Source organism: Methanocaldococcus lauensis (genome assembly GCF_902827225.1).
GTDB lineage: Archaea > AGJL01 > Methanococci > Methanococcales > Methanocaldococcaceae > Methanocaldococcus > Methanocaldococcus lauensis.
Genome location: NZ_LR792632.1, coordinates 401,380 through 459,050, shown reverse-complemented (window position 1 = coordinate 459,050; position 57,671 = coordinate 401,380). Strand labels below are relative to the sequence as shown.

Annotated in this window: 56 protein-coding genes, 2 tRNA genes, 2 pseudogenes and 1 CRISPR repeat array (2 of these 61 only partly in view); of the genes and pseudogenes, 32 read left to right on the top strand and 28 right to left on the bottom strand. The window is 29.4% G+C overall.

The window, feature by feature from the left end:
- From KMP69_RS02585 to KMP69_RS08215, 4 genes and pseudogenes are all read left to right on the top strand, one after another.
- Window positions 1-677, top strand: partial view of an AAA family ATPase gene (locus tag KMP69_RS02585; RefSeq protein ID WP_214400398.1) — the 3' portion only. Its footprint begins 433 nt before the window's first position; only the last 677 of its 1,110 coding nucleotides appear in the window; its start codon lies beyond the left edge, outside the window; the stop codon is at window positions 675-677.
- Window positions 677-1,033 carry a DUF3226 domain-containing protein gene (locus tag KMP69_RS08095; protein WP_250543619.1) on the top strand — a complete coding sequence of 119 codons (357 nt, stop codon included), beginning with the start codon at window positions 677-679 and terminating at the stop codon, window positions 1,031-1,033. Before KMP69_RS02585 ends, KMP69_RS08095 begins: the two co-directional genes overlap by 1 nt.
- Window positions 991-1,467 (top strand): DUF3226 domain-containing protein, encoded by a 477-nt coding sequence (locus tag KMP69_RS08090; protein ID WP_336244391.1) that lies wholly within the window; start codon window positions 991-993, stop codon window positions 1,465-1,467. The genes KMP69_RS08095 and KMP69_RS08090 overlap by 43 nt, the downstream gene beginning before the upstream one ends.
- 80 nt (window positions 1,468-1,547) lie before the next feature.
- A pseudogene (locus tag KMP69_RS08215) lies at window positions 1,548-1,714 on the top strand (EVE domain-containing protein); the annotation flags it as partial.
- 33 nt (window positions 1,715-1,747) lie between these two features.
- Here KMP69_RS08215 and KMP69_RS02575 read toward each other — a convergent pair.
- From KMP69_RS02575 to KMP69_RS08085, 5 genes and pseudogenes are all read right to left on the bottom strand, one after another.
- Window positions 1,748-4,336, bottom strand: coding sequence for an AAA family ATPase (locus tag KMP69_RS02575; protein ID WP_214400397.1), 2,589 nt, complete (start codon window positions 4,334-4,336; stop codon window positions 1,748-1,750).
- Between the two features lie 94 nt (window positions 4,337-4,430).
- Window positions 4,431-7,214, bottom strand: coding sequence for a DUF1156 domain-containing protein (locus tag KMP69_RS02570; protein ID WP_214400396.1), 2,784 nt, complete (start codon window positions 7,212-7,214; stop codon window positions 4,431-4,433).
- Between the two features lie 239 nt (window positions 7,215-7,453).
- A complete protein-coding gene (locus tag KMP69_RS02565) occupies window positions 7,454-7,804 on the bottom strand; it encodes a HepT-like ribonuclease domain-containing protein (RefSeq protein ID WP_214400395.1) in 351 nt (116 codons plus the stop codon).
- A complete protein-coding gene (locus KMP69_RS02560; RefSeq protein WP_214400394.1) occupies window positions 7,797-8,105 on the bottom strand; it encodes a nucleotidyltransferase family protein in 309 nt (102 codons plus the stop codon). Before KMP69_RS02560 ends, KMP69_RS02565 begins: the two co-directional genes overlap by 8 nt.
- A gap of 14 nt (window positions 8,106-8,119) precedes the next feature.
- A pseudogene (locus KMP69_RS08085) lies at window positions 8,120-8,236 on the bottom strand (IS6 family transposase); the annotation flags it as partial.
- 169 nt (window positions 8,237-8,405) lie between these two features.
- Here KMP69_RS08085 and KMP69_RS02555 point away from each other — a divergent pair.
- A complete protein-coding gene (locus tag KMP69_RS02555; protein ID WP_214400393.1) occupies window positions 8,406-9,455 on the top strand; it encodes an ATP-binding protein in 1,050 nt (349 codons plus the stop codon).
- 9 nt (window positions 9,456-9,464) lie between these two features.
- On the opposite strand, the gene KMP69_RS02550 is transcribed toward KMP69_RS02555, so the two are convergent.
- The 3 genes from KMP69_RS02550 to alaS form a co-directional block, all read right to left on the bottom strand.
- A complete protein-coding gene (locus KMP69_RS02550; protein ID WP_214400392.1) occupies window positions 9,465-12,752 on the bottom strand; it encodes a helicase-related protein in 3,288 nt (1,095 codons plus the stop codon).
- Between the two features lie 219 nt (window positions 12,753-12,971).
- On the bottom strand, window positions 12,972-13,904 hold the full coding sequence (locus KMP69_RS02545; RefSeq protein WP_214400728.1) for a DNA cytosine methyltransferase: 933 nt from the start codon (window positions 13,902-13,904) through the stop codon (window positions 12,972-12,974).
- Window positions 13,905-14,007: 103 nt separating this feature from the next.
- Window positions 14,008-16,689 carry an alanine--tRNA ligase gene (gene alaS / locus KMP69_RS02540; protein ID WP_214400391.1) on the bottom strand — a complete coding sequence of 894 codons (2,682 nt, stop codon included), beginning with the start codon at window positions 16,687-16,689 and terminating at the stop codon, window positions 14,008-14,010.
- A 483-nt stretch (window positions 16,690-17,172) separates the two neighbouring features.
- Window positions 17,173-18,238: a CRISPR direct-repeat array (repeat unit 31 nt; unit sequence GTCTAAAATCAGACCCTAAGGGGATGGAAAT).
- Window positions 18,239-18,712: 474 nt separating this feature from the next.
- Here alaS and pstK point away from each other — a divergent pair.
- Genes pstK through KMP69_RS02525 form a run of 3 tightly spaced genes read left to right on the top strand, consistent with a single transcriptional unit; the run spans window position 18,713 to window position 20,288 of the window.
- Window positions 18,713-19,477: an L-seryl-tRNA(Sec) kinase gene (pstK, locus tag KMP69_RS02535; protein WP_214400390.1), complete on the top strand. Its 765-nt coding sequence runs from the start codon at window positions 18,713-18,715 to the stop codon at window positions 19,475-19,477.
- Between the two features lie 60 nt (window positions 19,478-19,537).
- Window positions 19,538-19,855 carry a hypothetical protein gene (locus KMP69_RS02530; protein WP_214400389.1) on the top strand — a complete coding sequence of 106 codons (318 nt, stop codon included), beginning with the start codon at window positions 19,538-19,540 and terminating at the stop codon, window positions 19,853-19,855.
- Window positions 19,856-19,874: 19 nt separating this feature from the next.
- Window positions 19,875-20,288 (top strand): hypothetical protein, encoded by a 414-nt coding sequence (locus tag KMP69_RS02525; RefSeq protein WP_214400388.1) that lies wholly within the window; start codon window positions 19,875-19,877, stop codon window positions 20,286-20,288.
- On the opposite strand, the gene dadD is transcribed toward KMP69_RS02525, so the two are convergent.
- From dadD to mvp, 3 genes are all read right to left on the bottom strand, one after another.
- Window positions 20,285-21,547 (bottom strand): multifunctional 5'-deoxyadenosine/S-adenosyl-L-homocysteine/5'-methylthioadenosine deaminase, encoded by a 1,263-nt coding sequence (dadD, locus tag KMP69_RS02520; protein ID WP_214400387.1) that lies wholly within the window; start codon window positions 21,545-21,547, stop codon window positions 20,285-20,287. The genes KMP69_RS02525 and dadD overlap by 4 nt on opposite strands.
- Before the next feature lie 89 nt (window positions 21,548-21,636).
- Entirely contained in the window at window positions 21,637-22,635 is a 999-nt protein-coding gene (locus KMP69_RS02515; RefSeq protein WP_214400386.1) for a potassium channel family protein, read from the bottom strand.
- A 272-nt stretch (window positions 22,636-22,907) separates the two neighbouring features.
- Window positions 22,908-23,537: a hyperpolarization-activated voltage-gated potassium channel gene (mvp, locus tag KMP69_RS02510; RefSeq protein WP_214400385.1), complete on the bottom strand. Its 630-nt coding sequence runs from the start codon at window positions 23,535-23,537 to the stop codon at window positions 22,908-22,910.
- A gap of 53 nt (window positions 23,538-23,590) precedes the next feature.
- Between mvp and KMP69_RS02505 the strand changes: the two genes are divergently transcribed.
- Together KMP69_RS02505 and KMP69_RS02500 are read left to right on the top strand one after the other, a co-directional pair.
- A complete protein-coding gene (locus KMP69_RS02505; RefSeq protein ID WP_214400384.1) occupies window positions 23,591-25,063 on the top strand; it encodes a nucleotide-binding protein in 1,473 nt (490 codons plus the stop codon).
- Complete coding sequence (locus KMP69_RS02500; RefSeq protein WP_214400383.1) at window positions 25,063-25,905, top strand: SDH family Clp fold serine proteinase; 843 nt, start codon at window positions 25,063-25,065, stop codon at window positions 25,903-25,905. Before KMP69_RS02505 ends, KMP69_RS02500 begins: the two co-directional genes overlap by 1 nt.
- 113 nt (window positions 25,906-26,018) lie before the next feature.
- On the opposite strand, the gene KMP69_RS02495 is transcribed toward KMP69_RS02500, so the two are convergent.
- From KMP69_RS02495 to KMP69_RS02485, 3 genes are read right to left on the bottom strand one after another with little or no spacing between them, the layout of a single operon-like run.
- Window positions 26,019-27,029, bottom strand: a complete 1,011-nt coding sequence (locus KMP69_RS02495) for a homoserine dehydrogenase (protein ID WP_214400382.1) — start codon at window positions 27,027-27,029, stop codon at window positions 26,019-26,021.
- 21 nt (window positions 27,030-27,050) lie between these two features.
- Entirely contained in the window at window positions 27,051-27,533 is a 483-nt protein-coding gene (locus tag KMP69_RS02490) for an ACT domain-containing protein (RefSeq protein WP_214400381.1), read from the bottom strand.
- Window positions 27,534-27,536: 3 nt separating this feature from the next.
- Window positions 27,537-28,070, bottom strand: a complete 534-nt coding sequence (locus KMP69_RS02485) for a CDP-2,3-bis-(O-geranylgeranyl)-sn-glycerol synthase (RefSeq protein ID WP_214400380.1) — start codon at window positions 28,068-28,070, stop codon at window positions 27,537-27,539.
- Between the two features lie 96 nt (window positions 28,071-28,166).
- On the opposite strand from KMP69_RS02485, the gene KMP69_RS02480 reads away from it, so the two are divergent.
- Both KMP69_RS02480 and cobT read left to right on the top strand, forming a co-directional pair.
- Window positions 28,167-29,000: a phosphoadenosine phosphosulfate reductase domain-containing protein gene (locus KMP69_RS02480; RefSeq protein WP_214400379.1), complete on the top strand. Its 834-nt coding sequence runs from the start codon at window positions 28,167-28,169 to the stop codon at window positions 28,998-29,000.
- Window positions 29,001-29,021: 21 nt separating this feature from the next.
- Window positions 29,022-30,086: a nicotinate mononucleotide-dependent phosphoribosyltransferase CobT gene (cobT, locus tag KMP69_RS02475; protein WP_214400378.1), complete on the top strand. Its 1,065-nt coding sequence runs from the start codon at window positions 29,022-29,024 to the stop codon at window positions 30,084-30,086.
- Here cobT and KMP69_RS02470 read toward each other — a convergent pair.
- Genes KMP69_RS02470 through KMP69_RS02455 form a run of 4 tightly spaced genes read right to left on the bottom strand, consistent with a single transcriptional unit; the run spans window position 30,069 to window position 31,841 of the window.
- Window positions 30,069-30,254 (bottom strand): 30S ribosomal protein S27e, encoded by a 186-nt coding sequence (locus KMP69_RS02470; protein ID WP_214400377.1) that lies wholly within the window; start codon window positions 30,252-30,254, stop codon window positions 30,069-30,071. The genes cobT and KMP69_RS02470 overlap by 18 nt on opposite strands.
- Before the next feature lie 56 nt (window positions 30,255-30,310).
- Window positions 30,311-30,595: a 50S ribosomal protein L44e gene (locus KMP69_RS02465; protein WP_214400376.1), complete on the bottom strand. Its 285-nt coding sequence runs from the start codon at window positions 30,593-30,595 to the stop codon at window positions 30,311-30,313.
- The gene (locus KMP69_RS02460) at window positions 30,573-31,079 is read right to left on the bottom strand and encodes a DNA replication complex GINS family protein (RefSeq protein ID WP_214400727.1); all 507 of its coding nucleotides are present in this window, start codon (window positions 31,077-31,079) and stop codon (window positions 30,573-30,575) included. The genes KMP69_RS02465 and KMP69_RS02460 overlap by 23 nt, the downstream gene beginning before the upstream one ends.
- 18 nt (window positions 31,080-31,097) lie before the next feature.
- Window positions 31,098-31,841 carry a DNA polymerase sliding clamp gene (locus KMP69_RS02455; RefSeq protein ID WP_214400375.1) on the bottom strand — a complete coding sequence of 248 codons (744 nt, stop codon included), beginning with the start codon at window positions 31,839-31,841 and terminating at the stop codon, window positions 31,098-31,100.
- A 252-nt stretch (window positions 31,842-32,093) separates the two neighbouring features.
- Here KMP69_RS02455 and KMP69_RS02450 point away from each other — a divergent pair, with 252 nt between their 5' ends.
- From KMP69_RS02450 to cyaB, 6 genes are all read left to right on the top strand, one after another.
- Window positions 32,094-32,396 (top strand): chorismate mutase, encoded by a 303-nt coding sequence (locus tag KMP69_RS02450; RefSeq protein WP_214400374.1) that lies wholly within the window; start codon window positions 32,094-32,096, stop codon window positions 32,394-32,396.
- 12 nt (window positions 32,397-32,408) lie between these two features.
- The gene (locus KMP69_RS02445) at window positions 32,409-32,597 is read left to right on the top strand and encodes a 30S ribosomal protein S17e (RefSeq protein ID WP_214400373.1); all 189 of its coding nucleotides are present in this window, start codon (window positions 32,409-32,411) and stop codon (window positions 32,595-32,597) included.
- Between the two features lie 10 nt (window positions 32,598-32,607).
- The gene (gene dapA / locus KMP69_RS02440) at window positions 32,608-33,477 is read left to right on the top strand and encodes a 4-hydroxy-tetrahydrodipicolinate synthase (RefSeq protein ID WP_214400372.1); all 870 of its coding nucleotides are present in this window, start codon (window positions 32,608-32,610) and stop codon (window positions 33,475-33,477) included.
- Window positions 33,478-33,514: 37 nt separating this feature from the next.
- Entirely contained in the window at window positions 33,515-33,763 is a 249-nt protein-coding gene (gatC, locus tag KMP69_RS02435) for an Asp-tRNA(Asn) amidotransferase subunit GatC (RefSeq protein WP_214400371.1), read from the top strand.
- Window positions 33,764-34,103: 340 nt separating this feature from the next.
- On the top strand, window positions 34,104-34,541 hold the full coding sequence (locus KMP69_RS02430; RefSeq protein ID WP_214400370.1) for an Rrf2 family transcriptional regulator: 438 nt from the start codon (window positions 34,104-34,106) through the stop codon (window positions 34,539-34,541).
- Window positions 34,542-34,547: 6 nt separating this feature from the next.
- Window positions 34,548-35,093, top strand: coding sequence for a class IV adenylate cyclase (gene cyaB / locus KMP69_RS02425; RefSeq protein ID WP_214400369.1), 546 nt, complete (start codon window positions 34,548-34,550; stop codon window positions 35,091-35,093).
- Between the two features lie 217 nt (window positions 35,094-35,310).
- On the opposite strand, the gene KMP69_RS02420 is transcribed toward cyaB, so the two are convergent.
- The 3 genes from KMP69_RS02420 to argS all read right to left on the bottom strand — a co-directional run bounded on the left by KMP69_RS02420 (window position 35,311) and on the right by argS (window position 38,517).
- Window positions 35,311-35,796: a hypothetical protein gene (locus KMP69_RS02420; protein ID WP_214400368.1), complete on the bottom strand. Its 486-nt coding sequence runs from the start codon at window positions 35,794-35,796 to the stop codon at window positions 35,311-35,313.
- Window positions 35,797-35,825: 29 nt separating this feature from the next.
- On the bottom strand, window positions 35,826-36,419 hold the full coding sequence (locus tag KMP69_RS02415) for an anthranilate synthase component II (protein WP_214400367.1): 594 nt from the start codon (window positions 36,417-36,419) through the stop codon (window positions 35,826-35,828).
- A 400-nt stretch (window positions 36,420-36,819) separates the two neighbouring features.
- Window positions 36,820-38,517, bottom strand: a complete 1,698-nt coding sequence (argS, locus tag KMP69_RS02410; protein WP_214400366.1) for an arginine--tRNA ligase — start codon at window positions 38,515-38,517, stop codon at window positions 36,820-36,822.
- Window positions 38,518-38,639: 122 nt separating this feature from the next.
- On the opposite strand from argS, the gene KMP69_RS02405 reads away from it, so the two are divergent.
- A tRNA-Ala gene (locus tag KMP69_RS02405) sits at window positions 38,640-38,716 on the top strand.
- A gap of 11 nt (window positions 38,717-38,727) precedes the next feature.
- Here the strand turns inward: KMP69_RS02405 and KMP69_RS02400 are convergent.
- The 3 genes from KMP69_RS02400 to trpD are packed head-to-tail and all read right to left on the bottom strand — an operon-like array spanning window position 38,728 to window position 41,277.
- Entirely contained in the window at window positions 38,728-39,999 is a 1,272-nt protein-coding gene (locus KMP69_RS02400; RefSeq protein ID WP_214400365.1) for a bifunctional hydroxymethylpyrimidine kinase/phosphomethylpyrimidine kinase, read from the bottom strand.
- A 13-nt stretch (window positions 40,000-40,012) separates the two neighbouring features.
- Window positions 40,013-40,261, bottom strand: coding sequence for a hypothetical protein (locus tag KMP69_RS02395; RefSeq protein WP_214400364.1), 249 nt, complete (start codon window positions 40,259-40,261; stop codon window positions 40,013-40,015).
- A gap of 2 nt (window positions 40,262-40,263) precedes the next feature.
- Window positions 40,264-41,277, bottom strand: coding sequence for an anthranilate phosphoribosyltransferase (gene trpD / locus KMP69_RS02390; RefSeq protein WP_214400363.1), 1,014 nt, complete (start codon window positions 41,275-41,277; stop codon window positions 40,264-40,266).
- Between the two features lie 168 nt (window positions 41,278-41,445).
- On the opposite strand from trpD, the gene eno reads away from it, so the two are divergent.
- On the top strand, window positions 41,446-42,735 hold the full coding sequence (eno, locus tag KMP69_RS02385) for a phosphopyruvate hydratase (protein ID WP_214400362.1): 1,290 nt from the start codon (window positions 41,446-41,448) through the stop codon (window positions 42,733-42,735).
- A 97-nt stretch (window positions 42,736-42,832) separates the two neighbouring features.
- Window positions 42,833-44,083: a TldD/PmbA family protein gene (locus KMP69_RS02380; protein ID WP_214400361.1), complete on the top strand. Its 1,251-nt coding sequence runs from the start codon at window positions 42,833-42,835 to the stop codon at window positions 44,081-44,083.
- A 24-nt stretch (window positions 44,084-44,107) separates the two neighbouring features.
- Here KMP69_RS02380 and glyS read toward each other — a convergent pair whose 3' ends face one another.
- The gene (gene glyS, locus KMP69_RS02375; RefSeq protein ID WP_214400360.1) at window positions 44,108-45,841 is read right to left on the bottom strand and encodes a glycine--tRNA ligase; all 1,734 of its coding nucleotides are present in this window, start codon (window positions 45,839-45,841) and stop codon (window positions 44,108-44,110) included.
- A gap of 4 nt (window positions 45,842-45,845) precedes the next feature.
- Window positions 45,846-46,727: a triphosphoribosyl-dephospho-CoA synthase gene (locus tag KMP69_RS02370; protein WP_214400359.1), complete on the bottom strand. Its 882-nt coding sequence runs from the start codon at window positions 46,725-46,727 to the stop codon at window positions 45,846-45,848.
- 66 nt (window positions 46,728-46,793) lie between these two features.
- Between KMP69_RS02370 and KMP69_RS02365 the strand changes: the two genes are divergently transcribed.
- Entirely contained in the window at window positions 46,794-47,288 is a 495-nt protein-coding gene (locus KMP69_RS02365; protein WP_214400358.1) for a hypothetical protein, read from the top strand.
- 12 nt (window positions 47,289-47,300) lie between these two features.
- Window positions 47,301-47,867 (top strand): hypothetical protein, encoded by a 567-nt coding sequence (locus KMP69_RS02360; protein WP_214400357.1) that lies wholly within the window; start codon window positions 47,301-47,303, stop codon window positions 47,865-47,867.
- Here KMP69_RS02360 and KMP69_RS02355 read toward each other — a convergent pair.
- Window positions 47,850-48,407: an XTP/dITP diphosphatase gene (locus KMP69_RS02355; RefSeq protein WP_214400356.1), complete on the bottom strand. Its 558-nt coding sequence runs from the start codon at window positions 48,405-48,407 to the stop codon at window positions 47,850-47,852. The two genes, KMP69_RS02360 and KMP69_RS02355, sit on opposite strands and share 18 nt — an antisense overlap.
- Before the next feature lie 181 nt (window positions 48,408-48,588).
- Window positions 48,589-48,676, bottom strand: a tRNA-Leu gene (locus tag KMP69_RS02350).
- 146 nt (window positions 48,677-48,822) lie between these two features.
- Here KMP69_RS02350 and KMP69_RS02345 point away from each other — a divergent pair.
- The 9 genes from KMP69_RS02345 to KMP69_RS02305 form a co-directional block, all read left to right on the top strand.
- The gene (locus KMP69_RS02345) at window positions 48,823-49,359 is read left to right on the top strand and encodes a DUF531 domain-containing protein (protein WP_214400355.1); all 537 of its coding nucleotides are present in this window, start codon (window positions 48,823-48,825) and stop codon (window positions 49,357-49,359) included.
- A gap of 70 nt (window positions 49,360-49,429) precedes the next feature.
- Complete coding sequence (gene ahaH / locus KMP69_RS02340; RefSeq protein ID WP_214400354.1) at window positions 49,430-49,744, top strand: ATP synthase archaeal subunit H; 315 nt, start codon at window positions 49,430-49,432, stop codon at window positions 49,742-49,744.
- 34 nt (window positions 49,745-49,778) lie between these two features.
- A complete protein-coding gene (locus KMP69_RS02335; RefSeq protein WP_250543637.1) occupies window positions 49,779-51,800 on the top strand; it encodes a V-type ATP synthase subunit I in 2,022 nt (673 codons plus the stop codon).
- Between the two features lie 56 nt (window positions 51,801-51,856).
- The gene (locus KMP69_RS02330) at window positions 51,857-52,513 is read left to right on the top strand and encodes a V-type ATP synthase subunit K (protein WP_214400352.1); all 657 of its coding nucleotides are present in this window, start codon (window positions 51,857-51,859) and stop codon (window positions 52,511-52,513) included.
- 80 nt (window positions 52,514-52,593) lie between these two features.
- Window positions 52,594-53,205, top strand: a complete 612-nt coding sequence (locus KMP69_RS02325; RefSeq protein ID WP_214400351.1) for a V-type proton ATPase subunit E — start codon at window positions 52,594-52,596, stop codon at window positions 53,203-53,205.
- Between the two features lie 13 nt (window positions 53,206-53,218).
- Window positions 53,219-54,421, top strand: a complete 1,203-nt coding sequence (locus tag KMP69_RS02320) for a V-type ATP synthase subunit C (protein WP_214400350.1) — start codon at window positions 53,219-53,221, stop codon at window positions 54,419-54,421.
- Window positions 54,422-54,430: 9 nt separating this feature from the next.
- Window positions 54,431-54,727, top strand: a complete 297-nt coding sequence (locus tag KMP69_RS02315) for a V-type ATP synthase subunit F (protein WP_214400349.1) — start codon at window positions 54,431-54,433, stop codon at window positions 54,725-54,727.
- Window positions 54,728-54,754: 27 nt separating this feature from the next.
- Window positions 54,755-56,518 (top strand): ATP synthase subunit A, encoded by a 1,764-nt coding sequence (locus KMP69_RS02310; protein WP_214400348.1) that lies wholly within the window; start codon window positions 54,755-54,757, stop codon window positions 56,516-56,518.
- A 44-nt stretch (window positions 56,519-56,562) separates the two neighbouring features.
- Window positions 56,563-57,671 carry the 5' portion of an ATP synthase subunit B gene (locus KMP69_RS02305; RefSeq protein WP_214400726.1) on the top strand. 298 nt of this gene lie beyond the right edge of the window, so 1,109 of the gene's 1,407 nt are visible here — the first part of the coding sequence; it begins with the start codon at window positions 56,563-56,565; its stop codon lies beyond the right edge, outside the window.

The following is a 57,671-nucleotide window of genomic DNA, read 5'->3' as shown; positions in this document are numbered from 1 at the left end:
ATGAAAGAAAATTAATAATTAGTGAGAATAAATCAAAAAAGTCCATAATACCACTACGTATGGGGTTAAGAATACCGATTCTCCCTTTACGTGCAGGATTTAAAAAATATTCGGAAGTGTATGGTGTGGGAAAATCAAAATATTTATCTCCAAAAATAAATTTAAAGGATATGATAAAACTAATGGATAACCTTCAAATTTCAAAAGAAATAGGTAATATAATTAAAACATTACAAAAAATAGAACCCTCTATAAAGGATTTGAGAATAGGAGCATATGATAATATATATTGTGATACTGGGGCTGAAAAACTTATGCCAATAAATGTAATGGGAGATGGACTCTTAAGAATGCTATCTATATTATTAGTAATGTATAATGCAAAAGATGGTTACGTGTTTATTGATGAAATTGAGAATGGTTTGCATTACTCTTCATTGGAAGTATTGTGGAAGGGAATATTTGAAGCATCAAAAGAATTTAATGTGCAGGTGTTTGCTACAACTCACTCATGGGAGTGCATTGCTGCATATAGAAAAGTTTATGATGAATATGTAAATGAAATGGATGGAATTAGACTATATAGAATTGAAAAAGAAGATGATGATTTTATAGTTATAGATTACGATGAAGAGAGTATGAAAGTGGCTCTTGAGGAGAAGTGGGAGATGAGATAATGCCCAGTGAAAATAAAACAATCAAAGTAAAGTCAGAAAATGAAAAAATTGAATCAGAGAAAGTTCTTTTTGTTGAAGGAAAAGATGAAGAAAATTTTTTTGAAGAACTTTTGAATTATATGGGGATAACTGATGTTCAAATAATATCTTATGAGGGTAAAGATAATCTAAAAAATAAATTAGAAGCAATAACTAAAACACCGGGTTTTTCAAAAGTGCAGATCTTTGGAATTGTTAGAGATGCTGATGAGGATGTAAGAGGGGCGTTTCAAAGTGTTAGAGACACTTTAAAAAATGTCTTAAAAAATAATCCATATATAAAGAAGAAATTAAAAAACACAGTTGTTCAAATTTAGAAGAAATACTTCCAAAAGAACCGAATACTTTTTCCAATGGATTCATAAGGATTGGAATTTATATAATGCCCAATAATAAAGACAAGGGAATGTTGGAAGATTTATGCTTAAAATCTGTTAAAGACAGTCCATTAATCAAATGCGTTGATAGATTATTTGAGTGTGCTAATCAAATGTATGAAAATGGTGAAGTAAAGAAATATTTTGAAAAATATGAATATTTTAAAAATAAGGAATTTTATAGAAAAATTTTTTCAGAATCTAATGGTAAAATTAAAAACATTGCAAAGGCAAAAGCACAAGCATACTTATCAGTTATGCCCATAATTGTTAAGTCTGTAGGGGAAGGAGCAAAAAAAGGATATTGGAACTTTGAATCAGAAGAACTTAATGAGTTGAAAAAGTTTTTAGAATATTTTAAAAACACCTTATAATGTAAGTTGTGCTATAAGAATTTATATTGAGATTATTGCAAAATAAGGAGTTTAAGGTTCAGGAATTTAGCATTTAACTTAAAAATCCTAACGAAAAATTTCCATATAAAGTTAAACCTAAAGAAATTAAGATTTAATTCTAAAATTAAAGTTCATTACGAATAAAAATAAGTGTCGTGGGCATTTAATGTGTAAAGCTATGAGAGATATTCCAGAGGAAGATTATATGTTAATTACAGAGATATAAAAACATTGAATTAACCTTATGTAATAATTAGGTTTAGGGGCTAATGCATTTATTTATGAAGTTTTGGATGAATTGTTTCAACTCATTTAGTTTTTCTTCATCATTAAATTCATAAGTTTTTTTAATGCAATTTTCAATATTTTTATTATTACTTCCCAAAAACATATGCCAATCATACTCTTTACAAGCAAAAACATTTAATTTCTTAAAATTCTCATTTAGGTTATTATATAATGGTTCAATACAGTAATTTTCTATATCTTTGGATGATTCTAATCTGTCCATCCCCTTCTTTTTTAAGTCATTTCGCAATTTTTCCATATTTTCTGTAATATTTTTTAGTATTTCTTGATATTCATTTGGTTTTAACCAGAAAGGGTATTTTTCATTATTAAATACATCTTTAAATGCATTTATAAGTGTAGAATAATCATTTTCATTTTTTAATGTGTAATCTGTATTATATTTTTTAATGATTTCATTGATTTCAGATTTTATAGTTTCTTCAGTAAGTCCTTCACTGTCTAAAATATCATTTAATTTTTTTATAATCTTCTCTGCTTTCTCTTCATTAATACGATTATGTTTATAAATATTAAATGCCGTATCTCCATCACATACAATTCCAAAAGGTATTTTTAATTCATTCAGTAATGCAATATATTCCTTAAAACCTCCTTTTCCTCTTACATTTATAATTTCAATATTGTAATCTTCAATAGAATATCCTATTTTTTCGAGTAGTATAGGTAAGGTATAATATTCGCAATCACCCTCAACTAATAATACTCCATTAGCAAATAATATCCTCTTTTTTATATCATTTTCTTCAAATTTTTTTGTAATGTCTTTTTTATATTGTTGCTTAATAATTTCTCCTACATTTATCCATTTTGTAGCTTCATTCTCTTTATAAAATCTAAAAGTATTATTTAAGAACTCAGCTGATACAAAATAAGGAGAATGTGTTACAATTATAATTTGATTACTTTTTTTCCTATTTTGATTATCTTTATCTTTACCCAAATCTTCAAATACTTTCAACAATTTTTTCTGATAAACAGGATGTAAATGAAGTGCAGGTTCATCTAATAAGATAACTTTATTTTTGTTCCCAATAACCACAGCCAATATATTTAAAACTTCAAAGATTCCAGAACCTACTCTATTTATAGGTAACTGATAATCAATATCTCCATTATCTTTCTCAAATATAATATAAATTTCTGGATAACCATTATGATTAACTACATCGAAATCTATTTTTTCAGTTTTAAATATCTCTTTAAAAGATTTTCTAAATTCCTTGTATTTACTTCTAATATCTATCTCATGAGCATTCTTTAAATAAAATAAGTATTTTGCCAAATCTTCTCCATTACCATAATAATCGTTAGAATCAAAACCATACTCTGGTATTTTATATTTTGATTCAAATTCTTTTTTAAGTCGTTCTCCAGTTCTAGGTATGTCATATATAATGGATGATGATATGGACTTTATCCATAAATCTATTGGAACTTTAATATATTTAATAAAACTATCAGGACTCCCTCTAACTTCTTCAAATTTTATAATAGCTTTATCAAAGAGTTTTTGTATAAAATGACGGAATAATAAGTTTTGATTAACATTAAATTGTTTATATGTATATTCAAAAAGATTTTTTGCTTTTTCAGATAGTATATTATCTAAAGGGTTATTTTTACAAAGATCTAAAATTTTACCATAGTATAAATCATCATTTTTGAGACTAGCTAGCCATGCTAAAAGTAATGTTAAAAATATAATGTCTTTTGCCTTTAGTGAATATTTTTTAAGGAAGTTATAAATTCCTCCTATATGTGTATCCCAACTTTTTAAATCTTTAACTTCAAAGATAGGCTCATTTTGAGAATTATATAGAAGAATCCTATTTTTTTCATCTGTATTGAAGTATATATCATCATTTATTAATATCTTTAGTAAATTTAGTAAATAGTGTATAATATAAATCAAATCTGTGAAATAATAGCCATAATCCTCTAAAAATTTTTTAATATCCTCCTCTGACGCATCACTTATATCGAATATAAAACTACAAAATTTATACAATTCTTCCTTATTAGATTTAAGAACCTCAGGGTCAAATATAGATAATTTCTTAAGTACTTCTTTTAATTTTTCATCTTTTAACATTTTTATTGGGATTTTATAATAAGGGGTTACTCTCCCAGAAGGTTCTCCCCTAAACTCCCAAATAAATTTTCCCTTAGAAAACAACTCTACTAATTTTTCCTCAATATTAAAACCTAATTCATCACATATTTTTTTAAATTCTGGATGATTAGATTTTAAAAAACATTCAAAATAATTTTTTAACATATCTTTTTCTAAATCATCAAATTCAATATCTACAACAATTTTAGCATATCTTATATTCCTATCATGTAAATAATTTGGAACATCTTCGGCTTTTATTTTATCATTTATTACATCCTTCAAAAACCCTAAAACTCTAAATAAATTCGTCTTTCCAGCATTATTTGGACCTACTATAACTGCGATATTCCATTTATTAAATTCAATCTTAAAATTATCATAGGAAAATAAGTTATTAACTTCAATAGCTTTAATCTTCATAAGAATTCACCATATTTTTAGGTTATTGCATATACTCTAATATTACAATCTTAAAATTTAAATTTAAAATAAAATTAAAAAATTAAAATTAATTTTATTTAATAAATTCATCAAGTGTCTTAACTTTTGATTTCTCTTTTTCTTCATCTTCATATATTTGATAAGTTCCCTCTGCAATTGCTCTTTTTATATGCTCTTTTCCAGTTAGGAATCCATCAAGTAGTTTTTTCTCTTTGCTATCTGTTGGTAATATTTCACTAATTACTTGGGCTACTTTGTAGAATATCTCTTTTTCTCCCCAGCCAGTTTCTGCCAATAGTTGGATCATTTCACTCTTTTTATTTGACTTCCAGAGTAACAGTGCTTTATGGAGGACATCTATTAAGTCATTATTTGATATATCCTTAATTTTTCTTTCTTCTGGACCTAAAACTTTAATGAATTCTTTATCCTTTTTTATAAATCCTTTGTTCCATTCTTTTTCAAGGTCTAAACCAACAGATGTTGCAAGTTTTCTTGCCTCATCAAAAGGAACCTTTGCCTCACCATAAGCCCATCTCCAAAGCACATAGAATTTTGTAAGTGGAGATAATTCAGAGGATATATCCTCATGCAAGACCTGTCTTATTGCATAGTTGCTAACAATATCCCTAACCATTTGGAGTAACTTATCTCCTCTAATTTCATTACCTTCATAATCTAACACTTTCTCATATTTACCAAAAACTTCAATTGCTGAGCCAATTGCTGAGATAAAGAAGTCTGCTCCACTTATACCCTCTTTCCACAATGCATTAAGTTTCTTTTCAAGATTTTCTTTTAATTCTCTCTTAACTTCATCAAACCATCCAATACCTTGCTTTTCAATCTTTCTTGCAACAATGTAGATAGATGATGCTAAAGCCGCTGATTCTTTTGCTCTCAATCTATTTTTCATCTCTGTGTGGATTGGCCAAGAAGCAGTTACAACCAATCCAGAATCAAGTAGAGAGTTTATTAATGTTTCCCAACCTTCAGTTGTTTTATGAGCATATACAAGCACAAGAATGCCGTTTGGTTTGAGAACTCTGTGGATTTCTTTGAGAGCCTGCTTCATTCCTTCTTCAAAATATTTTTTTGCAGATTCCCAATCTTTGTCGTGAGTGTAAGCAACTAACTCTTTACTCTTCGGTGTGAGAGGGGTTATAAAAAGTTCAGGATATAAATCTCCAATACTTCTTTTAAGCCATACATAGAAGAAGTCTGAAAGATAAGAGTAGGGAACGTTGTCGTAGTAAGGAGGATCAGTAATGACTGCATCAAAATAATTGTCTGGGAATGGGAGTTCTGTAGCTGAGGCTTGCATAACTGTTGGAATGATTTTTTTGCCATTGCTTTCTACTGGTGGGATTTGGGTGATGTGGGAAAGGACATTTAAATTATATTCTATTGAGTTTAACCAATCTCCTGTGGAACCACTGAATACATTTGATTCGAAATAATCCCATACCATTGGTAAAGCCTGTCTACTAAATGAACCTGCAATAGTTTCTTTAGTATTAGCCCATCTACTTACATTATTATTTTTTTCTGCTAAGTTATTTATGCTAATTCCCAAATAACTTAAAACCGCCTTTGCATACTCCTCAGCATAACCTTCTTCAAGCATCTTCTCATAAGCTTTTCTAACTTTCTCTACAAAGGTTATCAATGCAAGCTTTTGCCTGTCGTTGAAAAGATCACTCCATTTAGTCATTCCATAGTTCTGTATTCTGAAGCCAAGTGTTCCCTTCGGTGGTAAAGGTTCATTAGGCATAGGATCAATGCCCCACTCCTCTATAAGCTTTGCTCTCTTCTCTTCAAGATACTTTTTTGCTTCCTCATAAGCTTTAACATCTTTTTCAGTAGCAAGTCTATAAAATTTACCTTTCTTTCGTTTGTTGGTTAATACTACTGCCACTAATCTCTGCCCAGCCTTTCCTTCTTTAAATAATCTTCTTGTAGTATTTGCATCGTGCGTCATTCCACAAACTGGGCATGTTACCTTTGCCCCTTTTACAGTTCCTTTCGAAGGATCAAAATCTTTAGGCATTGGCTCATAACCATCTCCAACTATCTTAAATTTAACCTCATTATCTTCAACATAAGGATATAGAGCAACTTTTTTGTTATTTTTCTTTGCAAGCCAGAACTGTCTCATTAATGGAATCTCTGCACCACATGTTGGATTTTGGCAGAGAATTGTTCTTGCCCATATATATCCAACAGATATTGAGCCATCTTCATCTTTAGGATAAAATTTCTCAATCTCTTTCTTTGCCTCTTCCAAAACCCAGTTACCCCATTTTTTAACATCTTCAACAAGATCATAATTTTTACTGTTATTATCTTTAAATAACACTTTATCAAGTGGTCCTGTTTTTTCCTTTTTTCCATATTTCTGTGGATATTCAAGAACAGCCTTTAATATCAAAACTGCAACTGGGTTATAATCCATAGCGTATGTTTCACATCCTAATCTCAAAGCCTCTAATGGAATTGAACCTCCACCAGAAAATGGATCTAACACTCTTGGTCTCTTTTGATTTGGATCATTTTTTATCTTTTCAAAATATTGAAGAATATCATCTCTTGCTCTCTTTATTATACTCTCTTCTAAAGAATTCTCCCACTTTGATAACTTTGCAATAAAATCTTTTTTCCTCTCAAGTTCATGACTATCTTTTGGTTCAGGAATTAATGAGGCATAAATAGTGGCTCTTGAAGATGCCAACGGACGCCTTGCCCACCAAATATGTAAGGTAGATATGTGCCCATGCCTAATATTTTTCTCTCTTGCTGATTCTTCACTTACATCCTTAACAGGAAATGCAACTTCAATAAATCTTTTATCCTCCATAATCTTCACCTTTCTCCTCATTATTCATAAATTTTTGAATTTCTAAACAAATAAATATGATTTCTTTTAAGTTTCTGTAGTTCTAATTTTTATATATTATATATTACATCTAAAAAATTAGTAATTGAGTATTAAAAATATGTTTTGATTTTAAAAAACGCTTTAAAAAGAATTTTATAATTTTTACCATTAATTACCGTTAATTTTTCAAGCAAATGAATTCTTTAGTGTAAGTGATATTATTTTTTTGATATTTCATTTAAAATTTCATTTATTAGTTCTTCTAATTCCAAAATTTTATTTTTTGCGACATCCCAAACAATATCTATATTTACCCCAAAATAAAAATGTATAAGTTTATCTCTCATCCCTGCAATGTTTTTCCAAGGAATGTTTTTATATTTTTCTTTAATTTGTGGGGATAATAATTTTACAGCTTCTCCGATTATTTCAATATTCCTTATAACTGCATCTTGTGTTTTTGTATCTAATAAAAATGTTTCATAGTCCATTCCATCAGTATAATTTTTTATTCTCTGTATGGCCTCTAAAATGTCCATTAAAATTTCTTTATCTCCTCTTTTAGACATATATTACCCCTTTTTCAATCTCTTCTTTAACTTCTTTTACTCTTATAGTTTTCAAACCTTCTACAGTGAGCAAATCTACCTTTTTGTTAAATAAATTTTCAAGGTATGTTATCAACCCAATGTAATTATCATACGTTGCTTTTCCTTTTTCAAATTCAACAATAAAATCAATATCTGAACTTTCCTTTTGCTCATTTCTTGCATAACTTCCAAATAATCCTATCCTTTTAACTCCAAAATTTTTTAATTCATTTTTATGCTTTCTGAGTGTAGTTAAAATAACTTCTTTATTAAGTTCCATATCTTTCACCATTGGTTTATACTTTCAAATTGAGAAAGAAACAAACTCACTTTTCTTAATGATAATCCTAAATAATACAAAATTCCAGTTAAGATTTTAATCTCTATAGGCTTCTTATTCTTCTTAAATATATTCTACCCAATACTTTTCTTTAACCTCTCTATCGTAAATTCATATTTTTCTTTTTTACACAATTAATTATTTAATTCTTATCTTCACATCCTCAATGTAATGTGAAATAAACGATATATAATGCAGGGAGAAAATACTATTAGTTGATAACTTTTACTGGTGAATAAAATGAAATTTTTTAACAGAGAAAAAGAAATTAATGAAATACTATCGATCTTAGAAGGGGAGCCAAATTTTATTTACTTCATTTTTGGGCCTATTAATAGTGGGAAGACAGCATTAATTAATGAAATAATATCTAATAGGTTAGATAAAAATAAGTATGTAGTTTTTTACTTTGATTTAAGAGAAATATTCTTATCTAAATATAAAGATTTTATTGAAGTATTATTTGAAGAATATAGCGAGGATAAAAAACCATTAGAAGTTATTAAAAGTATAATTAAAGACATTCCAGTAGTTAGCGGTATTCCAGTGCCTAAAAATACATTAAACGAATTATTAAATAAAAAAACTACTAAAAATGTTTTTAAATATATTACTAATATTTTGTTAGAATTAAAAAAGCAAGGAAAACAGCCCGTTATAATTCTTGATGAATTACAAAAAATTGGCGATATGAAAATCAACGGATTTTTAATATATGAACTATTCAATTACTTCATTTCCTTAACAAAACATAAACACCTTTGTCATGTTTTTTGCACATCTTCTGATAGTTTATTCATTGAAAAAGTGTATAATGAGGCTATGCTTGATGGTAGAGTAGATTATATATTAGTAGATGATTTCGATAAAGAAACTGCCTTAAAGTTTATGGACTTCTTAGCTAAAGAAATATTAAATAAAAATCTCTCTAATGAAGAGAAAGAAAAAATCTATTCTTATGTTGGAGGAAAGCCAGCTTCAATCTATAAAGTTATTGATAAAATGAGATACAAAGATTTAGAGGATATATTAAATTTAATGCTAAAAGAAGAAATTTCAAAATTGAAATACTTTTTAGAAGATGTAAAAGAGGATAATGAAGAATTTTATAAAGAAGTTGTTAATTATCTAAGTTTATTTAAAGAAAATTACATAATCGAGGATATGAAAATCCCTAAAAAAATTAGAGAGTTTTTAATTAAAAAGAATATATTATTCTTAAATCCAATTGATGGTAATTTAAAACCTCAAAGTTATTTAGTCTGGAACGCTATAAAGAGAGTTTTATAATACCATTACTTAAATATCTACCTTTAATCCTTTTTTTCTCCATTCCTCAACTGGCACTTTAAATCTTATCTCATACTTTTCAACAATCTTTAAAGAGTTTGCTGGATCTCTAATTATATACAGTGTTGGATTTTCAGATGCATACGCAACAACATAAAGCCAATGCTTATCTCCAAGACGCTTTGCAGTAACATACTCATTCCATGTGAGTTCAACATCTCCAAGTTTTGCTCTTGCCTTTACCTCAATGTACCTCCTCTCACCATTACCTTCAGAGTATATATCATATCCAAGATTTTCCTTAGAAACATCTTTTGGCTCTCTCCCATGTCTTCTTTCATACTCCATTGCTATTTTCATTCCAATTTCTTCTATTTCAGGATTTTCTCCCATTGTCCCTTTTGGCAATACATAAATTGCACCAATATATACAGGTGGTTTAGCAGTTAGAGAAGTTTCTCTTTTAATTTTCTCTGGAAGTTCTTTAAGTGCTTTCTTATATCTGTTTAATCTTTCCTCATAATTTTTAATTGCTAAAGCCTTTCTTTTTTTCTCTTCATTACTTAAAAGTTCATATTCTGCAAGTTTAAAGTCAATATCACTGATGAGCTTTTTTAATGATTTTTCTCCATACTTCTTTTTAATCTTTGCTTGCCTCATTCTCTCCTTCATAAGTTTATCTTTATATTTATCAGCAGCTTTGTGTGCATAAATTATTGCATTATCTCTGCGTTTAAAATCAACACTTATATTTGGACTGTCCTTTGCAGGTTCTAAGTCCCATATTATTTTTGGGTCAATTATTTCAAATTTTTCTCCATCATCATAGACTGCTATAAGTGTTTTTCCTGCTATATTATTAAATCCATCTCTAATCTCTCCTTCAAAAAACCAAATAACTCCATGAAGTTTATTTTTTGGATCATAAAATATTGCTCCTCTCTGAAGGTCTTTAATAAACTCTTCATAACACCAATGTCTTAATGCTTCAAATAGTGGATGCCCAAATGAAACGAACTCCACATTGTCATTACTTTCAGCTATCTTTTTATCAAACGTTATTTCCTTATAAGAGCGTTGAACTTCCCCATATCCTTTTATTTTAGCTATCTCCCTAATAACTCTTGGCACTTTTTCAATGGAAAATATATGAGGTTTTTTCTCTCTTACTTTGGCTCCTAAATATTTCATTGCCTTTATAAAGAATATTTCAAGATACTCTGGAGATAGTTTATTAGCCTCTGCCTCTTCAAGAAGTTTTCTTATCTTGGACAAATCAATATGCTTAGTTGCAAGAGATTCCTCAAGTATTATCTTTGCCTTTTCTCTGATTTCTTCAGTTTCAAGATTAATTTCCTCTTGAAGAACACTCTCTGGATCTTTACTCATTGTTGCTATCTCAGTTAAAGCCTTATATAAGTTCTCTCCATTGAACAGTTCTCCAATAACATCAAACACCTTATCTCCAAGTGCTTTTCTAATTTCTTCTAACTTTTTAAGGACTCTTTCAAGAACTATCCCTTCTCTTGTATTCTTTGCAACAAAATTAAATATATAGACTGGATATTTTTGCCCATATCTATGTACTCTCCCTATTCTCTGCTCTAATCTATTTGGATTCCAAGGAATGTCGTAATTTATAAGCAAATGGCAGAATTGTAGATTAATACCTTCTCCAGCAGCTTCTGTTGCAACCATTACTTGAGCTGTGTCTTTAAATTCCTTCTCTCTTTTAATTCTTTCATCCATTGACATTTCCCCATGAATATATGTAACCTTATATCCCCAATCTTCCAACGTTTTTACAAGGTATTCAAGAGTATCTTTAAACTCTGTAAATATCAATACTTTCTCATTTTCTCCATGTTCTTTTTTAATAATTTCAAGAATCTCTTTAAGTTTTTTAAGTTTCGTCTCTTCTTTTGATTTTATTAGATCTTCTGTCATTTCAATTAATCTATCTATTGTTTTTATTTCTTCCTCAATTTGTTCTCTTTTTATTGATATAGGAATTGTTTCCATCTCTAATTCTCTTTTCCATCTTTCTTTTTCCTCTTCATCCTCTAATTCTAACAAATCATCAATAGTAATTTGAGTATATTCTTCAAACTTACCATTTTTAAGAAATTCCTGTAATTTAGATTTTCTTCTTTTAAGTGATTTTAACAAAGCGTAGAGGCTTGATGCAAACCTTCTCTGAAGAATTATTAATGGAAATATTATATTCCTTCTATTACCTTGAAGCATTGTATATCTGTCTCTTATATATTTGGATAGTTCATTGTATAGCTCCATTTCATCGTTAGTTAAGTTAAATGATATAGTTTTAGATATTCTTGGTTTGAATATCTTTTTACCATCTAAATCAACAAGATCTTCTTTCATACGCCTTAGAAATATTGGATTTTCATTATTTCTTATAGCTTCAAGTAATACTTCTTTGTCAGTAAATAATCCTGGAACAAGTAAATCTAACAATAATCTAAAGTTTTCTTGGTCACCTTTGTGAGGAGTAGCGGTTAGAAACAGTAAATGAGTAGAATTCTGAGAAAGTATATTTCCAACTTTATACCTCTTAGTACGTTGTACTTTATTTCCAAATTTATATGCTGCAAGTTTATGGGCTTCATCAACAATTACAAGGTCCCACGATACAGTTTCAAGAACTTTTCTAATATCCTCCTGTTTTAAAAAATCAATTGAAGCTATTAGCTGTTTTTCTCTTCTCCAGATATCCATATTGTTTTTAACTGCATTTCTATTTACAACAACGAACTCTTCTTGAAATTTTTCTTTAAGTTCTCTCCTCCATTGCTCTATCAAATTTCCAGGCACTACAATAAGTATTCTCTCAGCAAGACCTCTCAATTTAAGTTCTTTTATTACAAGTCCAGCCATTATAGTTTTTCCAGCACCAGGATCATCTGCAAGTAAAAATCTTATTTGTGGATTTTTAAGGATATAGTTATAGACTGCATCTATTTGAAATGGTAATGGAGATATCTTTGATACACTAACTGCAAGTATTGGATCATAGAGAGATGCAAACTGATATCGCAAACTTTCAATTGCAAGCATAACTCCTTCAGGATTTCCTTTAAAATCAAGAGGGTTTAATATTATCTCAATATCTTTAAACTCTTCAGGTGTGAGAATAAAATAATCCAACTCTCTTGAATTTATATAGTATCCAATAATCTTTATAGTATCATCAACATTATTGACCATTTCAACAATAAATGGTTCTTTTAATTTAGGACTTTTAATAATACAACCTGGTTGTATTTTTATATTCATAGGTAACCCTCAGTATATATCATCACTTTTAGAGTCTTAGTATAGTTAATTTGGAATAACTGATTCTTAAATTAATTAAAAAATTTATTTTATTAATTTCTTTTTAATCTCTTTAGCTATAGCTCTACTCAATATCGGTGGAACACTCTCCTCCGAACCTTTTAGTAAAAGCTTCACCAAAACATAACACCTTCTCGCGTACGCTTGGAGGTGTAACTTTTATAACCTCTTTTTAATCTCTTTTGCTATTACCTTACTCAATATCGGTGGAACACTTTCTCCAATTTGATTATATTGAGCATCTCTTCCTCCAAAGAATACAAAATCATCTGGATAGCTCATTAATCTTGCCTGTTCTCTTACAGTTAATAATCTATCTTCATAAGGATGAACAAATCTACTTCTACCTTTAACAGTTGGAGCTAACTTATGAGGATGGAGACGATACCAATTAAACATTAGTTTTTTCTTTCCTCTATATCTATATAACGCCTCTCCCCACTTTAATTTTGATATTTTTTCTATTTTTTCCTTAGAAAGTTTTTTAATTTCATGGTTTTTAGCATCTTTTGGAATATCTTTTAAAGCCTCTTCCACAACAACGATTTTATCTGCTTTCTTTGGTTTTAATTTTATATTTGAAATAAACATCCTCGCTCTTTTGGATGGATTTCCATAATCTTCAGCTTTCAATATATTAAAATAAACCCTATGCCCTATATCTCCAAACAACTTTTTTAATTCATCTTTAATTTCTTTAATTTGTGGGACATTTTCCATAACAAATATTAAATCGTCATTTTTTTGTGTAAAGTAATCAACATAATTAATATAGTATAAAACTAACCTGCCAATTTTGTCTTTATACAATCTATCTAATGGATTGTCTTTAATTAGTTTATTTGCTTTTGTAAATGGCTCACATGGAGGAGAGCCGATAATTACATCAACTTTCTCATTTTTTATAAATTCATCAAATGCTTTTGGAGGAATCCTCTTTATATCATCCATCCACACTGGAGCTTTGATATTGTATAAATAAGTTTTAACTACTGGCTTAAAGTTCTCTATAGCTCCTAATATTCTAAAGTTTTCATCTAAAAAACCTTTTGAAAAACCTCCACATCCACAAAATAAATCAATAACATTTATAGTGTCCATAATATCACCACTTTGAAAAAAAATTATATCAAAAAATTAAATTAAAAACTAAATCTCCAAATCTTAAAATAATAAAAATAGATTTTTTATTTTTTTATTGTTTATTTTTAATGAATTCAGTGACTTTCTTCTTAATCTCCTCTACATCTCCTTCATATTTTCCTTGAGCTAAATGCTCTCTTCCTCCTCCTTTAGCAATATATCTTATAAGTTCAGCCATATTTATATCAACATTTTCTCCTCTTTTGCATAGTATATTGCCCTTATCATTTAATAATACAACTATAGCATTTTCAGTAGCTAAGTTATCAGCTATATTCAACATTTCCTTTGGATTTGCATCAACTTTTTCAACTAAAACTTTGTAATCTCCAACTGTCTCAAACTTATTCATTAATTCAAATTTCTTAAGTTCTCCTATCTTTTTCTCCAACTCCTCTATCTTCTTTCTTTGTTCTTTCCACTCTTCAAAGAATCTCTTTATAACCTTTGGCAATTCTTCAACAGGACATCTTAAAATTTCAGCACTCTCCTCTAAAGTATCTTCCATATCTTGGACTGCTTTTAAAGCACTTAAACCACTTGAATAAATCAACCTCTCTACACCATCTTGAACTCTTTCTGTCTTAATTATCTTTATAAATCCAACTTCTCCAGTGTTTTGGCAATGTGTTCCTCCACATGCTTGAACATCCACAATATTTCCATTTTCATCTTCAATAATAACTATTCTCAAAACATTTCCTGGAACTACCCCTCCCTGATATATTCTAAATCCAAACTTCTCTTCAGCCTCATTTCTATCCATAAACACACTTTTTACATTGTAGTTATTTAGAACAATTTCATTAGCTATTCTCTCAATCTTTTTTAATTCTTCTCTGCTTATTCTCTTATAGTGAGTTATATCTAACCTTGCTTTATCTACATCAACATCTGAACCAGCCTGCCAAACGTGCTTTCCTAAAACCTTTTGTGCCGCTGCATTTATAATGTGTGTAGCTGTATGGTTTCTCATTAAGCTCAACCTTCTATCCCAATCAATAACTCCTCTAATGATATCTCCTTCTTTTAATTCATCATTTAAGTTTTCTATTTTATGATATACAATGTCATTTTCTTTCTGCACATCAATAACTCTAAACTTCTTATCTCCTTTTATTATATATCCTGTATCTGCCTTCTGCCCCCCTCCCTCTGGATAAAAGGCAGTTTTATCTAAGATTATATAATCATCAACAACCTTTAATATTTTTGCCTCAAACTCTTTCATTTTTGGATATTTATAGAATAAGAGTTCAGTTTTTTCCACATCAACTTCTGGCAATTTAACTTTTTCTTTAGTTTCCTCTTTATTCTCATGTCTCTCAGCAACTATAGTATAAAAGTTATCTGGAATGCTAATATCTTTCCCTAAAGATTTAGCGACATCTTTAACTATTTCTGGAGGTAATCCATGGCTGTCATACAACTCAATTAAATTATCTAAATCTATGGTTTTTTTACTCTTTATTAATCTCTCTACTAATCCTTTACCCCTCTCAATTGTTTGCCTATACTTTTTCTTCTCTATCTCTAAAATTTCCATAATGTAATCTTCCATCTCTAATAATTCTGGATATAAATCTTTCAAATCTTTCAATTGCATTGCAACAATCTCAGTTATTGGTATTGAGAGGTTTAATCTATCCATGTGCCTTAATGTTTTCCTTATAAGCATTCTAACTAAATATCCATCTTTAACATTTGATGGGACTATTCCATCTCCTAACATGAAAGCTAAAGCTCTTGTATGGTCTGCTATTGCATAAATATCTTCATAAGGAGCTATTAATTTATCCAATTCATCAACTGGAATATTAATCTTATTTGCTACAACTTCTCTCAATTTCTTTAAGTCACCAACATCTTTAACATCCATCAAACCAGCAACTTCTGTAATTTTAGCTAATATCTCCTTATCTATATCCTTAACTCCAGCATCTTCCTTCAATTTATTAACAATATTTTTAAATATGGCATCATATATTGTTGGTTCTCCAGTTGAAGCCCAAACAAATCTCTCAATTCCATAACCAGTATCGACTATTTTTAATGGTATCTCTTTGTAATTATCTCCAACTTTCTCATACTGCATAAAGACTAAAGTAGCTAATTCTACTCCATGTGTTATTACCTCATAGCACGGCCCAGCATTCCCTCCTCCTTCCCACCAGCTTTCAATAAATGTTATAGATTTCTCATCAATTCCTAATTTTTTAAAGAAATTAAAACAAAGCTCAACAGTTTCATCCTGCCAATATTTGAAATCATCTTCTCTATTAAAAGCATGATGACCTCCCATTGTGAAACATGTTAAATGCCTTCCAGTTCTTCCAACGTTATCTATATCGTTCAACCTAATACATGGCTGAGCTATAACTAAAGGATTAGCTTTTGGCTTCACTATACCTTTAGTAACCCATGGTTGAAATACTGCTATAGAAGCTATTGTTAATAAAATATCATCTCTCCATCTTCTTGCAGTTACAGGAGCTCTTTTTACTGGTTGATGTCCATGTTCTTTAAAAAAGTTTATAAATTCATTAACCATTTCTTTGTAAGTGTATGGCTTTTTAGTTATTGGCTTTCCTATAAAGGAATAGATATCACAAGGTGCATCCCCACATGTTTCTCTCTCCTCATCTAAAGTCCAAAAGTATTGCCCACATTTTTTACACTTCTTTCTTACAAATCCTAATTCATCAAATAATTTTACTTTGTAATTATGTTCCATCTAATTCACCTTCGACTTAGTTATAAACCTAAATTCTTATTATTATTAGTGTATTTAATATTTTTATGGTGTTATAAATATACTTAGGATATTTAAAATTTATGCTTTTTGACATATTCTCTCTCGCTAAAAATTTTTATTTTTTGATTTAGAGGATTTTAATTTAATATTTTTTGATTTTAAGAATTTTTAACGAATTTCGAAGGGTCTTTTATTTTAAAGAATTTGAGTATTTAGTTTTATTAAATTATTGAGATTTTTAGGAGATTTTGGTAGTTTATTTTTATCTTCAATTTTCCCCGATAAAAAGGTTGATATTAAAAATTTAAAGAATTTTTAAGCAAATAAATAAAAATAGAAAAGTTTATATATAAGTTCGGAGGTATATAAATAACAAGGGTTATTGACCCTTCGAACTATAACCCATATAAAAAGAAGCATAATAAAGTAATTTTAGTCCTTAATATCAAAAAATTATGCCCTGTCTAAAATCAGACCCTAAGGGGATGGAAATTACTTTGCCCACATATTACTCAACCAACTTTGAGAAATTAACGTCTAAAATCAGACCCTAAGGGGATGGAAATCTACTACCAATACTTCTTCCATCTGGCAGAAGTTATGTCTAAAATCAGACCCTAAGGGGATGGAAATAATAAATAGCTCATTAAACGATATTTCTCCCTTCGAGTCTAAAATCAGACCCTAAGGGGATGGAAATTCCTTTTTTTGATAAAATCGTTAAATCTACACATCTACGTCTAAAATCAGACCCTAAGGGGATGGAAATCATTTTTTAATTTTGAGTTTTATTTTGTTGATTTTGCAGTCTAAAATCAGACCCTAAGGGGATGGAAATAAATCTTTGTTAAATCCTCATTATTCATTTTATCACTGTCTAAAATCAGACCCTAAGGGGATGGAAATAATTTTACAAAGTGCGGCGGGCAATATTTCACCTGTGGGTCTAAAATCAGACCCTAAGGGGATGGAAATTATTTTTTCGATTTTCTCTAAATTTTTCATTAATTCGTCTAAAATCAGACCCTAAGGGGATGGAAATCTCTTTATTAATGATATAAACTCTTGCTGTTTGTGATTGTCTAAAATCAGACCCTAAGGGGATGGAAATAATGATAAATGGGCTTGGTATGTTAAGGGGAAGGTATGTCTAAAATCAGACCCTAAGGGGATGGAAATTCTAACATAGCGTAAACTTCTGATGCGGCAAGGGATTTCATTCTGTCTAAAATCAGACCCTAAGGGGATGGAAATGAATGGATAAAAAAGGGCTTTGAAGAAAGATTAAAAGTCTAAAATCAGACCCTAAGGGGATGGAAATTTTAGCTATACATTAAAAAATAATACATTATCATATAGTCTAAAATCAGACCCTAAGGGGATGGAAATGTTGTAATTGCAATTTGGTTCATTACACACAAGCGTGGGTCTAAAATCAGACCCTAAGGGGATGGAAATTTTTAATGTCGGTTTTATTAATATCTTCGGAGAAAATATGTCTAAAATCAGACCCTAAGGGGATGGAAACTTTACTAAAATTGTTTTATGGATAGTGCCAGCAGGAATGTCTAAAATCAGACCCCTAAGGGGATGGAAACAGACATATTACAGTAATTTATGAAAATACCCCTGGAATGTCTAAAATCAGACCCCAAAGGGAAAAATGATTTTAATTTAAGAGGCATTGCTGAGCGTTAGCGAAGCAATGCATCCCGGGTATCCCAATAGGGCGGAGCCCTATGGTTCGGGATATCTAAAATTAAACAAAAAGGCAAATATTCGGGGGTATACCAATAGGGGGCAGAGCCCCCTATGGGTTTAAAACTCAGACCCCTAAGGGGATGGAAAATTTTATTGTTTTTTAATTCTTCAATAATATCAAATCAAATTTAAAGGATCTGATTTTAAAAAAGTAAATAAAGAACAATTACTAAATAGATACTAAGATCTTGTTATATTACTCTACATTCACATATAAAAATATATAAATTTGGGGAGAAATATGTTGATAATTTTAGTAGGATTACCAGGAGTAGGAAAAACAACATTCTCAAAAAATTTAGCAAAAATTTTAAGTAAATTTAATATTGATGTTATTGTTTTAGGAAGTGATTTAATTAGAGAGAGTTTTCCAGTGTGGAAAGAACAGTATGAAGAATTTATTAGAAAATCTACTCAACTGTTAATAGATGAGGCATTAAAAAAATACTGGGTTATAGTTGATGATACAAACTATTACAACTCAATGAGGCGAGATTTAATAAATTTAGCAAAAAAATACAATAAAAATTATGCTATAATTTACCTAAAAGCACCCCTTGATATATTAATTAAAAGAAATATTGAGAGAGGAGAAAAGATACCAAATGAAGTTATTAAAAAAATGTATGAAAAGTTTGACGAGCCAGGTAAAAAATATAAGTGGGATGAACCATTTTTAACAATAGATACAACAAAAAACTTTGATTTAGAGGATATTGCTAAAAAATTAATTGAAAAAAGTAAAAAAACTCCAAAATATGAAGAAGTTGAAAAAAATAACAATAAACATAATAATATACTCGATGAAATTGACAAAAAAACGAGAAAAATCATAAGTGAATACATAAAATCTGGTAAAATTAAGAAAGATAAAATTAAGGACATTGTAGAGTTAAGGAAAGAATTTTTAAAAAAATTAAAAAAATTAAACAATATAGATTTTGATAAAGCCATTGGAGAGTTTAAAGAAACAATTAACAAAAATATAAAAAATGAAAACCTTTAAATATCAGATTCTCCAAAAATTTATTTAAAAATAAATTAACAAAAAATTGTGGGGATAAATATGGCAGAAGAAAAAGAAGTTAAAGAAATAAAAATTGAAGTTCCTAAAGAAATTGCTGAAAAAATAGAAAAAATTACTAATTTTTTAAATAGTTTAAAAGATAAAAAGGAAGTAGTTTCTAAAGAAAAGGTAGAAGAAATTTTAAAACTCGCTGAAGAAGTTAAAGAAAAATTACCTAAACTTAATATAGATGTTGAAAAAATTGCTAAAATCTTAGAGGGTAGTGGTAGCGAGGTAAGAATTGTATTTGACAATTTCACAATTAATGGAGAGGTTGGCTTAAAAATCATTCCTTTAAAAAAAGAGAAAAAAGAATAAAAATATAATTAGTGAGATTTTGCTCGATAAAATAAATTATCTATTTTTATTTCAGAATTTAATAAAAGAAGGAAATTTAAAAATAATATTCAAAAATATCTTTTCTTTAACTGTTGATAAAAATTTTATTGTTTTAAATATTTTTAATGTAAAAACAATAAAGGAGTTAATGAGTGCTATGCAGATTGATAAAAAAGAAAATATATCAGTTTCAAATATTTTATCAAATATTAAAAATATTAGCGACTTAATGTCTAAGGTTTCAAAAATTGCCGATACATTGGTAAAAAATAAAAAAACATTTGTTTTAAAATATAATGGAGAAGATGTTTTAATTGTAGGATATGAAGCAAAAGGAGGAATTATTTTAAAAAATATAAAAATTGCTAATAAACTGTTATTAATAAAATTACTAAATGAGTTTAGAGATTAACTCCTTAAAATTTCATACATTTCTTCGGCCTTTTCATACACTTTTTCTTCATCAACAGTTAATATTTTACCCTCTCTCATTACTATTTTTCCATCTATGATAACATCATCCACAAAGCCATTGAATGCATAAACTAAGTGAGACATAATATTTTCTTTTGGATATAGGAATGGTTTATCCATATTTATTAAAACTATATCAGCTAAATAACCCTCTTTTATTTCTCCAGCTTTTATATTCAACGCCTTAGCTCCATTTTTTGTAGCAAAATTAAAAGCAGTCTCTGCCTTAATTACAGTAGGATTTAAATTAACTCCTTTATGTAAAATAGCAGTTATTTTTATCTCCTCAAATAAATTTAAATTATTGTTACTTCCACAGCCATCAGTTCCCAATGTAACATTTATCCCTTCTTTTAAAAGTTTAGGTATTGGAGCAATTCCAGAGGCTAACTTTAAGTTGCTAATAGGATTATGAGATACATTTATGTTTTTTTCTTTAATTATTCTAATCTCCCCTTCTGTTAAATGGACACAATGGGCGGCAACAACATTTACATCATCAAAAAACCCAAATGAATTTAAATAAATAAATGGCTCCATTCCTGTTTTCTCTTTAACTGTTTTAATCTCATCTAATGTCTCATTCATATGAATGTGTATCATAACATTGTATTTTTTAGCCAATTCATTAACCTTCATTAATAATTCTTTAGAGCAAGTATATGGGGCATGTGGGCCTAAAGCTGGAATTATTCTACTGTTATTTAATTCATTTATATATTTAATATATTTCTCAGCGTTTTTTAACTCTTTTTCTCTTCTTTCTTCATCAAACAAGTCAATCATTCCATAGGCTAAAACTGCCCTCATTCCACTTTCATCTACTGCCTTAGATATCCCCTCTAAGTAAAAATACATATCATTAAATGTAGTAGTTCCGCTTTTAATCATCTCTATACATCCTAATAATGTTCCCCAATAAACGATTTTTTCGTTAAGTTTTGCTTCCATTGGCCATATATAATTGTTTAACCACTCCATTAATGGTAAATCGTCAGCAACACCCCTAAACAGTGTCATTGGTATATGGGTGTGAGTATTTATTAAACCAGGAATCGCTATTTTTTTCTTTCCATCAATAATTTCAACATCCTCAATATCTTCTTTTTTAACCTCTCCAATCTTTTTTATTTTATTTCCTTCAATTAATATATCCTGTCTTTTTCCATTTACATAAACATCTTTTATTAATATCAAACTCTCACCTACTCTAATTTTTATAATTTTTAAAAATTTTAATTTAATCTTTTAATCTATAATTTGTTTTTGTTCTTTATGCTTATTTGTTAAACTCCTTCAACATACTTTCTTAATTTTTCAAGTTGTTCTTTAGTTCCAAATGCATATATAATATCTCCAACGTTAATTATTGTGTTAGGAGTTGGACTTGTAATCATCTTATTTCCTTTTTTAATAGCTAAAATTGTAGCCCCTGTCTTTTCTCTAATTTTTGAATCCTTTATTGATTTATTGTCAAGTTCATAATTTTTTATAACAAATCTTCTAATTTCTATATCTTCCTGTGAAGCCACTAATGAATGGATAAATTCAACAACATCTGGATTAATGGCTATTTTTGCAATTTCCAAACCTCCAACTATATAAGGACATACAGCCCTATCAGCCCCTGCTTTTATTAATTTATCTAAGGTTGATTGATCATCTGCTTTTGCAACTATGTAAATATTTGGATTTAATTTTTTTGCAGATAAGGTAATAAATACATTTTCAGCGTCTGAGGTTACTACTGATATTAAACCCTTAGCCCTATCAATCCCTGCCTTTTTTAATATGTCATCAGATGTTGCATCTCCAACGATACATATAAGACTTGGATCTTTTTCAATAGCCTCTTGCAATAATTTCTCATCTTTATCAATAACAACAAAAGGAATTCCTGATTTTTTTAACTCATCTGCTACAACTCTTCCCAATCTTCCATAACCACAAATTATATAATGATTTTTAAGTTTTTTAAGTTTATCAGACATCTTTTTCGACCTATAATATTTTTTAAAGTGCCCTTCAATAATAAACTCCGCAATAGTTCCCATAGTATATGCCACAGCTCCAACACCAGCAAATATGTATATAATTATTGATAACTTTCCAATAAATGTTTTTGGAGTGTAATCTCCATAACCTACTGTTGATATTGTAACAACTGCTACATAAAAAGCTGTGAAGAAATCCCAACCCTCAACAGTCATCAATATTACTGATTCAATTAATATGATTAAGATAATTACAAATATCCCAAGTTCTATCTTTTTATAAGTCTCCATTTAATCTCCCTTTAAATTCTTTTATAACCATAGAGGGGGCTATGCCCCTATTGGTATACACCGCATAGAGGGAAACCCTCTATTGCTATACTCCCTAACACCTCTGCCAAAGGCAGAGGTGTAAATTTTGGGTATACCAATAGGGCGAAGCCCTATGGTTCGGAATACCCGGGATGCATTACCGAGCGAAGCGAGGTAATGCCTCTTATTATTAAACTAATACAAGATTATGGGGGAGTATCCCAATAGAGGGAGCGTAGCCCCCTCTATGGTTACTCTCCCTTTAAAGCCTTTTGTAATGAAGTAATTAACCCAGAAATAAAGAATAAGACAGAGAATATTATTATTAACTTCCCAGCATCTGTTTTTGGAGTTATATCTCCATAGCCAACTGTTGTTATAGATATTGTTGTGAAATAAAAAGCATCAAAAAAATTGTTTATTGCTGGATTTACATCTGATTCGGCAATCCATATTAGACAGGAAGAAATAAAGCAAATTATTAATAGTGATAAAAAGTTAATTAATTCTGGATTTTCTTTTAATCTCCTCAACTTAATTATTCTTAGTAGAATTAAAATTCTCAGAATATTTATTACTCTTAGCCCTAAAAATGCTTTTGAATAAAATAACTGCAAAGAATATAGTAGAAAAGCAAGTATAACTATGGCATCAACAATATTATAAACATCTTTAAAAAATTTTGTTTTGTCTTCAATATAATAGAAGTTGTATATAAACTCAAAGGTAAAGAACATTATAGAGAGATAGTCCAACTTTATTAACAAATCTTGATATGGGGGGTTGTAAGTTGATAGTATAAAAGAGATAACAATCTCCAATGTAAAAATTAAACTTAAAATTTCTATAATTTTTTTCAACTTTATATCTTTCAAATTCATTTAAATCCCATTTTAGTATTTTTTATATCTAATAAATTAATTGGTGATAACTGATGGAAATTGGTATTTTAGATATAAAAGGTTCTTTGCCACTATTTGAAGATTTTGGTAACTTACCTACAAAAATTATTGATGAAAAAAATTACAAAGAAATTAAAGATTTAGAAGTTTTGATAATTCCAGGAGGTAGTTTAATAGAGAGTAATTCATTAACCAATGAGTTAAAGAAAGAAATAGTCAATTTTGATGGATACATTATAGGAATATGCAGTGGCTTCCAAATCTTATCAAAAAAAGTAGATGTTGGTAGAAAAAGCACTATTCCCATTTTTAGAGAAGGTTTAGGGTTGTTAGATGTAGAATTTTATCCATTGGTTTGCACTGATAGAGTTAAATTTGAATTAAAAAAATCTATCTTTGGAGAGGGATTTGGAGAAGGTTTTCACTGCCATACTTATGGAGACATTAAAATAGTTGATAAAGAGACAAAAATTTTAACGGTATCTAAAGTTAGAAAGTTAAATTATAAGATAAATGAAGAAAAAGATATAATTTCTGGGGTTTTTAAAGGAAAAGTCTTTGGAACTATGGTCCATAACTTTTTAGATAATGAATTTATTAGAGACAATTTTTTAAAGCATTTGAATGTTGAAGAAGATGAGAAGGAAGAAATTTTTACAAAAAATAAAATAGTAAAAGAGAAATTAAAAAAGAGAGCGTTAAAATATAGAATAAATCCTAAATTATATCATAAAGAGGATAAATCAAAAGACAAAAACAAAAAGTATGGAATTGTATTATTATCTACATCATCAAACAGTGGAAAAACATTTTTAACTACTGCAATATCTGGAAAATTAGATGGAAAGGTTTTTGTGGCTAAAATTGGGGGAGATATTAGAGATATTGTTCCAGCTCTTTATTTACTAAGAGAAAAGATGACAAAATACAACAGCATAAAAATTGGTGAGAGAGGTTGGGTTGATGTAAATGAATTTTTAGAATATGTAAAAAATTCAGAGTATAAATATATAATTGTTGAAGGAGTTATGGGAGCTTTTACTGCCGCATTTAAAAATCTATCTTCTTACCAAATTGCTAAAAAACTTGGATTTCCTGTTTATATTATAAGTTCCTGTAATTTAAGTGGAATTGAAGGAGCATTTATTGAATCTATCTCTTATTATAATCTACTTAAAGATATTGGGATAAAAGTAGAAGGAATTATTTTGAATAAGGTATATGATTGGAATATCTTTAATAAATTAAAAGAGTTGGCAGAAAAGTATAACATTAAACTTTATGGAGTAGGAAAAGTATCTAATGAAAGTAGAGGGCTTATTCCAGAGATAGAGATTGACTACGAAAGTTTTTGCAAAAATGCACTTAATGTTGATTTAAATATAGATATTCCAGAAGTAAATTTAAAAGATAAAAGCATAACAAATATAAATGAAGAAAACGATAATTTTTTAGCGATGTTAGATAAATGGATAAAAAGAATATTTAATATGAGGGGAATATAATGGATATACTTGGAGGATTTTTTAGTTTAATCTGGTGGCTATTGTTTTTTTATTTACTTATGGCACCGCAAATACAGTATAAACAATTACAACTCGCAAGGTTAAGACTCCTTAAAGAGATTTCAGATAAAAGAAATTCAACGGTAATTACATTAATACATAGACAAGAGAGTATAGGATTCTTTGGAATACCAATATACAGGTTTATATCAATAGAAGATAGTGAAGAAGTTTTGAGAGCTATAAGGTCTGCTCCAAAAGATAAACCAATAGATTTAATTATACACACTCCTGGAGGTTTAGTTTTAGCGGCTACACAAATAGCTAAAGCGTTAAAGGCACACCCAGCAGAGACGAGGGTTATAGTCCCACACTATGCGATGAGTGGGGGAACCTTAATAGCCTTAGCGGCAGATAAAATAATTATGGACGAAAATGCAGTTTTAGGGCCTGTAGACCCACAACTTGGACAGTATCCAGCTCCAAGTATTGTTAAAACTGTTGAGCAGAAAGGTGTTGAAAAAGTAGATGATCAAACATTAATATTAGCAGATATTGCTAAAAAAGCAATAAATCAAGTCCAAAATTTTGTATATAATTTATTAAAAGATAAGTATGGAGAAGAAAAGGCTAAAGAACTATCAAAGATATTAACAGAAGGTAGATGGACTCACGATTATCCAATAACTGTAGAGGAGGCTAAAAAACTTGGTTTGGATGTAGATACAAATGTCCCAGAGGAAGTTTATGCATTGATGGAGTTGTATAAACAGCCAGTTAGACAGAGAGGAACTGTTGAATTTATGCCTTACTCAAATGCTCAAAGTAATAAGGTTAAGTAATATTTTCTTTATATATTATTATTCTTTTTTAATTTTGTTGTAATAAGATTAAAATCAAAAGTAAAAAATGTCAGAAGTAATATGTAGTAATATTATCCTAAAATTTAAAAAATCTACTTTCTTGTAGCTTGATAAATATGGATTAAATCGCTTAAAATGGCTGATGCTGTCTCTATTGGCCCTGCTCCTCTTCCAACAACTACGACCTCTTTTGCCAAATCTGTTTCAAACATTGCCACATTTAAAGTTCCTTTAACATTTAGTGGGCTATCAATTGGAATAAGCATTGGCTCGACAATTAAGTATTTATCCTTAATTTGACCAATAAGTTTTATTGTATATCCTCTTTTATTTGCTAAAAATATTGCCTCTGGAGTTATTCTGCTAATTCCTTTAACTTTTACATCTTTTATAGTTTTATTCATTCCCATAATTGAGTTTGCTAAAATAACTATCTTTGCCGCAGTATCTAAACCTTCAATGTCTTGAGTAGGGTCAGTTTCAGCTATCCCCAATTCTTTAGCCTCTTTTAAAATAGTTTCAAAGTCTAATCCCTCTTTTTCCATTTTTGTTAATATATAGTTAGTAGTTCCATTTAATATTCCTCTTATTGATAAAATTTCATTTCCTGCTAATGTTTCTTTGGCTAAGTTTATTATAGGCATTGCTCCTCCAACTGATGCCTCGTGTCTAAAAATAACATTGTATTTTTTTGCTTCTTCAATTAACTCTTTATAACATAAAGCTAATGGCCCCTTATTAGCTGTCACAACATGTTTTTTATTTTTAAAACTCTCTAATATGTGGGTTTTAGCAGGTTCTCCTGTCTCTAAGTTTGAGGGTGTTACTTCAACAACTACATCGGCATCAACATTTCTTATAACGTCTATTGAACTCATCTCTCTACCTTTTTCTGGATAATTTATAATTTTTCCTGTTTTTTCTTTAATATCAATTGCCTTTTTTAAATCTAAACCATTCTCGTCAATTGCCGCTCCAGAACTGTCTGTTATTGCTACAACTTTAAACTCCTCAAAGTTTTCCTTTAAATATTCCCTCTTTTCATACAAAACTTTAGCTACACCCTTACCTATAGCTCCAAATCCAATTATGATAATGTCCATCGTCTCACCAAATAATAAAATTTAGAGTATAGATTTTATAAAAAACAAATTTTTTTCTTTTTCCAATTTATCAAATAAATAAAAAAGTTCATTTATTTTATCTTTGTCTATTATAATCCTCATAATTGCCGAAGATTCCTTATCTGGATGTGGCATAATTAAATCTAAATCCTCTACGAGTCCAATTTCGTTTATTCTATCTATTGTATCTTTTATGTCAGTATCTACAACATGCCCAATAACTACGACATCCAAATAAACCTTTTTATTCTTTCCATCAATTTTTTTAATTATTGCTCCTTCTTTTTCTAAATCTTCTAAAATTTTTTTTAATTTTTCAGAATCTTCAACATCAATAACTATTCTAACAGGAACTTTACCTCCTCTCTTATCTTCTCTTGAATGAATTACACTTATTATATTTGCTCCATACTTTGATATTGGTGTTAAAACTTTTAACAACTCTCCTGGTTTATCTTTTAATTCAATATCTATGGTTATCATATTTTACCACCAAATATCTTTAACTCCCAATTTATAGGCAATTATATTTCCAAGTAAATGAACAAATAAAGTAATTAAACAAATTGTAATTATCATCTCATGAGGTATTGGTGCTAAGATATAACCAAAGGCAATTGCCCCAATTACAAAATCAAGTTGATCTAATAGAGGGGCTGGTCGTCCTCTCTCAATATTTAATCTCCTTTTTATAAAACTTCCTACAGCATCTCCAACAATTGCTCCAGTAGATAAAAAGAATGCCAATATAACATGGTCTAAAACAGTGCCATAAAAATCTAAGCTTCCAAAAATATTAAAATCCACTAAAATTCCCTGTATTAAACCAACCAATGTTCCACAAAGAATTCCAAAAACACAACCTCTATATGTTACTCCATCTCCTATTAACCTTTTGCCATCAATAAAATTTTTTCCTAAATCTACTGGTGTGCCTCCTCCAAATATACATGCTGATGCATTAGCCACATACGCTGGAAGAATATACCACAACGATTCAAACAACAGCTTATAGAACATTCATCTCCCCTTACTTAATAATTTTATAATAATAGGCGTTAGAATTTAATAAGTAAAAAATTTTCATATCCCCTATAAAATATTATCCGTGATAATATGGAATGTTCTATCTGTGTTCATACATCAAAAACAAAAAAGATTATTGACTATAATGGTAAAAAGATTTGTATAGATTGCTTAACAATGTTAAAGTATCCTCCAAATTTTGAAAAGATGAAGGAAGAAGTTGAAAATATTTTATACAATTTAAAAAAAGGAAATAAAAAATATCATTGTATTTTAGCCTTTTCTGGAGGAAAAGATAGTGTTTTATCTCTAAAATTATTAGTTGAGAAGTTTAAATTAAATCCACTGTGTGTTATGGTTGATAATAAATATATTGCCAATGAAGCAATAGAAAATGCCTTAAATGTAACTAAACATTACAATGTAGATTTGGTTATATTAAATAGAGACTTTACAAATTTATTTGAGGATGCCATAAAAAGAGGAGAAAGCCCTTGTAGAAGATGCTCAAGATTAATATTAAGAGATGTTTGGAGAGTTGCCAAACTATTGAATATAAAGTATATAGTAACTGGTCACGAACTGCCTTTTGGACACTCGGCAATAAGAGATATGAAAGAGGGTATAAAGATGATAAGATTATTAACCCCATACAAATTTAAAGAGGAGGAAAAATACAAAATGCTAAAAGATCTTCCTTGGAAAAAACCAAATTTGGGTGGTTATACTACAAACTGTTTAGTTTTAGGATTGGCACTAAATAGATTTTTTGAAAAATATGGGTTTAGTTTTGAGATTAATAGAATAGCAACACTCGTTAGATTAGGTTTGTTATCAAAAGAAAAAGGTAAAAAATTATTAGAAAAACCAGAAGTTCCAGAAGAAGTTTATGAAGAACTAAGAAAGAGAGGATTAAAGATATAAAATAAAATGAGGGATATAAGTATGAATATAATAACGATAAATGAAAATGGATTTTTAGATAAAATTAAAGGAAAAAAGCCATTATTTACTTGCGTAATTTCTTCTATTGAAACCACAACATATATTCCAATATCTGGCGTTCATAGAGATGTTATTAAATATACCCCAGCGGCAGATGTGGAACTTGTTTTCTGTGGAAAATCTTTAACTTTAAAAACTCCTCCAATAGATTCAACAGGCTCACCTACACCAGCAATTATTACAAGGAGTTGTGTTGAATTAAAAAATATAAAAAACTTACACATAGATGCTGGAGCCTTTATAAAGCCAAAAATTCCATTTATTGAAATTGACTATAAACCAACGGGAAAAATAGAAGAAGGTAAAGCAATGAACAACTCCAAGGAATTATTTAAAAAAGGTTATCTATTAGGGAAAAATTTGGAGGCGGATATTTTAATTGTAGGAGAATGCGTTCCTGGGGGAACTACAACTGCCTTGGGTGTTTTGTTAGGTTTGGGCTATGAGGCAGAGGGAAAAGTTAGTTCTGGCTCTGTAAATAATCCACACGAGTTAAAAATAGAAGTTGTAAAAAAGGGATTAAAAAAAGCAAATATAAATAAAAATTCATCTGTTTTTGATGTTTTAAATGCAGTTGGAGATAAGATGATGCCAGTAGTGGCAGGATTATCTATAAGTTTTGCTGAAAGAAACAAACCAGTTATATTAGCTGGTGGAACTCAGATGAGTGCTGTTCTTGCTGTTATAAAAGAAATTAATAAAGAGATTTTAAAAAACAATTTAATAGCTATAGGAACAACAGAATTTGTTTTAAATGACAAAAAAGGAGATTTAAAGGGAATAGTAGAGCAAATTTGGGATGTTCCTATATTGGCATCTAAATTTTATTTCGAAGATTCAGAAATTGAAGGTTTAAGAAATTACTGTAAAGGTTCTGTAAAGGAAGGTGTGGGAGCTGGAGGAATAGCAGTATATAGTATAGTTAATGGATTAAATTCATATATATTTAAAACTCACATAGAAAATAAATATAAACAATTATTTAAATTAGCCCAATATCTCTAAGATTTTTGCCTTAACTTTACCTTTTCCTCCTCTTGGCTCCACCAATACTTTTCCACAAGTTAAACATTTAACTACAGTTGCTGGACTTCCAAATACTATCTGCTCATTGTTACATTCTGGACATTGAACTTTTAAGAATTTACTTCTTGGTTTTGGGATTAAGTCCATCATCTCCCCTCTTTCATGTTTTACTTAAAATAGTTTAAAGAATTTTTTTCACAAAATTATTTTTCAACTATCTCAAATCTTCCTGATCTAAAGCAACCATTAGCTTTTGTGTGCATTTTTCCACATTCTGTACATTTAAATCTTAAATCAATTTTTTTAACTGGCTTGGATCTGTCTGGTAATGGTCTTGGGAAACCTCCATAACCTGCTGTAACTCTTCTGAACTGTCTCTGACCCCAAGTTAATTCACTTGGTTTTCCTTTTTTTGCTTTTTCCACTATGTGTATTGTGTGTTTTTTACAATATGGGCAGTATCTTCTAATCTTCTTTGGCATCTTCATAACTTTCACCTATCTTTGAGACAATGTTGTGTTTTTGTAAAATATTAACTATTCTTTTATTTAGTGAGATTACATCATTTTTATTTAAGTGATATATAAAAGTGCCGTCTGTGAAAGGAGGAAAGTTTTTGTCTATCTTTACAACATCAATATCGTTAGTTGTATATATAGATTTTGGTATATCTATTATTTCATTTTCTTCTTCAAGTTCTTTAATTTTTACTTCAACAACAATATTTTCAATAGCATTTATAATATTTTCCTCTTCTGGAAGTAAATACTCTCTACTTTCATCTAAATACATGGCTTTGTATATTCTCAACTTTCTAAGTTCTTTAAAATAGTATTTAACTCTATCAATTTCAATTTCATCATTTATTTCATTTATATATTTTCTAATGTCTTCATAAAAATTGTCAGGTAGTTTTAATAATTTGTCTGATTTAATTTCTTCAAAAAAATAATTTTTTAAGGAGTTATAAATATTACTCATAATCTCACATTAGCTTTCGATTCTTGGAGCTAAGAGGAATGTTAAATTAACTCCTGCCAAAGAATATTCTATTTTTACAGGCATATCTGTTCCTAAGTAAATTTTAATAATGTCTCCTTTACTAACTCCTTTAACCATATCCACTAAATAATCTAAGTTAAATGCACTCTTAGATTCTTCTGTTACTTCCAAACTAATTATAGCCGAACTGTCTTTCTCAAAAACTGCTTCAATTTCATTTAAGTCTCCTTTTGCTTGCACAACGAATTTATCTTCATCAGCTTTTAAAATTACATAATCACTAAATAAATCAGCATCTTTTAAAGCCTCTTTAAAGGCATCTCCTTTAATCATTATAACATTTGGATACTCTATTTCAGGAACTTTGACTGATGATGAACTTATATCCAACAATGCCAAACTGAATTTTCTCTTACCAGTATTTTCAAAAATAACATTTAATCTGTTCTTTTCTTCATCCAATTCTAATATCAACTTATCTTTTGATTTAGCCCTATTCATGACTTTTTTGAAAGCCTCTAAATCAATTCCAATATCATGAGAATCTGCTTCATACTCTTCAAATGCAAATCTTGGAATTTCTAAACTTACTAATGCTACGTGACTTGGATCCATCGCCGCGGCTTTAACACCCTCTTCATCTACCTCAAAGCAAATCTCATCTAAAAGTGTTGCTACAGTATCAACCACTTTTTTAAACTCTTTTGCACTTTCTAAAACTCCCCTAAACATACTTTATCACCAACTAAAATATTCAAGTGATTTAGGTAGTATTGTTTTAGTATTTATAAGGTATAAAAACATTTTTATATTCCTTTTCATTCTTTTAAGTATTGCTTAGTTTTGATACTACTACAAAATGCAATCAAAAATAATTTATATTCTTTCTTATAATCTTTATGTATTAAATAGTTTTACTATGACAAAGTCCTATAAATTACTTTTCTAAACTCTCTATAACTATAATAAATTTTGGGATATAAAATGATAGAAAAACTCGCTGAAATTCGAAAAAAAATTGATGAAATTGACAGTCAGATATTGAAGTTAATTGCTGAAAGAAATAGCTTAGCTAAGGATGTAGCTAAAATAAAAAATGAGCTTGGTATTCCTATTAATGATCCAGATAGAGAAAAATATATATACAATAGAATAAGAAAACTTTGTAAAGAACATAATGTTGATGAGGATATTGGCATAAAAATATTTCAAATATTAATTGAACATAATAAATTCCTTCAGAAAAAATATCTACAGGAAACACAGCATAAAAATAAAAAACTTTAACCGGGTGAGAGAATGGGAAGAATTAGGCAAGCATTAATTAAAAGAACTTCTATGGAATTAATTAAAAAATACAGAGATTTATTTACAACAGATTTTGAAACTAACAAAAAAGTTTTAGAAAAAGTTGCTGTAATATCTACAAAAAGATTAAGAAATAGAATCGCTGGATATATAACACACAAAATGAGACAGCTCCAATAAAGGTGACGTTATGTTTAAGGGAGTTTATCCCGCAATTATTACTCCTTTTAAAAATAATGAAATTGATTATAATGGATTAGAAGAAAATATAAACTTTTTAATTGAAAATGGTGTTAGTGGAATCGTAGCTGTTGGAACTACTGGCGAAAGTCCTACACTATCATATGAAGAGCATAAAAAAGTTATTGAAAAGGTTGTAGATATTGTAAATGGTAGAGTTCAGGTAATTGCAGGAGCTGGTTCAAACTGCACAAGAGAGGCAGTAGAATTATCAGTATTTGCTGAAGATGTTGGTGCAGATGCTGTTTTATCTATAACTCCATACTATAACAAACCTACTCAAGAAGGTTTAAGAAGACATTTTAGTAAAATATCTGAATCTATAAACATTCCTATTATTTTATATAATGTTCCTTCAAGGACTTCTGTTAATTTAGAACCAAAAACCGTTAAAATGTTAGCTGAAGAATACAGCAATATTTCAGCAGTTAAAGAGGCTAATCCTAATCTTTCTCAGGTTTCTGAATTAATATATGATGCTAAAGTTACAGTTCTTTCAGGAAATGATGAATTAACCTTACCAATAATTGCGTTAGGTGGCAAAGGAGTTATAAGCGTTGTAGCAAATATCGTCCCTAAAGAGTTCGTTGAAATGGTTGATTCTGCCCTTAAAGGAGATTTTGAAAAAGCAAGAGAAATACACTACAAACTCTTTCCATTAATGAAAGCAATGTTTATTGAGACTAATCCAATTCCAGTTAAAACTGCTCTAAATATGATTGGAAGACCAGCAGGAGAGTTAAGACTTCCTCTGTGTGAAATGAGCGAAGAACATAAGAAAATATTAGAAAATGTTTTAAGAGATTTAGGCTTAATTTAATATTATTTATTTCCAATTTACCTTATGGTGAATTAATATGAACGAAAAAACTATTGAAAAGATAAAGAAGGAAGCTGAAGAAATAATTAATAAATTCAGCGAAGTTTTAGAAAAATATAACTTAGAGATGGAAGAAAGTTACTATATTATTGACAGCAGAAATGTTCTTAGAGACGATGAAGCAGTAGAAAGCAATCCCGAATTTAGAGAAAATTTCCTAAAGATAGCTCCTAAGGCAAATAAAGAAGGTTATATTGTCGTAGAAAAAGGTAGCTGGTTAAAATAAAAGTATATATAATACCTATCACTATTACATCTTAACAATTTACTTCTAAAAGTTTTATAAATAGAAAAAAATAATATAGAGGGTGATACTATAAAGAGGAGTTCAAGAAGATGGAAAAAGAAAGGTAGAATGAGATGGAAATGGTACAAGAAAAGATTAAGAAGGTTAAAGAGAGAAAGAAGACGAGCAAGATCATAATAAATCTATATTTTTTATTTTTTAGGCGTAACATTATTATTTAAAAATTAATTTTTCATTTTGATTTTCATTTTATTTTTTAATTATTTTTAATTTTTATCTGATAATTTATTAGTAAATTTGAATAAATAATTGTGAGAGAATGAAAGTTGAAGGATTAACTAAAAAAATTATGGAAAATTTAAAGGAACCAATAACAATTAAAGAACTTGCTAAAAAACTTAACATTCATCCTAAAAACTTAGATGTTAAAATTAGAGTTTTAAGAGATTTAGGATTGGTAGAGACAAAAAAAGGTAGAAATGGCTGGGTTAGATTATCAAAAGAAGGATTATACTTATTAGAAAAAGGAGAAATTAAATTAAATTCTTTAAAATTGCAGATAGTGGCTAAGGATAGAATCGGGTTGTTAGCAGATATTACATCAAAAATCTCAAAAATTGGTGGAAACATAACTTCAACAATTCTTGAAAGAGATGGAGAGGATGTTATCATATACTTAATTGTAGAAAATGTAGAGAAGGAAGAAATAGAAAACGCATTAAAGGACATTGTTAAAAAATTCTCAATTATATGGTGAAACATTATGATAGAAGTTGAAATTAAAGTAAAAATTGATAATAAGGATGAAATAATAGAAAAATTAAAAAAATTCGGATTTAAATTTATTAAAAAGAAATTTCAGGAAGATATTTATTTTAATGGAATTGATAGAGATTTTAGAAAAACTGATGAAGCTTTAAGGATTAGAGATGATGATGGAACTTTTTTTATCACATATAAAGGACCAAAGTTAGATAATATCTCAAAAACCAGAGAAGAAATTGAAGTAAAAATTGAAGATAAAGAAAAGATGAGATTAATTTTAAAAAAACTTGGATTTAAAGAAGTCCTTCCAATAAGAAAAATTAGAGAAATATACAAAAAAGGTGATATTATAGCAAGTATTGATAATGTAGAAGGATTAGGATTATTCTTAGAATTAGAAAAATCAATATCTGACTCTGAGATTACCAAGAAAGATGAAATTTTAAATGAACTATTAGATTTACTGAAAAGTTTAAATATCAGTAAAGATAAGATTATTAGAAAATCATACTTGGAATTAAGGGGAGAGTATGGAAAAATCTAAATCAAAATTAAATAAGAGAAAGTTATTGGCAATATTTGTAGCCATAGTTATGATGCTTTCTATAATTCCTGTATTCCTAATAGGGCTTTAAAACATCAAGAAATATAATTAAGATTTTGCTTATTAGTTAAAATCAGAAAATAAAAATTCAAGAGATTAATAATTATCACTAACTTTTATTAATTAGAAATATTAATATCGATATTAAAAAAATTAATCACTTAAAATAACTTTTGATTCTTCCTACTAATTCTCTCAAATCATTTATATTAGATGCCCGAATATCCTTTTTTTGAGGGAATTTTAAAATAATTTCATCAAATATATTTGTATTTTGTGGTTTTTTCATCATATAATAGTATTTTGCTATGCAGTTAATTCTCGCAGTAATAAGTTCGCTTAAATATGTTAAACACATTTCTTCAGTAACAAGACCCATATAGTTGTTTTTATCATCGTGTTTTAATAGAGCTATACCTACTAAAACTTCAATTATATCAAATTTAACGAGTTCCTTAGAATTCTGTTGCTTCTTTTTTAACTCATATAAATAAATTGCTAAATCTCTAATAGAGTCCCAAGGTAAATTTAAATTAACCTTATCTAAATCTTCTTTTTTTAATTTCCATAAAGGAACTTCCTTATCATCTAACAATACTGGATATTCTAAACAAAATTGATATAAAACTTCATAAACATCCATATTTTTCACTTAGTTTATTTTATTTTTGTTTAATATTCATTTTCTATAAAGTTCTTAATAAGTTTTAAACCTAAATCTGGAAATTTCAATTTGTCAGACTTTGTCAATATACTCTCAGGATGAAATTGAACTCCTTCAATTGGCAACTTTTTATGTCTAACTCCCATAATATAATTATCATCCAAACTTTTAGCAGTTATTTTTAACTCTTTTGTTACTTCTTTTGCTATTAATGAATGATATCTCCCCCCATAAAAAGGATTTGGTATATCTTTAAAAATACCTTCGCCATCATGTTTTATTAAACTTGCTTTTCCGTGCATGACTCTATTTGCCCTATCAACAACCCCTCCAAAAGCCTCAACAATACATTGATGTCCTAAACAAACTCCTAATATTGGAACATCAACCTCTTGAATTATTTTTATACAGTTTCCAGCGTCTTTTGGAGTTTTTGGACCAGGACTTATAATTATTCTATCTGGATTTATTTTGTTAATTTCCTCTAAGGTTATTTTATTATCTACTAACTTAACTTTATGCCCCAAAGTTCCTACATATTGAACTAAGTTCCAAACAAAAGAATCTACATTATCTATAATTAAAACTCTCTTAACTTTCATTCTCTTCAAACCTCCTTAATAATTAGTATTTAACAAAATTAAAAATAATAAACTCAATAAAGATTAAATTTAAAAATAAGGAGATTTTTTATTTATAATTAACTACAACCTACAATTAATTATACTCTATCTTATAACTTATAATTTTTTAATCAATTACCATTTATTGTCGCTAAGAAACTCTGCTTTAGGGCGGTGATGAATTCAGATGAAATCTTTCAGATTTCATTACTCTCCTTGCGAAGCAAGGAGATAGGGGAGGTGGGTGAGTTGTATATACTCAATTAATTGATTATTTTATGAGGGAGTCTTAACGAGACCTGATGACACATCGGCGACGATGGGTAGTAGGGTGTTCCCTATGGGAACCTCCGCCCCTTTAGGGCGGAGGAGGTCAGCATTACATCCTACCAGGACAATTTATTCCTAACAACATTAATCCAGTTTCCAATACATTTTTAGTGCTTTTGACTAACGACAATCTTGATTTTTTGATATTTTCATCTTTAGTCATTAAAATTGGACAATTTGCATAAAATCTATTGAATGTTTTGGCAAGTTCTAACAAGTAATTAGCCAAGATATGCACTTTTCTATTCTCAGCACTTTCTTTAATAATATCTTTAAACTCATTTAACATTTTAATTAAACTTTTTTCTTCATTAGTTAATTCATAGTTAAATAAAGGTTCATCTTTAATGTTCTTATTTTCTGCCTCTTCCAAAATTCTGCAACATCTTGCGTGGGCATACTGTATAAATGGACATCCTACTTTTTCAAAATCTAACGCCTCATCCCATTTGAATATCATTGGCTTTTCTGGAGAAATTCTTGCAATGTTATATCTAACTGCCCCCAATCCAATATCATAGGCTATTTTTTCATCTACTCCTCTTTTTTTACACTCTTCCTTAGCTCTCTTTATAGCCTCCTCTAACAACTCATCAGCACTAATAAATCTACCTTTTCTTGTACTCATTGAACCTTCTGGGAGAGAGATAAATTCATAAAATATAACTTCTGGAACTTTACTACCTAACAATTTTAATGCTGCTTTAACCATTTCAGCAGTTAATTTGTGATCAGCTCCCAATACATCTATTCCAATGTCACACTTTGATAGTTTATCCAAATGATAAGCAATATCTCTTGTTGAATACAAACTTGTTCCATTAGCCCTTGCTAAAACCATTTTCTTTTGAATACCGAAATCTGACAAATCAAGCATATATGTATCTTCTTTAATTACCTTACCAGTCTCCATTAACCTTTTTATAACCTCTTTAACCATTCCATTTCTTACATAAGAGCTTTCCCAAACAAATGTATCATGCTCAATATTTAAATTTTTTAATGTCTCTTTTATTCCATCCAATGCATAATTAACTGCAAATTCAAATTTTTTGACAATTTCATTATCTTCATTCCTCTCCAAAGCATTTTCATATTCTCTCATTAATTCAAGGATTTTTTCCTCTTCCTCTGGATGTTCTTCCAAATACTTATTAATTTTTACATAAGTTTCAGCAATTGCATTATCCTTCTTCTTATTTTCATCTAAACCAAACAACTCTATACCATAAACCACTAAAGCCATCTGCCTACCCATATCATTTACATAGTAGTGAGTTTCAACATCATAACCATAAAACTCCAATATTCTTTTTAAACAATCTCCAATAATAGCATTTCTCAAATGCCCTATGTGTAAAGGTCCGTTAGGATTTGCAGAAGTATGTTCTAAAATAATTTTTATTCCCTTTTTGTCTCCTCTTCCATAATTATGTCCTTCTTTATTAATCTCCTCTGTTAAATCTTTACCTAATTTATTATAATCAATATAGAAGTTTATATATCCATTAACTACCTTTATTTCTTTAACACCCTCAATATTCATACTTTTTAACTTATTTCTTATACTTTCGGCAATCTCTTTTGGACTTTTCTTTAATTCTTTAGCCAATTTAAAGCAAATATTAACAGAATAATCCCCTAATTCTAAATTTGGAGGTTCATCTAATTTTATATCTATTTCTTTTTTTAATTCTTCACTAATTACTTTTTTTAATGCATTTATAATATTACTTTTAACATCCATATTCTTCCCTCTTCTTATTTATTATCAATTAAAATTCATCAATTTAAATCCTAAATTAATTTAATTTATTGACAGAAAATTTTATATATGATTATGCAATATAAAAACTCTCGGTGTTGTGTGGGCTGGTAGCTCAGCCTGGGAGAGCGCCGCATTGGCTGTGCGGAGGCCGCGGGTTCAAATCCCGCCCAGTCCACCATTTTTTAAATTCTATTTTTCTTTTATTGAGTTATATATTTTTTGAATAAATTCAACTTTTTTAATTACATCTATAGAATCTTTACCTAATACTCTTATCATTGGCTCTTTTCCTAAACCTCCTTTGTCGTAAATAATATCTGGAACTTTACCAATTTTTTTACATGCTATAGTAGTTCCCCACTCCATTGTTGAAACATTTGGAGGCTCCTCACTCCTATCAAATGAAGAAATTATAAATTTATCTTTAAATTTTTCTTTTAATGTTTTTATTAAATCTTCGTCATATTTTATATTCATACAACTTCTTATTTTAGGATTAAACTTAGATGCAGATAAAATTATCTTTGCAATGTGTTCAGAAGCCCCAAATTCTATATCTCCTACTACATAAAATCCTCCAAGTTTATTTTTTATAATTCTACCAGTTAGAGATGCTATATCATTAAAATCCTTTGGTAGTGGTAGAGATTCAGCAATATTACTCCCAACTTCTGGTATTAAAGTAAAATTAATCTTTTTTAGTAAGTATATAGCATAACTTAAATTCTTTATAACTGTCTCTTTATTGATATAGGTAGGATTGGAATTATAACCATATTTTGTTTTTTTAGCATATATAATTGAGGAGAGTATAAAATTCTTTGCCTCTTTAATGGCATCTTCCAATTTATATCCTTTTGATAAAAATGCTGTTATTGCCGTAGAATAAACGCATCCAGTTCCATGAACTTCCTTATTTATTTTAAATCCTTTAAATATATTTATAGTTGTAGAGTTTCTTTTTAAAATATCATCAATTCCTGTAATTAAGATATATAAATCTTTTTTAAGATGGTAATTTTTATTTTTTACAAATTCCATAATTTTATTATACTCTTCTCTATTTGGAGTTATTAAGTAAGATTTATTAAAGAGTTCAATATACTTATCCATTAATTTTTCATCAACAAAATTATATTTAGTTGTAGATGCAAGAACTGGATCGCAGATAACTTTTAAATCGTATTTATCAATATATTTCAGTAAAATATCTATACTCTGAGAAGTTAAAACTCCAGTTTTCACATACTCTATTTCAAATTCTTCAAACACTGATTTAAATTGATTTTCTATATTTTCCTTTGATAGATCATATTTTTCATAAACCTCTTTATTTGTTTGAGGAATTATTGAAGTAATTATAGATAGACAATAAACTCCTAATGTGTGAGATGTTTTTATATCCGCTGAAATTCCTGCCCCACCAGTAGGATCATAGCCCCCAACAGCCAATATTACCATTAAACCCACCAAGTTATAAAGATTTTACATTGATTTCTCTTAAACATTTCATAATCCTATTTATATTTTTTTCTAAAAAATTAATTTTCTCCAAATCTTCTTTAATATCTTCTTCTTTAATTTCTCCACTGGATATTTTATTTTTAAGTTCATCAGTAGTTTTTACGCCATATTTTTTCAAAATTTCATTTAATTCATTTTCAAGTTCATTTAACTCTTCTAAAAATACTTTTTTCATAGATTTTATTATTAATTTTTCCATAATTATCCCTCACTATAGAATTCTATTAAATCTTCTAATTTTTTCAATGCCTTTCCTGAGTCAATTGATTTTTCTGCCAACTTTATACCTTCCTCAACATCTTTAGCAACCTCAGAGATATACAAAGCAAATGCAGAATTTAATACAACAATGTCTCTTTTAGCCCCAGTTTCTTCCCCTTCCAAAATATTTCTAATTATCTTGGCATTCTCTTTAGCGTCTCCTCCTTTAATATCTTCTAATTTAGCTCTTTTTATACCAAAATCTTCTGGCTCAATATAATAACTTTTTACCTCTCCATTCTTTAATTCAGATATTTTTGTTCTCCCTACTGTTGTAATTTCATCCATTCCACTACCATGAACAACTAACGCCCCTTTTAACCCCAAATTTTTTAAAACATAAGATAATTTTTCAGTTAAATTTTCATCATAAACTCCCATTAATTGATAATTTGCATTTGCTGGATTGGTTAAAGGCCCTAAAATATTAAAGACAGTTCTAATTCCTAACTCTCTTCTAACTGGTGTAGCATACTTCATTGCTGGATGAAAGTTAGGGGCAAATAAAAACCCTATTCCTATTTTTTCTATTGATTCCTTAACTATCTCTAATGGAACATTTAAATTAACTCCTAACGCCTCCAAAACATCTGCACTACCACTTTTACTACTTACAGATTTATTTCCATGTTTAGCCACTGGAACATATGGAGAGACGACAAAAGCTGTGGCTGTGCTTATATTGAATGTGTTTAAATTATCTCCACCAGTTCCACAAGTATCTAACAACTTAGGAACTTTTGGATTTATCTTTAATGAAAATTCTCTCATAACTTTTGCAAAAGATGTTATTTCTTCAATAGTCTCTCCTTTCATTCTTAAAGCGGTTAATAAGGCGGCTATTTGAGTTGGCTTTGCAATTCCTTCCATAATTTCTTTCATAACTTCTTCTGCTTCATTTTTATCTAAATCTTTAAATTCTACAACTTTTTTTAATGCCTCAGTAATAGACATAAATATCACCATTCAAATTTTTAGTAAGAAATAATAGAAAGTTAATTATATGTATATATCTCCCCTTTTTGGAAATCTTACCAAACATTATAAACATTTATATAAAACTAAGTAGTTAAATACTTATGCAATTTGTTGCTAATAGAAACATTGAAAACGGTGATATTTTTGTTATACAATGTAGATGAAAGATTTGAAATTAAAGATATTGTTGCAAGAGAGGTTATTGATTCAAGAGGAAATCCAACAGTTGAGGTAGAAGTAATAACAAAAGGTAAAGGTTACGGTTCAGCTATTGTTCCAAGTGGAGCATCAACTGGAACACATGAGGCATTAGAGTTGAGAGATAAAGAACAAAGATTTGGAGGAAAAGGAGTATTAATGGCTGTTGAGAATGTTAATTCTATAATAAAACCTGAAATAATAGGTTATGATGCAAGAATGCAGAGAGAAATAGATAATATAATGATTGAATTAGATGGAACTCCAAATAAATCAAAGTTAGGGGCTAATGCTATATTGGCTGTTTCTTTGGCAGTTGCTAAGGCGGCGGCATCAACAGCAAAGATTCCTCTTTATAAATACTTAGGAGGATTTAACTCTTTTGTTATGCCAGTTCCAATGATGAATGTTATAAATGGAGGAAAACATGCTGGAAATGATTTGGACTTACAAGAGTTTATGATTATGCCTGTTGGAGCCCTATCAATATCTGAAGCCGTAAGAATGGGCTCAGAAGTTTATCATGTATTAAAGAAGGTTATTGAAGAGAAGTATGGTAAAAATGCTATAAATGTTGGTGATGAAGGAGGTTTTGCTCCTCCATTAAAAACCTCAAGAGAGGCTTTAGATTTACTAACTGAAAGTGTTAAAAAAGCTGGTTATGAATGTGGGGAAGATATTGTCTTTGCCTTAGATGCTGCAGCTTCAGAGTTTTATAAGGATGGTTACTACCATGTTGAAGGTAAAAAATTAAATAGAGAGGAATTGCTAAATTATTATAAGGCGTTAGTTGAAGAATATCCTATTGTTTCAATTGAAGATCCATTCCACGAAGAAGATTTCGAAGGATTTACAATAATAACTAAAGAATTGGATATTCAAATTGTTGGAGATGACATATTTGTAACAAATGTTGAAAGGTTAAGAAAAGGTATAGAAATGAAGGCTGGAAACGCCTTACTATTGAAAGTTAATCAGATTGGAACTTTAAGTGAGGCAATTGATGCGGCAAATTTAGCATTTAGAAATGGATATGGAGTTATTGTCTCACATAGAAGTGGAGAAACTGAAGATACGACAATAGCAGATTTAGCAGTGGCATTAAACTCTGGGCAGATAAAGACAGGAGCACCAGCAAGAGGGGAGAGAACAGCAAAATACAACCAGTTAATTAGAATAGAGCAAGAGTTAGGAATAACGAAATACGCTGGAAAGAAATTTAGATGTCCATTCTAATTTATTTTTGCTTTATTTTTAATTTTTAAAATTATAATTTTTAAGATTAATTTGTTATTTATTTTTTGATTATTTTTATTTTGTATAAGGTGAAATTATGGACTTAGAAAAGTTAATAAAAATTGGTGAAAAAGAAGGTTTTGAGACAGAAGTTTTTTTTGAAAAATCTTACTATACAGGAGTAGATTTAGATGGAAAGAGTGTAGATAGTTTTCAAACAGAGGTTGATTATGGTATTGGAGTTAGAGTTCTAAAAGATGGTAAAGTTGGTTTTGCCTATTCTAATAGATTTGATGAAAGTATTGTTTATAGAGCTATGAAGAACTTAGTAGAAGATAGATATACTAAATTTGCAGAGCCACAAAAGTATAAAGAGCCAAAAGGGATTTATTACAAGGAAATCCTAAAGTTAGAGGAGGAAAAACTATTGGGATATCTTATAACTATGAGGGATATTATTTTAGACAATAATGCCACTGTTTTGAGTGGAGGAGTTTCTAAATCAGTAGGTTATGTAAGAATAATAAACTCTAATGGCGTAGATGTAGAATATGAAGATACTTATTTTTCAGCATCAATATCAATAATGTATGAAGGAGAAACTTCCTATGAAGGAAAAACAGAGCATAATATTTTCAATGTCGAAGAAATTAGTTACAAGGCATTAGATTTGGCTAAAAAATCAGCAAATGGAAAAAGTATTTCATACAAAGGAAATATTATTTTATCTCCAAGAGCCTTGCGTGAGTTATTGGCATATACATTGGTGCCAGCATTTAGTGCTGAAAATGTTCAGAGAGATAGGAGTATTTTAAAAAACAAAATTGGAGAACAGATTTTTAATGATTGTATAACGATAGTTGATGATGGAACTTTGGATTATGGTTTATATTCTTCAAAGTGCGATGATGAAGGAACTAAAACACAAAGAACTGTATTAGTGGAAAATGGAATTTTAAAAAATTATCTATATGATATAAAAAGGGCCAATAAAGAGGGAAAGACATCAACTGGAAACGCTTCAAGAGGTTATAGTTCTCTCCCATACATATCTCCAACGAACTTTATTATTGAGAAAACCAACAATAGTTTAGATGATTTTGATGAATATATTTATATAAATGGAATTATTGGTTCTCATACTTCAAATCCAATTACAGGAGATTTTGCCGTTGAGATTCAAAACTCATACTATTACAAAAATGGAGAAATAATTCCACTTAAAAAAGGAATGTTTGGAGGAAATATATTTGAGATGTTTAAAGAGGCTATTCCTTTAAATGATGTAGAACAGAGAGGTAAGTTAATTTCTCCTTCAATAGTTTTCAAAGGAGAAATAGTCAGTTAATAATTTTGTTTATTTTATTCTTTTTTATTCTTTTAATCTTTCCTTTAAATAATCTACTAAATCATCTATTCTAACTCTAATCTGCTCTCTGGTATTCCTCTCTCTAACTGTGACAGTTCTATCTTTTAATGTTTGTCCATCTACTGTTATACAAAATGGAACTCCAATTTCATCAGCCCTCATATATCTCCTACCTATAGCTCCACTGTCATCATATTCAGCTATAATTCCATTATCTCTAAGCATCTCTTTTATCTCCATGGCTATCTTTGGCATATCTTCCTTATTAACCAATGGTAAAACATATGCCTTTATAGGAGCTATTGACGGTTTTAAATCTAAATAAACTCTATCATCTTCCTCTCTATATGAATGTTCTAATAAACAGTAGGTAATTCTATCGATTCCAAATGATGGCTCAATAACATGTGGAATAACTTTCTCTCCTTTAATTACTTTTTTAACCTTTTTTATTTCAACATAATCTTTTAAAATTTCAAATTCTTTCTCATTAATTTTTATAACTACTTTACCATCTTTTTCAATATTTTTAACAAATTCTTCTTTCTCTTTTTCACTTAAATTGTTTATATACTCTTCAATTACTTTTGTATCTTTTTTAAATATCCTTCCAACAACTTTATAATTTAGATTTATTTCATAAGTTTCTATCTCTTTTTCCTCATCAAACTCAACAAATATTGATAATTCTACACCACTATGGTAAGAATGACTTCTTAAATCGTAATCTGTTCTATCGGCAATTCCTACACACTCAATCCATCCAAACCTCTCTGTGTATATCTCAGCATCCCAGCAGTCTATTGCATAGTGAGCCATTTCGTTTGGCAAATGCTGTCTAAATCTAATTTTATCTTTATCAATTCCAATATTTTCTAAGAATCTCTTTGTTAAAGCTATAAAGTATGCAATTGTTTGATGCCTTATTATTCCTTTCTCAACGGCCTCTCCAATACTCATTTTAATTATTTTCTCTTCCTCTGATAACTTCTCATCCATCTGCCTATCAGCTGGTAGTAATGGAACTATTTCATCCTTAACTAAATCAAATTTTTCATGCTCTTTTCTTTCTGGATGGACAAAGTATTCAATCTCTGCCTGGGTGAATTCTCTCAACCTTATAACTCCTTGCCTTGGAGAAATTTCATTTCTATAACTTTTACCTATTTGAACTACACCAAAAGGTAATTTATTTCTAAAAAATTGTGCTAATCTTTTGAATTGAATAAATATTCCCTGTGCTGTTTCAGGTCTCATATAACCAGTTCTCTTTCCTCCTGGCCCTATAGAAGTAACAAACATTAAGTTGAATTTCTTAACCTCTCCAAGCTCTCCTCCACATTTTGGACATCTTATATTATACTTTCTAATTAATTCTTCCAATTCTTTCAAAGTCTTCCCTTCAGTATCTACATCTACAAACTCTTCAATTAAATGATCTGCCCTAAAACTTTCTAAGCAATTTTTACATTCTACAATTGGGTCTGTGAAGTTATCTACATGCCCAGATGCTTTTAAAACCTCATAAGGAGTTACTGTTGGACTCTCAATCTCATAAAATCCTTCTTTTACAATAAATATTTCTCTAAATTTTGATATTATGTTATTTTTTAGTAAGCATCCTAATGGTCCATAATCTACAAATCCAGCAATTCCTCCATAGATTTCAAATGAATTCCATAAGTATCCTCTTCTTTTAGCCAAATCCATAATCTTTTCATAAATATCTTTTTCCATTTTTTCACCAAAGTATAGTTTTTCCAGAGTCTATTCTATCTAATATAAATATCATTAATGACGAGGCAATTAAATCAGCAGTAGTTCCGGGATTTAATTTATTCCCATCTTTTGCTAAATAATTATCAAATTCTTTAACTTTTTGTTCATTAAAGTTTTTTAATACATCTTTAGCCATTTTAGAAACTTTTAATGCTGTTTCAAAACCTTTCTTTCGTGCAATTAATGTATCAGGATATTCTGCCAATATGTTTAAAAATGTTTTCGTTACTGCTAAGTTGATATTATTTAACTCCTTATAATACTTTTTTAATAACTCATAACCTTCAAATGAGATTTTAAAGTTATCTACCCATTCTTTACTTATGTTATCCCATTCTGCGGATATTTTATAAACATCTAAAAGAGTTAATCCTTTCTCTATAAGTTCTCTTTTTGCATCTTTTGAAGATACATCAGGGCCTTTTTTTGGCTTATCAACATAAGCCATTGCTATATTTATAGCATCATAAACATTTATTGCATCTTCAACAGTTGTATTTTCAGATATTTTCTTTAAATTCTTTTTTAGTTCATTTTTATTAAAATTGTCTAACTTTCCAGAAGCCATTGCTATTGGTATATGCAACATTATAATTCCTAAATTAGCATTAGTTGGAGACCACTTCCTACTCTCAATTACCGCCTTTTTTATATATAAGCCAACATTTTTATCATCTTGTGATGCTTCATAAACAACATTTCCAAAGGCAATTCCAGAATTTATAAAGTGATGATACTTTATATCTCTATAATCCCTATTTCTATGGACATTTCCAGGTTTAAAAGAACTAACTTCTAAACAGCAGGCAATTTGTGAGGCTTTCATAATATCAAAAGGATTCATTTTTTCACCAAAATTTATTTATATGTAGGAATATATAAGTTACATATAATTCAATTGGGTGAAAGTATGAATGTAGTTGGGCTAATGCTCTATATTTATGTTGGATTTTTATCATTCTTTCTTGGAATGATTCCTATATACTATTTTATAAAATACTCAAAGTTGGAAAGGGACAAAATAAAAAACAATGCAATAATCCAATATAGGGAAAATCTTAAAAATCTTATGCCAAAGAGTTTTAGAAATTTAGTAATATCCTTCTTATTCATCATAGTCATAATAACAGTTGTTAATATTTTTGTTTTTAAACTCTATACTTTTGCCTTAATTATGGATATAATATTGTTTATTTTAATGTGTTTTGTTGGATTTTATAGATTTCCAGTTTATATCTCCAAAGATGGATTTTATTATGGAAGATTATATACTTGGAGAGGTTTTGAAGGTTATGAAAAAGTTGGAGATAAAATAAAACTAATTGGAAAAAAATATATTTCATCAGATGTTTATCTAAAAGATGATAAAAAACTCGAAGAAGTTCTTAAAAAACATTTCCATTAAAGAGGGAATTTTATGGATATTGAATTACTATTGTTTTTATTTTTCTTTCCTTGTTTTCTCATTGTAATTTTTATTTTCAGTCCAGATGGAATTTTAGATTTATTTTTATATATTAAATATAAAAAAGCAAAAAAAGATTGGCATTATATAACATCAACTAAGTTGGGAATGTATATAGGTAGATGGATTTTTATGTTAATAATGATTTTTATTCTTTTATCTATCTCATTTTATCTTTTAATAAATATAAATCATCCAGATACAAAAATGGTAATTCTTTCAGTTGTATTTATGTCAATTTTTACTATTTTTGATGTATTTAACCCAACATCTGGAAATGTTGAGTTTTATAAAGAAGGAGTTATTGTATATTTTGAAATATTTAATTTCTTAAAACCATTTTTAAATTACTATCTACCATTACCTTGGAAATTTTTTAAAGGTTATAAGGTAAAATCTAAAAATAAAAGAAAATATATTATTTTAATCCCAAAATCAAAATTATTTTTTAACATCTATATAATAGACAACGATAATGTTGAAGAAATCATTAAAAATTATTTAAATCCTATTCAATAAGAATTTTTTAAACTCCTCAAAAGCTTTTTTTCTATGAGATATTTTACTTTTCTCCTCTGGAGTCATCTCAGCAAATGTTCTATTCTCTCCCTCTGGAATAAATATACTGTCATAGGCAAATCCATATCCTTTACTTCTTATTTCTTCTGAAACTTTCCCCCTAACTACTCCTTTAAACAATTTTACACCATTTTCATCGCAATAACCAATAACAGTTTTAAAATAAGCGTTTCTATTATCTTTATCTTCCAACAATTTTAAAATTCCTTCATTACCAATAGTTTCTTGAACAAACTTAGAATATGTTCCCGGAAATCCTTTTAAAACTTCAACAAAAAAACCACTATCTTCAACAATAACTGGCTTTTTTAATATATTATAAACCCACTCTGCTCCAAATTCAGCAACTTCTTCTAAAGTTCCTTGAATTTCAGGATATTTTATTTTTATTTGCTCAATTTCTACATCTTTTAAATCTTTTAAAATAATATTAGCCTCTTTAATTTTGTGAGGATTTCCAGTGGCAAAATAGATTTTCATAATTATCACCAAAATTTTTAAAGGATGTCCCCCCAGTTTAACACTCTCTATCATCCTAAAGCATCGCTATGTCAAGAGAGCTAACCCACTGGGGGGATGTAAAAAAGTTAAGTATATAAAGTATAAATAATTTTAAATTAGTTAATTCAAATTGATTAATTTATTTTTCTAAAATAAAAAATGGTGCAGGGGAGGGGATTTGAACCCCCGAACCCCTACGGGACCGGATCTTAAGTCCGGCGCCTTTGGCCAGGCTTGGCGACCCCTGCACCTTAAGCGAATTATAGAATTGATGTTCTCATATATATACTTTTCGGTTTTTGGTAAAGATAAACATATATTAATGAGTTCCTTTATTTTGTAAAAAATATCTATATTATGGTTCAATAGTTTTCGTACAGTAATGAGGTAAAGTATGAAAAATTTAAAAAGGTTAACTATAATTTTATATAACTCTTATGACAAAACAAGATGGCACGAAGCTCATAAAAGATCTATTGCAAGGGCGGCACCAATATGCTATGCCTTTGATTGTAACTTGGCAATAATGGACTTTCCTTGCACCAAAGAGGATATATTAAATATAAAAACTACAATTGGAAATTCTGGAGAATACTTAGAAAAATTAATTGAGAAAAATAGATTTTTTATCGTTGATAAATTTCTTCCTCAGTTTGGAATTCCCATCGCTACAACATCTAAGCCTGATGATAATAAAGTAATATCTCCCTTAGAGACAGCATATTTATTAAAGAAGAAACCAGTTGGATTATATATAGGACTTGGAAGACATGGATTACCAAAGGATATTATGGAATCTTGTGTATATCACTTGGATATTACTGAAAAAAGAATATCTTTAGAAACTTGTACGGCAATTGGATGCATTCCAGCGGTGATATATACCCACACAAAGTATTTTAGTAAAGTAAAAAGTAATTGTAAAAGATAAAAATGAAAACAAAAAATTTTATATACTTAAACTATTTTTAAATTACTATTACCAACTATTAGGTGGAAGTATGAGTGTTAGCATTATGAATGCTATAAAGGAAGTAAAATTAGCTGAAGAAGAGGCTATTAATAAAATTGAAGAAGCAAAAAATAAAGCTGAACAAATAAAAAATGAAGCAATTGAAGAAGCAAAAAATCTTATTGCAAAAACTGAAGAAGAGGCTAAAAAAACTGTTGAAGAGATGATTAAAAAGGCTGAAGAGGAAGCTAAAAAAATAGCCCAAGAAATTTTAGAAAAAGCAGAAAAAGAAAGGAAAGAAATTATGTCTATTGCTAAGGTAAAAATATTATCTTTGAAGTTGTCTGAAATCCTTGAAATCTAAATTAAACAAGGTGATTTTAGTGAAACCCGTAAGAATGAAGAAATTAAAAGCGGTGATATTGGATGAAAAAGTCGATAATGTTGTAAGACAGTTGCATGAATCTGGGATAGTTGAACTTTGTGATCTATCTGAAAAATTAGAAGATGTTGAGTGGAAATCTTTATTATCACCATCATCCCATGCAGACTATGTTAGAAATGTTACTACACTGATGATAAAGGCTAGTAGAATATTAGATTTGTTTTCCAATGTTAATCCAAAAGAAGTTAGTGTAAAAGATATTCTAAATCCAAAACCAATTGAAAAAAAGAAAGTTCAATTTAATACTCATGAAGAAGTTATTGAATACTGTGAAAAAGTATTAAATGAAATTAGTAAAGAAGTAGATGAGCCTTCAGAAAAATTGAATGAATTAGAGAATAGAAAGTCAAGATTATTACAGATGAAAGATCAAATATCTTACTTAAAAGGTTTAGAATTTGATTTAAAAGATTTAGGACCTGGAGTTTATATTTATATTGGATGTGGAAGTGTTCCAAAAGAGAAAGTTAATGAATTAAAATCTGAATTAGATAAAGTTACTGAGGAGTATATTGAAGTATTCGCAGGAGAAGAATTTGAGAAAGACAATAAGATAAGGGTTCCAATAGTATTTGTTACATTAAAAGAAAAACTTGAAAGTGTATTATCCACATTAAGAAAGTTTGAGTTTGAGAGATACGACATAAGTGATGTTGAAGGTACTCCAAAAGAGGCATCACAGAAAATAGAAAATGAATTGAAGAATATAGAATCTAAAATAAAAAGTTTAATTGAAAAACTTAAATCTTTATCTAAGAAATGGGAAAATGAGTTATTGGTAGTTTATGAACTTCTATCAATAGAAAAAGAAAGAGGAGATGCCTATTCACAATTTGGTAAGACTAATAGAACTTACTACATAGAGGCATGGGTTCCAGCAAAAGATGCTGAAAAAGCTAAGAAAATAATAGAAAAATCTTCAGAAGGTTATGCATTTGTTGAAATTTCTGAACCAGATGAGCCTGAAGAGAAAATTCCTGTATTGTTAAATAATCCAAAACCAATTAAGCCATTTGAGATGCTTACAGAAATGTATGCTTTACCAAAATACAATGAAGTTGATCCTACATTATTAATAGTTCCTGGTTTCTTACTGTTCTATGGTATTATGCTTACTGATGCAGTTTATGGTTTATTATTAACAATAGTTGGATTATGGACGTGGAAAAAAATAGGTAAGGTTAGTGAAGGTGCTAAAAAACTTGGATATATATTAACATTGGCTGGAATCTCAACAATTATAATGGGAATTATAACAGGAGGTTACTTAGGAGATTTTATGTATGAATTTTTAAATATTGACATATACAAAATGGGATTGGCATTAGTCAATCCACTTGGAGCAAGCACTTTTATTAAAAATGGTCCAATAGCCATATTAGAATTCTCAATTGCTGTTGGTTTATTGCATTTATTAATTGGATTAATTGTAGGATTTAAAGAGAATATTAAAAAAGGTAATACTGGAGAAGCCATAATAAATCAAGGGATTTGGATTATATTAATTTTAGCAATAATATTAGGGGTAATTATCTATTTAGTAACATCAAATATGATGATAACTATTGGTATAATTGGAGTAGCCGCATTAATTGCAATAATTGTTTGTGCAATTAAAGGATTCAAAGAAAATGGAATCATGGGAGCACTATTGGGAGCTATGGATATTACTGGTTTCTTAGGAAATGTTCTATCTTATGCAAGATTGTTGGCTCTCTGTTTGGCTACTGGAGGTTTAGCAATGGCTGTAAATATTATGGCTAAGATTGTTGGTGGTTCAATACCAATAATAGGAATTATAATTGCCATTATAATACTAATAGGAGGTCATGCATTTAACTTCGTAATGAATGGTTTAGGAGCATTTATACACTCTCTAAGGTTGCACTATGTAGAGTTCTTTAGTCAGTTTTATGAAGGAGGAGGTAAAAAATTCAGTCCATTTAAGGCAAATAGAGAATATACTACAACATAAAATATAAAAACAAAAAATACAAATTACAAAATTTAATAAAGATGAGGTGATGTATTATGGTAGATGCTTTACTATTAGGAGCTATTGGTGCTGGTTTGGCAGTTGGACTTGCAGGATTAGGTTCAGGAATTGGTGCTGGAATTACTGGAGCAAGTGGTGCTGGTGTTGTCGCAGAAGATCCAAATAAGTTTGGTACTGCTATAGTTTTCCAAGCATTGCCACAAACTCAGGGTTTGTATGGATTCTTAGTAGCAATACTTATTCTGTTTGTTTTTAAAACAGCATCTCCTTGGGCAATGTTTGCAGCTGGATTAGCAACAGGTTTAGCTGGTTTATCAGCAATTGGTCAGGGTATTGCATCAGCGGCTGGTTTGGGAGCAGTTGCTGAGGACAACAGTATATTTGGTAAAGCTATGGTTTTCTCTGTCCTTCCAGAGACACAGGCAATTTATGGTTTATTAATCGCTATTCTATTGTTAGTTGGAGTATTTAAAGGATCTGGAGCTGTATCAGTTGCTGCCTTAGGTGCAGGGTTTGCAGTTGGGTTTGCAGGTCTCTCTGGTATTGGTCAGGGTATTACTGCTGCAGGGGCTATTGGAGCAACAGCAAGAGATCCAGATGCTATGGGTAAAGGGCTTGTTTTAGCGGTTATGCCAGAAACCTTCGCAATCTTTGGGTTGTTAATAGCAATCTTAATCATGCTAATGGTATAAACCTTTACCCTCTTTTAAACCTTTTTAAACAATTATAAAATTAACTTTACTTAAAAATTTGATTTTGGTAGGTGAAATTAATGGGAGTGGATAAGATAAAATCGAAGATATTAGAAGATGCAAAAGTCGAAGCTGAAAAAATCATTGCTCAGGCTGAAGAAGAAAAAAATAAAATTTTAGAAGAAGCTAAAAAAGAGGCTGAAAAAAGAAGAGTTGAAATATTAAAAAAAGGGGAGAAAGAGGCTGAAATGGTTAAAAACAGAATAATAGCAGAGGCTAAATTAGAGGCTAAGAAAAAGTTATTAGAGGCTAAAGAAGAGATCATTAATATGGCTATTAACAAATTAAAAGAAGAACTCCACAAATTACCAGAACAACCAGATTATAAAGATAAACTCATCAAATTAATAAAAGATGGGGCAATATCATTAGGTGGCGGAGAATTAATTGTAAGATTAAACAGAAGAGATATGGAACTTATTGACGATGCTACATTGTGGGACTTAGAAAAAGAAATTGAAAATGTAACGAAAAAAGTAACTGTACTAAAGAAAGGAAAGTCTGTAGATATTATAGGTGGATGCATAATAGAAACATCTGATGGATTAAAATCATTAGATAACAGTTTAGAGGCAATATTTGAAAGGAACTTAAATATAATTAGAGCGAAAGTTACAGAGAAGTTATTCTAAAAGGTGATGCCTAATGGCGTTTGATGATATTGGGATATTATTAAACTTAAAAACACTTTATTCAACTTTAATGACGTATTTTGATAATCCTTTAACTATACTTATTGTTATTGCAACTATAATTATTGTTGTTACTGTAATTGTTTGGATAGTAAAGATGGTTATTGATCTGGCTCCTTATGCCTATGTAAATGCGAGAATAAGAAGTAAAGAGGCAAAATTATTGGACAATACGAAATTAAATGAATTAATAGAGTCAGGAAGTTTAGAAGAAATGATCGGCATATTAGAAGATACTGACTATGGGCAATATATTAGTGAAGTTTTAAATGAGTTAAAGGATCCTATTGCAGTTGAAAAGGCTTTAGATATGTATTTGGCTGATTTATATAATTTAATATTCAATATCTCACCAGAAAGTGCTAAAAATATTTTAAAAGTATTTTCTAAAAAGTTTGACATTAAAAATATAAAAACATTAATTAGAGCCAAATATTATGGATTAAATGCTGAGGAAACTTACTCCTTATTAATTCCATTAGGAAATATTCCTATTGAAAAACTAAAAGAATTATCTGAGGCAAAAACAGTTGAAGAAGTTGTTAGAGGTTTAGATGGAACAGAGTATTTTAAAGTGTTGCAGGAAGAATTGTCAAACTATGAGCAAACTTCTAGTATAACAGGGCTTGAATTGGCATTAGATAGATACTACTTAAATGAATTAAGAAAAGTTATGATGATAGAAGGTAAGGAAGAAGATTTATTTAGAGAATTTATAGGAACCTTAATTGATGTTGAAAACTTAAAGGTTATATTAAAAGGAAAAGCAGATGGACTATCTGCAGATGAATTAAGTAAATATGTTTCTTTAAGCGGTTATGAACTTCCAGAATGGAAATTAAAAGACTTAATGAGTGCTGAAGGGATAGAAGGAATATTAAGTGGCTTAGAAGGAACAAGTTATGCAAATGTATTATCAGAGTATATGGAAGAATTTGAAAAGACGAAGTCAGTATTTACTTTTGAAAAGGCATTAGATAGATTCATATTAGAGAAAGGTAAAAAACTATCTGTGAGAAAACCATTTGGTGTAGGTCCAATTATTGGATTGATTGTTAGCAAAGAGCTCGAAGTTAAAAACCTTAAAGCAATAATTAAAGGTAAAATAGAAAACTTAAAACCTGATGAAATTAGACGTTTGCTCATATCCTTATAGGTGAGATAAATGAAAATAGGCGTTATTGGAGATAGAGAAACAGCCACTGGGTTTAGATTGGCTGGATTAACTGATGTTTATGAGGTTAAAGATAAGGAAGAGGCAATTAAAGCTCTCAAAGAGCTTGAAAATAATGATAATATTGCCTTCATTATTATAACAGAGAGAATCGCTGAAAATATAAAAGATGAAATAAAAAATATAAACAAGTATATTGTTGAAATTCCTGATAAATATGGAAAAATTGAGAGAGTTGATCCTATTAAAGAATTGATTAGAAAAGCTATTGGAGTTACTATAAAATAAAGTTATAACTGTAAAGAGGTTGATAATATGTCAGTTGTTGGGAAGATTATTAAAATCGCAGGACCTGTCGTAGTTGCAGAAGGAATGAAAGGAGCACAAATGTATGAAGTCGTTAAAGTAGGAGAGGAAAAATTAACTGGAGAAATTATTCAATTGCAAGATGATAAGGCAGTTATTCAGGTTTATGAAGAAACCACAGGAATTAAACCAGGAGAACCTGTTGTTGGTACTGGATCTCCTTTATCTGTTGAATTAGGGCCAGGAATGTTAAGAGCAATGTACGATGGTATTCAGAGACCATTAACAGCAATTGAAGAAAAAACTGGATCTATCTTTATTCCAAGAGGTGTTGATGTTCCAGCATTACCAAGAGACATAAAATGGGAATTTAAGCCAGTTGTAAATGAAGGAGATTATGTAGAAGAAGGAGATATTATTGGAACTGTTGATGAAACTCCATCAATAGTTCATAAAGTATTAGTACCTGTTGGAGTTAAAGGAAAAATAGTTGAAATAAAGGAAGGAAAATTTACTGTTGAGGAAACAGTTGCAGTAGTTGAATTAGAAAATGGAGAAAGGAAAGAATTAACTATGATGCAAAAGTGGCCTGTAAGAAAAGGGAGACCATATAAAGAAAAGTTACCTCCAAAAATCCCAATGATTACAGGGCAGAGAGTTGAAGATACATTCTTTACATTAGCAAAAGGAGGAACAGCAGCAATTCCTGGACCATTTGGTTCAGGAAAGACAGTTACTCAGCATCAGTTGGCTAAGTGGTCTGATGCTGATGTTGTCGTTTATATTGGATGTGGAGAAAGAGGAAACGAGATGACAGAGGTTATTGAAGAATTCCCACACTTAGAAGATATTAGAACTGGAAATAAGTTAATGGATAGAACTGTACTGATAGCAAACACTTCAAACATGCCTGTAGCAGCAAGAGAAGCATCAATTTATACAGGAGTTACAATTGCAGAGTACTTTAGAGATATGGGATATGGAGTTTTATTAACAGCAGATTCTACATCAAGATGGGCAGAGGCTATGAGGGAAATCTCTGGGAGATTAGAAGAGATGCCAGGGGAAGAAGGATATCCAGCATACTTAGCGTCAAGATTGGCACAGTTTTATGAAAGAGCAGGAAGCGTCGTATGTTTAGGACAAGATAATAGAAAAGGATTCGTTTCAATTGTTGGGGCTGTCTCACCACCAGGAGGAGATTTCTCAGAACCTGTTACATCAAACACTCTAAGAATTGTTAAGGTATTTTGGGCATTGGATGCTAACTTAGCAAGAAGAAGACACTTCCCAGCAATAAACTGGTTGCAGAGTTATTCATTATATATTGACGATGTTACAGATTGGTGGCATAAAAATACAGGACCAGATTGGAGACAGCTAAGAGATGAAGCTATGAGTTTATTACAGAAAGAGGCTGAACTTCAAGAGATCGTTCAGTTAGTTGGACCAGATGCATTGCCAGATAGAGAAAGGGTTATCTTAGAAGTAGCAAGAATGTTAAGAGAAGATTTCTTACAGCAAGATGCATTTGATGAAGTAGATACTTACTGTCCTCCAATGAAGCAATACTTAATGTTAAAGATAATTATGACATTCTATCATGAAGCATTAAAGGCTGTTGAAAGAGGAGTAGATCCATCTAAAATATTAAAAGTTTCAGTTAAACAAGATATTGCAAGAATGAAATATATTCCACACGAAGAATTTATAAATGTTAAATCAAAAGAAATCTTAGAGAAAATTAAAAATGAATTGGGATCCTTACAATAATTTAAACCTATTTAATCTTTTTATAAAAACTTTTTATTGAGGTGATGACTTTGGCAACATCTGCTATAGAGTATTCATCAGTTAAAAGTATTGCAGGACCTTTGTTAATTGTAGAGGGAGTAGAAGGAGCAGCATATGGGGAGATAGTTGAAGTTATATGTCCTGATGGAGAAAAGAGAATGGGACAAGTTTTAGAGGCAAGAGAAGGTTTAGCAGTAGTTCAGGTTTTTGAAGGAACTACTGGGTTGAGTACAAATCAAACAAAAGTAAGATTTACAGGAAAAACTGCTAAGATTGGAGTATCAATGGAAATGTTAGGAAGAATATTTAACGGAAGAGGAAAACCTATTGATGGAGGACCTGAAATAGTTCCAGAAAAAGAATTAGATATTAATGGGTATCCACTAAATCCAGTTTCAAGAAAAGTTCCAAGTGATTTCATCCAGACAGGAATTTCAACAATCGATGGAATGAACACTCTCGTTAGAGGGCAGAAATTACCGATATTCTCAGGTTCTGGATTACCACATAATCAGTTGGCAGCTCAGATTGCAAGACAGGCAAAGGTTAGAGGAGAAGGAGAAAAGTTCGCAGTTGTCTTTGCAGCTATGGGTATTACCTCAGAAGAGGCTAACTATTTCATGGAAGAATTTAGAAAAACTGGTGCATTAGAGAGGGCTGTAGTCTTTATAAACTTAGCTAACGACCCATCAATTGAAAGAATATTAACTCCAAGACTTGCTTTAACTGTCGCTGAATATTTAGCTTATGAAAAAGATATGCACGTTCTCGTTATCTTAACTGATATGACAAACTACTGTGAGGCTTTGAGAGAAATCTCCGCCGCAAGAAACGAGGTTCCAGGAAGAAGAGGATATCCAGGTTACATGTATACTGACTTAGCTACAATCTATGAAAGAGCAGGAAGAGTTAAAGGTAGAAATGGAACAATAACTCAAATTCCAATCTTAACAATGCCTCATGATGATATAACACACCCAATTCCTGACTTAACAGGATATATTACAGAGGGACAAATTGTATTGTCAAGAGAATTACATAGAAAAGGTATCTATCCGCCAGTAGATGTCCTTCCATCATTGTCAAGATTAGCTGGAAATGGACAAGGACCAGGTAAAACAAGAGAAGACCA

Coding starts and splice junctions, on each gene's coding strand:
- KMP69_RS02415 (WP_214400367.1), bottom strand. CDS start 36,419: ATGAAAGTTAAGAGAGTTTTAATTATAGATAATGTAGATTCTTTTGTT.
- KMP69_RS02315 (WP_214400349.1), top strand. CDS start 54,431: ATGAAAATAGGCGTTATTGGAGATAGAGAAACAGCCACTGGGTTTAGA.
- KMP69_RS02550 (WP_214400392.1), bottom strand. CDS start 12,752: ATGAATATAAAAATACAACCAGGTTGTATTATTAAAAGTCCTAAATTA.
- KMP69_RS02455 (WP_214400375.1), bottom strand. CDS start 31,841: ATGTTTAGGGGAGTTTTAGAAAGTGCAAAAGAGTTTAAAAAAGTGGTT.
- KMP69_RS02335 (WP_250543637.1), top strand. CDS start 49,779: ATGAAGAAATTAAAAGCGGTGATATTGGATGAAAAAGTCGATAATGTT.
- KMP69_RS02560 (WP_214400394.1), bottom strand. CDS start 8,105: ATGGAACTTAATAAAGAAGTTATTTTAACTACACTCAGAAAGCATAAA.
- cobT (WP_214400378.1), top strand. CDS start 29,022: ATGAATATAATAACGATAAATGAAAATGGATTTTTAGATAAAATTAAA.
- KMP69_RS02485 (WP_214400380.1), bottom strand. CDS start 28,070: ATGTTCTATAAGCTGTTGTTTGAATCGTTGTGGTATATTCTTCCAGCG.
- trpD (WP_214400363.1), bottom strand. CDS start 41,277: ATGTCTATTACTGAGGCATTAAAAAAAGTTGTAGAATTTAAAGATTTA.
- KMP69_RS02360 (WP_214400357.1), top strand. CDS start 47,301: ATGGATATTGAATTACTATTGTTTTTATTTTTCTTTCCTTGTTTTCTC.
- KMP69_RS02445 (WP_214400373.1), top strand. CDS start 32,409: ATGGGAAGAATTAGGCAAGCATTAATTAAAAGAACTTCTATGGAATTA.
- KMP69_RS02495 (WP_214400382.1), bottom strand. CDS start 27,029: ATGGACATTATCATAATTGGATTTGGAGCTATAGGTAAGGGTGTAGCT.
- KMP69_RS02465 (WP_214400376.1), bottom strand. CDS start 30,595: ATGAAGATGCCAAAGAAGATTAGAAGATACTGCCCATATTGTAAAAAA.
- KMP69_RS02420 (WP_214400368.1), bottom strand. CDS start 35,796: ATGGATGTTTATGAAGTTTTATATCAATTTTGTTTAGAATATCCAGTA.
- mvp (WP_214400385.1), bottom strand. CDS start 23,537: ATGAATTTGAAAGATATAAAGTTGAAAAAAATTATAGAAATTTTAAGT.
- KMP69_RS02450 (WP_214400374.1), top strand. CDS start 32,094: ATGATAGAAAAACTCGCTGAAATTCGAAAAAAAATTGATGAAATTGAC.
- pstK (WP_214400390.1), top strand. CDS start 18,713: ATGTTGATAATTTTAGTAGGATTACCAGGAGTAGGAAAAACAACATTC.
- ahaH (WP_214400354.1), top strand. CDS start 49,430: ATGAGTGTTAGCATTATGAATGCTATAAAGGAAGTAAAATTAGCTGAA.
- cyaB (WP_214400369.1), top strand. CDS start 34,548: ATGATAGAAGTTGAAATTAAAGTAAAAATTGATAATAAGGATGAAATA.
- KMP69_RS02500 (WP_214400383.1), top strand. CDS start 25,063: ATGGATATACTTGGAGGATTTTTTAGTTTAATCTGGTGGCTATTGTTT.
- KMP69_RS02365 (WP_214400358.1), top strand. CDS start 46,794: ATGAATGTAGTTGGGCTAATGCTCTATATTTATGTTGGATTTTTATCA.
- KMP69_RS02515 (WP_214400386.1), bottom strand. CDS start 22,635: ATGGAGACTTATAAAAAGATAGAACTTGGGATATTTGTAATTATCTTA.
- KMP69_RS02470 (WP_214400377.1), bottom strand. CDS start 30,254: ATGGACTTAATCCCAAAACCAAGAAGTAAATTCTTAAAAGTTCAATGT.
- KMP69_RS02330 (WP_214400352.1), top strand. CDS start 51,857: ATGGTAGATGCTTTACTATTAGGAGCTATTGGTGCTGGTTTGGCAGTT.
- KMP69_RS02400 (WP_214400365.1), bottom strand. CDS start 39,999: ATGGTAATATTGGCTGTTGGGGGCTATGATCCTACTGGTGGGGCAGGA.
- KMP69_RS02380 (WP_214400361.1), top strand. CDS start 42,833: ATGGACTTAGAAAAGTTAATAAAAATTGGTGAAAAAGAAGGTTTTGAG.
- argS (WP_214400366.1), bottom strand. CDS start 38,517: ATGGATGTTAAAAGTAATATTATAAATGCATTAAAAAAAGTAATTAGT.
- alaS (WP_214400391.1), bottom strand. CDS start 16,689: ATGGAACATAATTACAAAGTAAAATTATTTGATGAATTAGGATTTGTA.
- KMP69_RS02395 (WP_214400364.1), bottom strand. CDS start 40,261: ATGGAAAAATTAATAATAAAATCTATGAAAAAAGTATTTTTAGAAGAG.
- glyS (WP_214400360.1), bottom strand. CDS start 45,841: ATGGAAAAAGATATTTATGAAAAGATTATGGATTTGGCTAAAAGAAGA.
- KMP69_RS02310 (WP_214400348.1), top strand. CDS start 54,755: ATGTCAGTTGTTGGGAAGATTATTAAAATCGCAGGACCTGTCGTAGTT.
- KMP69_RS02355 (WP_214400356.1), bottom strand. CDS start 48,407: ATGAAAATCTATTTTGCCACTGGAAATCCTCACAAAATTAAAGAGGCT.
- KMP69_RS02565 (WP_214400395.1), bottom strand. CDS start 7,804: ATGTCTAAAAGAGGAGATAAAGAAATTTTAATGGACATTTTAGAGGCC.
- KMP69_RS02555 (WP_214400393.1), top strand. CDS start 8,406: ATGAAATTTTTTAACAGAGAAAAAGAAATTAATGAAATACTATCGATC.
- KMP69_RS02480 (WP_214400379.1), top strand. CDS start 28,167: ATGGAATGTTCTATCTGTGTTCATACATCAAAAACAAAAAAGATTATT.
- KMP69_RS02345 (WP_214400355.1), top strand. CDS start 48,823: ATGAAAAATTTAAAAAGGTTAACTATAATTTTATATAACTCTTATGAC.
- KMP69_RS02505 (WP_214400384.1), top strand. CDS start 23,591: ATGGAAATTGGTATTTTAGATATAAAAGGTTCTTTGCCACTATTTGAA.
- KMP69_RS02490 (WP_214400381.1), bottom strand. CDS start 27,533: ATGATAACCATAGATATTGAATTAAAAGATAAACCAGGAGAGTTGTTA.
- KMP69_RS02320 (WP_214400350.1), top strand. CDS start 53,219: ATGGCGTTTGATGATATTGGGATATTATTAAACTTAAAAACACTTTAT.
- KMP69_RS02325 (WP_214400351.1), top strand. CDS start 52,594: ATGGGAGTGGATAAGATAAAATCGAAGATATTAGAAGATGCAAAAGTC.
- KMP69_RS02430 (WP_214400370.1), top strand. CDS start 34,104: ATGAAAGTTGAAGGATTAACTAAAAAAATTATGGAAAATTTAAAGGAA.
- gatC (WP_214400371.1), top strand. CDS start 33,515: ATGAACGAAAAAACTATTGAAAAGATAAAGAAGGAAGCTGAAGAAATA.
- dapA (WP_214400372.1), top strand. CDS start 32,608: ATGTTTAAGGGAGTTTATCCCGCAATTATTACTCCTTTTAAAAATAAT.
- KMP69_RS02370 (WP_214400359.1), bottom strand. CDS start 46,727: ATGAATCCTTTTGATATTATGAAAGCCTCACAAATTGCCTGCTGTTTA.
- KMP69_RS08095 (WP_250543619.1), top strand. CDS start 677: ATGCCCAGTGAAAATAAAACAATCAAAGTAAAGTCAGAAAATGAAAAA.
- KMP69_RS02530 (WP_214400389.1), top strand. CDS start 19,538: ATGGCAGAAGAAAAAGAAGTTAAAGAAATAAAAATTGAAGTTCCTAAA.
- KMP69_RS02570 (WP_214400396.1), bottom strand. CDS start 7,214: ATGGAGGATAAAAGATTTATTGAAGTTGCATTTCCTGTTAAGGATGTA.
- KMP69_RS02575 (WP_214400397.1), bottom strand. CDS start 4,336: ATGAAGATTAAAGCTATTGAAGTTAATAACTTATTTTCCTATGATAAT.